43 protein-coding genes and 4 pseudogenes (1 of these 47 running past the window's edge) are annotated in these 57,671 nt (G+C 58.2%); 20 read left to right on the top strand and 27 right to left on the bottom strand.

Going from position 1 to position 57,671, the window contains the following annotated elements; genetic code table 11:
• The 6 genes from tnpA (CQ13_RS32530) to CQ13_RS32500 all read left to right on the top strand — a co-directional run.
• Positions 1-15: the final stretch of an IS66-like element accessory protein TnpA gene (gene tnpA / locus CQ13_RS32530; RefSeq protein WP_057846883.1), read on the top strand. The gene continues 393 nt to the left of window position 1, outside the view; the window shows 15 of its 408 coding nt (coding positions 394-408); the start codon falls outside the window, past its left edge; its stop codon occupies positions 13-15.
• Positions 12-305: an IS66 family insertion sequence element accessory protein TnpB gene (gene tnpB / locus CQ13_RS32525; RefSeq protein ID WP_347337077.1), complete on the top strand. Its 294-nt coding sequence runs from the start codon at positions 12-14 to the stop codon at positions 303-305. Before tnpA (CQ13_RS32530) ends, tnpB begins: the two co-directional genes overlap by 4 nt.
• Positions 306-433: 128 nt before the next feature.
• The gene (gene tnpC, locus CQ13_RS32520) at positions 434-2,005 is read left to right on the top strand and encodes an IS66 family transposase (protein ID WP_057846882.1); all 1,572 of its coding nucleotides are present in this window, start codon (positions 434-436) and stop codon (positions 2,003-2,005) included.
• A 1,558-nt stretch (positions 2,006-3,563) separates the two neighbouring features.
• Positions 3,564-3,758 carry a hypothetical protein gene (locus CQ13_RS32510; protein ID WP_057846880.1) on the top strand — a complete coding sequence of 65 codons (195 nt, stop codon included), beginning with the start codon at positions 3,564-3,566 and terminating at the stop codon, positions 3,756-3,758.
• Positions 3,759-4,028: 270 nt separating this feature from the next.
• The gene (locus CQ13_RS32505) at positions 4,029-4,421 is read left to right on the top strand and encodes a hypothetical protein (RefSeq protein ID WP_057846879.1); all 393 of its coding nucleotides are present in this window, start codon (positions 4,029-4,031) and stop codon (positions 4,419-4,421) included.
• Positions 4,422-4,585: 164 nt separating this feature from the next.
• Positions 4,586-4,915 (top strand): hypothetical protein, encoded by a 330-nt coding sequence (locus tag CQ13_RS32500; protein WP_057846878.1) that lies wholly within the window; start codon positions 4,586-4,588, stop codon positions 4,913-4,915.
• A 417-nt stretch (positions 4,916-5,332) separates the two neighbouring features.
• Here the strand turns inward: CQ13_RS32500 and CQ13_RS32495 are convergent, their stop codons facing one another.
• From CQ13_RS32495 to CQ13_RS32475, 5 genes are all read right to left on the bottom strand, one after another.
• Positions 5,333-5,884, bottom strand: a complete 552-nt coding sequence (locus tag CQ13_RS32495; RefSeq protein WP_245309479.1) for a DsrE family protein — start codon at positions 5,882-5,884, stop codon at positions 5,333-5,335.
• On the bottom strand, positions 5,884-6,366 hold the full coding sequence (locus CQ13_RS32490; RefSeq protein WP_245309478.1) for a hypothetical protein: 483 nt from the start codon (positions 6,364-6,366) through the stop codon (positions 5,884-5,886). The genes CQ13_RS32495 and CQ13_RS32490 overlap by 1 nt, the downstream gene beginning before the upstream one ends.
• 140 nt (positions 6,367-6,506) lie before the next feature.
• Positions 6,507-7,538, bottom strand: coding sequence for a TAXI family TRAP transporter solute-binding subunit (locus CQ13_RS32485; RefSeq protein ID WP_057846877.1), 1,032 nt, complete (start codon positions 7,536-7,538; stop codon positions 6,507-6,509).
• Between the two features lie 38 nt (positions 7,539-7,576).
• Positions 7,577-9,739, bottom strand: coding sequence for a coiled-coil domain-containing protein (locus CQ13_RS32480; protein WP_210183085.1), 2,163 nt, complete (start codon positions 9,737-9,739; stop codon positions 7,577-7,579).
• A 679-nt stretch (positions 9,740-10,418) separates the two neighbouring features.
• Positions 10,419-10,640: a hypothetical protein gene (locus tag CQ13_RS32475; RefSeq protein WP_063800210.1), complete on the bottom strand. Its 222-nt coding sequence runs from the start codon at positions 10,638-10,640 to the stop codon at positions 10,419-10,421.
• Between the two features lie 672 nt (positions 10,641-11,312).
• Here CQ13_RS32475 and CQ13_RS32470 point away from each other — a divergent pair.
• Complete coding sequence (locus CQ13_RS32470) at positions 11,313-11,720, top strand: hypothetical protein (RefSeq protein WP_057846874.1); 408 nt, start codon at positions 11,313-11,315, stop codon at positions 11,718-11,720.
• A gap of 232 nt (positions 11,721-11,952) precedes the next feature.
• Here CQ13_RS32470 and CQ13_RS32465 read toward each other — a convergent pair whose 3' ends face one another.
• Positions 11,953-12,216 (bottom strand): hypothetical protein, encoded by a 264-nt coding sequence (locus CQ13_RS32465; protein ID WP_156434039.1) that lies wholly within the window; start codon positions 12,214-12,216, stop codon positions 11,953-11,955.
• A 181-nt stretch (positions 12,217-12,397) separates the two neighbouring features.
• On the opposite strand from CQ13_RS32465, the gene CQ13_RS43690 reads away from it, so the two are divergent.
• Together CQ13_RS43690 and CQ13_RS40265 are read left to right on the top strand one after the other, a co-directional pair.
• Positions 12,398-12,760, top strand: coding sequence for a hypothetical protein (locus CQ13_RS43690; RefSeq protein ID WP_156434038.1), 363 nt, complete (start codon positions 12,398-12,400; stop codon positions 12,758-12,760).
• Between the two features lie 272 nt (positions 12,761-13,032).
• Positions 13,033-15,372, top strand: coding sequence for an Ig-like domain-containing protein (locus tag CQ13_RS40265; RefSeq protein WP_245309477.1), 2,340 nt, complete (start codon positions 13,033-13,035; stop codon positions 15,370-15,372).
• A 1,137-nt stretch (positions 15,373-16,509) separates the two neighbouring features.
• On the opposite strand, the gene CQ13_RS32455 is transcribed toward CQ13_RS40265, so the two are convergent.
• Both CQ13_RS32455 and CQ13_RS32450 read right to left on the bottom strand, forming a co-directional pair.
• Entirely contained in the window at positions 16,510-16,857 is a 348-nt protein-coding gene (locus CQ13_RS32455; RefSeq protein ID WP_430649729.1) for an H-NS histone family protein, read from the bottom strand.
• Positions 16,858-17,050: 193 nt separating this feature from the next.
• Positions 17,051-17,422: a hypothetical protein gene (locus CQ13_RS32450; RefSeq protein ID WP_197427516.1), complete on the bottom strand. Its 372-nt coding sequence runs from the start codon at positions 17,420-17,422 to the stop codon at positions 17,051-17,053.
• 210 nt (positions 17,423-17,632) lie between these two features.
• Between CQ13_RS32450 and CQ13_RS32445 the strand changes: the two genes are divergently transcribed.
• Positions 17,633-17,995: an H-NS histone family protein gene (locus tag CQ13_RS32445; RefSeq protein WP_057846870.1), complete on the top strand. Its 363-nt coding sequence runs from the start codon at positions 17,633-17,635 to the stop codon at positions 17,993-17,995.
• Positions 17,996-18,378: 383 nt separating this feature from the next.
• Here CQ13_RS32445 and CQ13_RS32440 read toward each other — a convergent pair whose 3' ends face one another.
• The 3 genes from CQ13_RS32440 to CQ13_RS32430 form a co-directional block, all read right to left on the bottom strand.
• Complete coding sequence (locus tag CQ13_RS32440; protein ID WP_057846869.1) at positions 18,379-19,857, bottom strand: exopolysaccharide biosynthesis polyprenyl glycosylphosphotransferase; 1,479 nt, start codon at positions 19,855-19,857, stop codon at positions 18,379-18,381.
• A gap of 395 nt (positions 19,858-20,252) precedes the next feature.
• Positions 20,253-21,500, bottom strand: a complete 1,248-nt coding sequence (locus CQ13_RS32435; RefSeq protein WP_057846868.1) for a polysaccharide biosynthesis/export family protein — start codon at positions 21,498-21,500, stop codon at positions 20,253-20,255.
• Between the two features lie 172 nt (positions 21,501-21,672).
• The gene (locus CQ13_RS32430) at positions 21,673-24,009 is read right to left on the bottom strand and encodes an AAA family ATPase (RefSeq protein ID WP_057847063.1); all 2,337 of its coding nucleotides are present in this window, start codon (positions 24,007-24,009) and stop codon (positions 21,673-21,675) included.
• A gap of 1,098 nt (positions 24,010-25,107) precedes the next feature.
• Here CQ13_RS32430 and CQ13_RS32420 point away from each other — a divergent pair.
• From CQ13_RS32420 to CQ13_RS41850, 4 genes are all read left to right on the top strand, one after another.
• On the top strand, positions 25,108-25,419 hold the full coding sequence (locus CQ13_RS32420; protein WP_057846866.1) for a hypothetical protein: 312 nt from the start codon (positions 25,108-25,110) through the stop codon (positions 25,417-25,419).
• Positions 25,397-27,613 carry a peptidase domain-containing ABC transporter gene (locus tag CQ13_RS32415; protein ID WP_082637774.1) on the top strand — a complete coding sequence of 739 codons (2,217 nt, stop codon included), beginning with the start codon at positions 25,397-25,399 and terminating at the stop codon, positions 27,611-27,613. Before CQ13_RS32420 ends, CQ13_RS32415 begins: the two co-directional genes overlap by 23 nt.
• A 107-nt stretch (positions 27,614-27,720) precedes the next feature.
• Positions 27,721-29,037, top strand: a complete 1,317-nt coding sequence (locus CQ13_RS32410) for an HlyD family type I secretion periplasmic adaptor subunit (protein WP_057847062.1) — start codon at positions 27,721-27,723, stop codon at positions 29,035-29,037.
• A 536-nt stretch (positions 29,038-29,573) separates the two neighbouring features.
• The gene (locus tag CQ13_RS41850) at positions 29,574-30,884 is read left to right on the top strand and encodes a rhamnosyltransferase WsaF family glycosyltransferase (RefSeq protein WP_197427515.1); all 1,311 of its coding nucleotides are present in this window, start codon (positions 29,574-29,576) and stop codon (positions 30,882-30,884) included.
• A 740-nt stretch (positions 30,885-31,624) separates the two neighbouring features.
• On the opposite strand, the gene CQ13_RS32400 is transcribed toward CQ13_RS41850, so the two are convergent.
• The 11 genes from CQ13_RS32400 to CQ13_RS32350 all read right to left on the bottom strand — a co-directional run bounded on the left by CQ13_RS32400 (position 31,625) and on the right by CQ13_RS32350 (position 43,295).
• Positions 31,625-32,380, bottom strand: coding sequence for a class I SAM-dependent methyltransferase (locus CQ13_RS32400; protein ID WP_057846863.1), 756 nt, complete (start codon positions 32,378-32,380; stop codon positions 31,625-31,627).
• Positions 32,381-32,546: 166 nt separating this feature from the next.
• Entirely contained in the window at positions 32,547-33,590 is a 1,044-nt protein-coding gene (locus CQ13_RS32395) for a glycosyltransferase (protein ID WP_057846862.1), read from the bottom strand.
• Positions 33,587-34,729, bottom strand: a complete 1,143-nt coding sequence (locus CQ13_RS32390; RefSeq protein WP_057846861.1) for a DegT/DnrJ/EryC1/StrS family aminotransferase — start codon at positions 34,727-34,729, stop codon at positions 33,587-33,589. The genes CQ13_RS32395 and CQ13_RS32390 overlap by 4 nt, the downstream gene beginning before the upstream one ends.
• Positions 34,726-35,730, bottom strand: coding sequence for an NAD-dependent epimerase/dehydratase family protein (locus tag CQ13_RS32385; RefSeq protein ID WP_082637772.1), 1,005 nt, complete (start codon positions 35,728-35,730; stop codon positions 34,726-34,728). Before CQ13_RS32385 ends, CQ13_RS32390 begins: the two co-directional genes overlap by 4 nt.
• A 60-nt stretch (positions 35,731-35,790) precedes the next feature.
• The gene (locus CQ13_RS32380) at positions 35,791-36,900 is read right to left on the bottom strand and encodes a DegT/DnrJ/EryC1/StrS family aminotransferase (protein WP_057846860.1); all 1,110 of its coding nucleotides are present in this window, start codon (positions 36,898-36,900) and stop codon (positions 35,791-35,793) included.
• 156 nt (positions 36,901-37,056) lie between these two features.
• Positions 37,057-37,563, bottom strand: coding sequence for an acyltransferase (locus tag CQ13_RS32375; protein ID WP_057846859.1), 507 nt, complete (start codon positions 37,561-37,563; stop codon positions 37,057-37,059).
• A 29-nt stretch (positions 37,564-37,592) separates the two neighbouring features.
• On the bottom strand, positions 37,593-39,095 hold the full coding sequence (locus tag CQ13_RS32370) for an oligosaccharide flippase family protein (protein ID WP_057846858.1): 1,503 nt from the start codon (positions 39,093-39,095) through the stop codon (positions 37,593-37,595).
• A gap of 53 nt (positions 39,096-39,148) precedes the next feature.
• Complete coding sequence (locus CQ13_RS32365; RefSeq protein WP_057846857.1) at positions 39,149-40,198, bottom strand: Gfo/Idh/MocA family protein; 1,050 nt, start codon at positions 40,196-40,198, stop codon at positions 39,149-39,151.
• A 76-nt stretch (positions 40,199-40,274) separates the two neighbouring features.
• Positions 40,275-40,913 carry a glycosyltransferase gene (locus CQ13_RS32360; protein ID WP_057846856.1) on the bottom strand — a complete coding sequence of 213 codons (639 nt, stop codon included), beginning with the start codon at positions 40,911-40,913 and terminating at the stop codon, positions 40,275-40,277.
• Positions 40,910-41,503, bottom strand: a complete 594-nt coding sequence (locus CQ13_RS32355) for a glycosyltransferase family protein (RefSeq protein WP_245309475.1) — start codon at positions 41,501-41,503, stop codon at positions 40,910-40,912. Before CQ13_RS32355 ends, CQ13_RS32360 begins: the two co-directional genes overlap by 4 nt.
• An 811-nt stretch (positions 41,504-42,314) precedes the next feature.
• Entirely contained in the window at positions 42,315-43,295 is a 981-nt protein-coding gene (locus tag CQ13_RS32350; protein ID WP_197427514.1) for a glycosyltransferase family 2 protein, read from the bottom strand.
• Positions 43,296-43,464: 169 nt separating this feature from the next.
• Between CQ13_RS32350 and asnB the strand changes: the two genes are divergently transcribed.
• From asnB to CQ13_RS32335, 3 genes are all read left to right on the top strand, one after another.
• Positions 43,465-45,333 (top strand): asparagine synthase (glutamine-hydrolyzing), encoded by a 1,869-nt coding sequence (gene asnB, locus CQ13_RS32345; protein WP_057846855.1) that lies wholly within the window; start codon positions 43,465-43,467, stop codon positions 45,331-45,333.
• Positions 45,334-45,344: 11 nt separating this feature from the next.
• Positions 45,345-46,244 carry a glycosyltransferase family 2 protein gene (locus tag CQ13_RS32340; RefSeq protein ID WP_063800203.1) on the top strand — a complete coding sequence of 300 codons (900 nt, stop codon included), beginning with the start codon at positions 45,345-45,347 and terminating at the stop codon, positions 46,242-46,244.
• A gap of 481 nt (positions 46,245-46,725) precedes the next feature.
• The gene (locus CQ13_RS32335) at positions 46,726-47,616 is read left to right on the top strand and encodes a glycosyltransferase (protein ID WP_197427513.1); all 891 of its coding nucleotides are present in this window, start codon (positions 46,726-46,728) and stop codon (positions 47,614-47,616) included.
• On the opposite strand, the gene CQ13_RS32330 is transcribed toward CQ13_RS32335, so the two are convergent.
• A complete protein-coding gene (locus CQ13_RS32330; protein ID WP_057846853.1) occupies positions 47,607-49,046 on the bottom strand; it encodes an O-antigen ligase family protein in 1,440 nt (479 codons plus the stop codon). The genes CQ13_RS32335 and CQ13_RS32330 overlap by 10 nt on opposite strands.
• 743 nt (positions 49,047-49,789) lie before the next feature.
• On the opposite strand from CQ13_RS32330, the gene CQ13_RS46045 reads away from it, so the two are divergent.
• Both CQ13_RS46045 and CQ13_RS32315 read left to right on the top strand, forming a co-directional pair.
• Positions 49,790-50,872 carry a right-handed parallel beta-helix repeat-containing protein gene (locus CQ13_RS46045; protein ID WP_245309473.1) on the top strand — a complete coding sequence of 361 codons (1,083 nt, stop codon included), beginning with the start codon at positions 49,790-49,792 and terminating at the stop codon, positions 50,870-50,872.
• A 346-nt stretch (positions 50,873-51,218) separates the two neighbouring features.
• Positions 51,219-51,911, top strand: a complete 693-nt coding sequence (locus tag CQ13_RS32315) for an O-methyltransferase (protein ID WP_197427512.1) — start codon at positions 51,219-51,221, stop codon at positions 51,909-51,911.
• Between the two features lie 115 nt (positions 51,912-52,026).
• Here CQ13_RS32315 and CQ13_RS43685 read toward each other — a convergent pair.
• From CQ13_RS43685 to CQ13_RS32295, 4 pseudogenes are all read right to left on the bottom strand, one after another.
• Positions 52,027-52,208: pseudogene (locus CQ13_RS43685) on the bottom strand (IS5/IS1182 family transposase); the annotation flags it as partial.
• A 58-nt stretch (positions 52,209-52,266) separates the two neighbouring features.
• Positions 52,267-53,541 (bottom strand): annotated as a pseudogene (gene tnpC / locus CQ13_RS32305) (IS66 family transposase); the annotation flags it as partial.
• 79 nt (positions 53,542-53,620) lie between these two features.
• Positions 53,621-53,872 (bottom strand): annotated as a pseudogene (gene tnpA, locus CQ13_RS47370) (IS66-like element accessory protein TnpA); the annotation flags it as partial.
• A 132-nt stretch (positions 53,873-54,004) separates the two neighbouring features.
• Positions 54,005-54,579, bottom strand: a pseudogene (locus CQ13_RS32295) (transposase); the annotation flags it as partial.
• A gap of 999 nt (positions 54,580-55,578) precedes the next feature.
• Here CQ13_RS32295 and CQ13_RS32290 point away from each other — a divergent pair.
• Positions 55,579-57,671, top strand: a 2,093-nt coding sequence (locus tag CQ13_RS32290; protein WP_197427511.1) for an Ig-like domain-containing protein, incomplete at its 3' end; no start/stop codon positions are given.

The raw sequence follows: 57,671 nt of genomic DNA, 5'->3' as shown, positions 1-57,671 counted from the left end.
GGACGGCCGCAATGATCCCCATTCCGCCCGCCGTGCGGGTGTGGATTGCGACCGGTCACACCGACATGCGCCGCGGTATGAACTCGCTGGCCTTGCTGGTGCAGGAAGCCTTCAAGCGCGATCCCCACGGCGGCGACCTCTACGTGTTCCGTGGCAAAAGCGGCAAGTTGATCAAGATCCTTTGGCACGATGGGCTGGGCATGTCGCTTTACGTCAAGCGGCTGGAGCGCGGCCGCTTCCTCTGGCCGTCGTCGGCCGATGGCGTGGTGACCATCACCCCCAGCCCAGCTCGGCTATTTGCTTGAGGGGATTGACTGGCGCATGCCGCAACACACCTGGCGCCCGCAGGCGGCCGGCTGATCGCTGTGATTTGAATCGACGGCGCGACCAGCAGTCCGGACAGAGACCGCGTCTTGTGATTCTCTGGTCGGCGATGGGCGCCGATGATTCTCTCCCCGACGATGTGACCACCCTGAAGGCGATGCTGCGCGCCGAGCGGGCGGCCCGCTTGGCCGCGGAGGCGGAAGCTCAGGCACGGACACGGCTGATCGAGAAGCTCAAGCTCACGATCAAGAAGCTGCGGCACGAGCAGTTCGGACAGTCCTCCGAGCGAGGCGCATTGCTGGACCAGCTCGAGCTACAGCTCGCCGATCTGGAGGAGAACGCGGCGCAAGCCGAGACCGCGGCGCAGATGGCAGCCGAGAAGATTGCGGTGCCATCGTTCGAGCGCCGCAAGCCAGCCCGCCGGCCGCTGCCGGAGCATTTGCCGCGGGAACGCCTTGTCTATCCGGTGCCTGCGAGCTGCCCATGCTGCGGCGATAGCCGGTTGCGCAAGATCGGCGAGGACGTGACCGAGACGCTGGAGCTCGTTCCGCGCCAGTGGAAAGTGATCCAGCACGTGCGCCAGAAGCTCGTCTGTCGGGCCTGCGAAGCGGTCACGCAACCGCCGGCTCCCTCGCACCCGATTGCGCGTGGACGTGCGGGGCCGAAGCTGCTGGCCCATGTCCTGTTCGCCAAGTACGGCCTGCACCTGCCGCTCAATCGTCAGAGCGACGTCTACCAGCGCGAAGGCATCGACCTCGATGTCTCGACGCTGGCGGACTGGGTGGGCGGCTCCGCCGCAACACTGATGCCGCTGGTTGACGCGATCCGGAGCCATGTCTTTACGGCCGAACGCATCCACGCCGACGACACCACAGTGCCGGTCCTGGCCAAGGGCAAGACCCGAACCGGCCGGCTCTGGACCTATGTGCGCGACGACCGCCCGTTTGCCGGGCCAGATCCGCCGGCGGCTGTCTTCTTTTACTCGCCGGACCGTGGCGGCGAGCATCCGGAGCAGCATCTGGCAGGCTATGCCGGACTGATGCAGGCCGACGCCTATGCCGGGTTCAGCAAGCTCTACGAGGCCAATCGCAACGGAGGCCCGATCATCGAGGCCGCGTGCTGGGCCCACGGCAGGCGCAAGTTCTTCGATCTCGCGCGGCTCAGCAAGGCGCCGATCGCGGCCGAGGCGGTCAAGCGCATCGATATCCTGTTCGCCGTCGAACGTGAGATCAACGGTCTTGCTCCGCAGGAGCGCCTGCGCGTGCGCCAGGAGCGTAGCCGCCCTCTGATCGTCGAACTGCAGGCGTGGTTGTGCGAACAGCGCGCCAAGCTCTCCAGGAACAACGATACGACCAAAGCAATCAATTACTGCCTCAGCCGCTGGGACGCATTTACCCGCTTCCTTGATGACGGACGGCTTTGCATGTCGAACAATGCCGCCGAGCGCGAGCTTCGGGCTGGCGCCGTGGGCAGAAGAAATTGGACCTTCGCCGGCTCCGATGAGGGCGGCCGGCGTACGGCTGCGATCTACACACTCATCGCCACCGCCAAGCTCAACGACATCGATCCACAGGCTTGGCTCGCCGACGTGCTGGCCCGCCTGCCGGATCATCCCGCCAAGCGCATCCACGAACTCATGCCCTGGAATCGGCGATCTCAGAACGTAGCTCACGCCGCATAAGCCCGGTCAGCCATCCGCTCAAGATGACCTAACCAGGGGCCGTCACCGGACGCGTACGTTCGTCTGAACTAAACTCGGTTTGCAAGATCGTCCGGCTAAGGGCGGAAACGTACCACGCACTTTATCGATGATAGCCGCATCGAGTTCTATAACAACGGTCGAACGTTCGATCCGCCCGATCACGCTCAGCCTGAAAAATGCGCTGTGCGCGGGTCCGATGGTGGTGCCGAGCACTCGCGATCATCGCCTATTTCGGCTTCTGCCATTGCAGGCAGAGGGTGATCTGATCAGATGTTCAAAATTTCGACATGCGCCGACGAGACGAAAGCAGCGAGGTAACCCGAAATTGGCTGGCTCATTGTGGCCCTCATGCACCAGTCAGGCAGAACCTTCTCTTATGAAGTTGAATCTTTTTGACTGATCAGAAGAAGCGGCCTTCGCTTATAGCTGTGTTCGATGCCGTAATCGCATTTCTGTTGGTTCTAGGTCTCGGAATTTTCGTGGCCCACGGCATCGACTCATTACGGTCGTAATTCCGTAAGCCCGATCCGTTTAACTGAAATCCAGCGCCGCAATGAGGAGCGTACAACTAGTTTGATACGAAGCTTCGACTCCTTTGTAGGAGTATTGAAAATGGAGACATTCTTCAAAGTTCGTTGGCTGGACTACGGCCGCAATTCTGGGTGCTGCGGTCTGGAACGTATTTCCTGAATACCGAACAATCATAAGTAGCATTTTGGTCGCACTATTTATCTGCTACGTGTTCTCTGTGCTTGTGGGGGTAACGGTTAGGCGGCTCATCGGCGATGAATTGCTGGAGCTTCGTCTTCAAACCAATGCAACTGCCGACCGCCTCGAGCTTATAGACCGTAAGGTAACCGCAGTTTTGAGGGATGTACTTGAGCAGCGCCAGGTGCGAACCCAAACGCTGCCGTTCCGTTCGGTTGTATCGGCGCGTACTCCTGAGGCGGTCCGACCGCGGGATTAGTTGACTCAGTCCGCAATCAAACCACGGACACGGTCAACCAGCGAATGTATCGCGAACAGCTTGGTCAGCACTTGTCTGGTTCGAATTGGGAGCATTCTCGGGTAAACTGACGGCACGCTGTCCCGCTATGGCTAGCAGGTGTCACCGGTCGGTCTGCTGTGAATCAGGGCAAGTTCGGCGAAGGAGAGAAAACCCCGCGGTATCGCCGGTCTGCAAAATACCCGCGAGCCGGCATGCTGACGGCAGGGAACGTGCTGCGATCCGGCCGATACCGTCGGCCTAGGGCGGTTAACGCAAAATGCGGGGGGCGGGAGGGCGGACGGGTCGGTTGGACAGGCACCCGGCGGCACGGTGGCCCAGCTGGTAGTGCCTGAATTCCGTGAACTCGACTTTGACGTCCGCACGGGCATCAAATTGCGAGATCCTCGCCAGGACGTCGCCGCTTAACCCATAGCTCCGTTTGTTATTGACAGCCTAGTCGCCGACGATAACCTTGGGCGGACGAGTTCCTTTTAAACGTAATACATTTGACGTATCTAATGTTGACACATTGGTTGAGAGTAGCGACCTATGATTGAGGAGACCTTTGTTCGATTGCGAACGCATCGCCATAACGTGCATCGCTACCGGCAATTGCTGAAGACGATGCTGACCGACGCTGAGCGCCAGTTTATTGAAAGTCGTCTTTTAGAAGAAGAGTCGGCCATCGAGACCTTGGCGATCCTTGAAGGTGCCTCCGGTAGTGCGGAGCCGGGAACTGCCTGAGCGCCGAGGCTGGTTCTTTGAGGTTGCCTTGTCGGGTTGGAACGGCGTTTGTTAGCGCTTCAAGGCAAGTGTCCGGCAAAGTACCCGTGCTTCGGCCCCAACGAGACAATTCTATTCAAGGGGCCGGGGAAGTTCATGGGCGCCGGCTAGCTTTTGCCGCGCGAGACCGGGACAATTCCCCGGACGATCCCGGGGTTTTCCGCCGCATGGCCGCCGCATTTTCCGCGTTTCTAATTGGTTATTAATCAGGGAAGCTGATCGGGAGGGGGAATGAAGTTTTCGAACCTCTGGCACGAGGCGCGAGCCAATGTCCTCCGCAGGCGATACGAAAACTTGAGGCCGCAGATTGATGCGGCAGATCCTGCTGCAAAATCGGCGTGCTTTGGTGTTGTAAAGTCGAGTTTCGAGTTTCTAAGTCGGCGTTACGCGAGCGCCTCCAGCGCAGAACGAAAGGAAGTTTTGAAGCACGCTTCAAAAACTATAGATCAATTATCGGATGCGGGTGATTGGCCGCGCGCGCTGGGACTAACCATTATCATGTTCAATCTAGAAGCGTCTTACTTGCCGGGCGATGACGCGGCTGTCTTGAAGGGCGCCACCGATGCCTTGTTAAAAGAGGCCTGCGCATATCCTGAACCTCGGCCCTTAAGAGAGGCGGGTTGAAAGACGCTGAATACTGCCGGGTAGGGCCTCGGCAGCCTGTCTGCATCTCCCCTAGGGTAATTTCTGTTGACGCTGCATTCAATTGGCGATCAAGATTGACCATTCGTGATCGCGATGCAAGATTCTCCGCTTTTTAATATACTGTCTCTAAGGGCATAGGAAAATTGGAGCAGCCGGGACGCAAGATCTTCACGCTCGATATCAACGGAAGGCCGACGCTTGCGCTTCAGGCGCAAAACATCGAGTTTGCACGCGGTATGTGCGCGGTGCCAGACTTCCGTTTGGATTTGTATGAGATCACCTCGGACGGCGTCCCCATTTGCCCAGTGGATTCTGTGTTCGGGCTTCGGCCGGCTACGAAGAAAGAAGTAGCCGCGTTCGAACGTGCTGTTGGATTGGCGCCGGCTGCAGACGATTTCACGTTTGTTATGCTGATTAAGGTAGACAGAGTGGAGGTTGTGGCCATTACCAGCCAGGCTGACGACCGTGCCTAGACGTCCTCTCGCGGAGTCAAGCGAATAGCACGGCGCGAGTCAGCGTCGATGTTGCGTGCTCGACTTCACCCTCAGTACTGCCAACGTAGCTTATGATTACGCGAGTTCGCTTGCAGTGATCCCCTTCAACGTTCAGCGGACGTCCCGGGTCTGCTATCAGAGTATTCCGTTGGGGAAGTCGTCCGCGAGAGGAGGCCCCAAAACCCGCCGCACGAACCGGACCGCTTCTCAGGCCGGTTTTAGCTGGGCATTGGGGCTAGCTTAGCTGGTTTCCGCTGGGCGGTGCTGCGAGGAGGAACTTGTCGCGACCGCCATTGCGAACAACATCTCGACTCCCTTGCGCAGTCGGCGCGATTTCCGTCCCTCGCAGGATTGGCAATCGCCCGCGCCATCGCGGCCTCTCGCGTGGATCGAGCATCACGGTTTGACGTAGGTCCAGCCCTGCTCCTGCAATTCCATCACACGCACCACGCCCGACTTTACGACCTTTGCTTCCGAGATCAGCGGAATCTCCTTGCCCTCGGCCCGCCCCATGTTTTCACGGGTATTGCCGCAGGCTTCGAAGGAAATCGAAGGCTGCCTTTCCGAGAGCGCCTTGATCCTCGCTTTGACCGGCGAAGTGTCGTCACGCAGCATATGCAGGCCGGGACCGAAGGTGACGATGTCGATATTCACCTTCTCGCCGAGGTCCTGATAATACTGAGCTACGTTGCTCGCATTGTTAAGCGCGAGATTCATCATCGCCGGCTCGTTGCTGTTTACCTGCAGAATAAGGCGGTGCGGCTTCGTGGCATCCTGAGTGGTCGTCATTTTGGTACCGGCCGTGAGCTTGGTCGCCTGCGTAGACTGCTTCTTGTTCACCTGCGCTTCCGACGGCGGTGCGACCAAGAGCAGTGCCGCAATTGCCGCTGTGGCTCCAGCCATTTTGCCGAGTCTTGTCATGTGAGTTCCTTCCTGTTCGATGACCATTAGCTGCGTGGCCTGGCAACGGCATGTGGCCATTTGCATGCCGTCGCCAGCTTCTCGCGGACAGTCCTCAGGCCGCCAAGCAAGAAATGTCCCTCGGACGCCACACCTGTTCGCGAGGAAAGGCGCACAGCGAATTCCCCCTCATCCGGGAGCGATTGTAACATGCGCACCATGTCGCCCCTGGGCGCGGCGCCAACTCCGAATGATGGGCGGGCAGCGGGAAGCTGCACTGGGAGATCGTCATTGATGCGGTAGGAGATCAGGTATTCCTCGGCGCTGCGCGAGACCGCAGGTCCCGTGATCACGAGTTCGGTACGGCCGCCGCGGCAGTGGATCGAGAGCTGCATCGTGGCGCTATCAGAGCCGCTGCGAGACGACGTGGTCGCCACAACGACCGGTGAATAGTCCACGGGCGAGGTGGTCTCGCTGACAAGCCAGTTGTCACTGTCTGCCGCGGCCGCCTGTGTGATACTGCGCGGCATTGTTTCCAAACATTCCTGTCGCGCGGTAAGTTCCACATTAGAGCACGCGCGAAGATGCGCCATTGCTTCGCTGGCACCTTGCGCGAAAGTCATGCTGTATGCTGCGTCTAACAGCACAGCGAGCGGGAGCGCGGCTCTCTTCACGGCCGCGCCTGTGCGCTGCGCGCCGCGCGATCCAGCCATTCCTGCGCGGCCGAGAAGCGGTCTAGCCCGGGGACGGTTGCGGCGAGATTGATCGACTTCCATTTCGGATCGAATCCCGGGGCCTGCAGCCGGTCGATCCGCGAAAACAGGTGATCTACGAAACGGGCGACACGCGGGTAACGGTTCGATCGCGGCGACCAGTTGAACGCGACCAAGGCGGTCGGCACCGCGATCGTTGAGATGCGTTCGCCCTGCCTGATTAAATTGGGATAGTCGCTCGCCTCAAGCGTTGCCGGCAAGTAGTAATCCTCGAACTTGCCGTCGAAATTGACGGACAGAAATTTGTAGCCTTCGTCCCAGCGTCCGCGCACGAAAGCGTCAACCGGTTTTGAGGTGATGAAGAGGACGGCGGCAATCTCGCCTTTGCGCATCCGCTCCAGAGCGATCTGGTGCGGAATGAAGGTCTTTTCGACATTGATGCCTAGACGGCTGAAGATCAGCGGTCCTGAATAGGCAGCGGCCGTGCCCTGGGTGTTGAAATTCACTTTCTTGCCGGCGAGGTCTTGCAAGGTCTTGATTTCAGGTCGCACGAAAATATGCAGCTCCGACGGGAACAGGTTGAGGAGATAGGTTATTCGGCTTCGGATCTGCGGTATCTGGATTTTGTATTCTTCGAGCGCGTCGGAATTGATGATCGCGGTGTCGACGCCACGCAGATAGAGCAGCGAATTCACATTTTCGGTGGCGCCCCGGGTGACGATCGGCAGAACATGTAGATTCGGACCGTCATCGACGATTCGGGCCATCTCTGCCGCCAGGCGAATGGGCGCGCCCTCCAGCAAACCGCCGGCGAGGCCGACAGTCCAGGCGTTGATCTTTTCTCTTTGGTCATGCGCAGAGGTGCGGCTGGTGACTGGCGCTTGGCTCTTGGCCGACTGCGCGTACACGTCAACCGATTGAAGCATCCAGGTAACGGGCGCCATCGCCGCGAGGAGCAAGAGCGACCATGGTTTCGGCAGCGTGTTCATCTCTATCTCCACTTGTCCTTGTGCGGGGTCTGATCCCCTCACTCACGCAATGCGTCGAGTCGCTCTTTTGCCTCTCGAATGCCGCCGCTGTGCGCCTTCGCGTAGAGTTCGCGTGCTTTCGCCGACTCGCCACGCGTTCCATAGGTGCCCCATGCGGACAGAACGACAGGATCATATGTCTGTGCGAGCATGAAACTTGCATGAGCGTCGCCGCTCTCGACGGCGCGCTCGAGTACGATACGCGCCGCGCCGATATTGCCTTGACCGAGCAGCGCACTGGCGCGCGCGATCAATCGCGCTGCCTCTGCCTTGTCCTGCGCATCGAAGGCCATCGGCTGTTTCGCTACGGCCGCGTCTGCAGTCTGCGTCGCCCGGACGATCGGGTTATCCGGACTGTCTTGCGCGCGCCCGAGGGGCTCGCGCTGATCCGCGGGCCGCCGCGCGGGCGTAAGATCGCGTGCCATGGCTCCAATCTTGCTGCGCTCCTGATGCAGCGATTGCCGCAGCTCCGCGATGGTGCGCTCCGCCGCTTGTCTTTGTCGCGTGACAGCATCCCCCGCCGTTTTCGACCGCACAGATTGAGTCTTTATCTCACGACGCGTTCCAGCAAGCTCGCTCGCGAGTGCTGCGGCACGCTCCTCAGCCTCGTTGAGGGCACGACGTTGCTGCTCGGCGCTCGCCGCCATCGCCTGTCGCGCCGCGTTGACCTCCTGGATGAGGCCGCCGATCTTCTCTTGCTCCTGCTGCAGGGAGTCTTGCAATTTGGCAGTGGTAACCTCTGCCGTCTGTTTCTGCTGCAAGGCTTCATCGATCGCTCTTTGTGCTTGCGCGGCCTGCATCTCGATCTCGCGGCGCGTTCCAGCAAGTTCTCTCGCGAGTGCTGCGGCACGCGCCTGTGTCTCCTCAAGCGCGCGGCGTTGCTGTTCGGCGGCTGCCGTCATCGCCTGGCGCGCAGCGTCGACCTCCTGGGTGAGAGCAGCGGTCTTCTTTTGCTCCTGCCGTAGGGACTCTCTCAGTTCTTCGATAGTCGTCTCCGCCGTCCGTCTTTGTTGCGTATCCGGTTCGTCCGTCACTTGCGATGGCGAGACCTGTGCCTCGATCTCGCGACGCGTTCCAGCGAGCTCGCTCGCGAGGGCCGCAGCGCGCGCCTGTGCCTCGTCGACCGCGCGGCGTTGTTGCTCGGCGGTTGCCGTCATCGCCAGGCGCGCGGCGTCGAACTCCTGGGTGAGCGCTGCGGTTCTCTTTTGCTCCTGCCGTAGGGATTCTCTCAGTTCGGTGATAGTCGTTTCCGCCGTCTGTCTTTGTTGCGTGTCCTCACCCTCCGCCACTTGCGACTGCGCGACCCGTGTCTCGATCTCGCGACGCGTTTCAGCGAGCTCGCTCACGAGTGCCGCAGCGCGCGCCTGAGTTTCCTCGAGCGCGCCGCGTTGTTGCTCGGCGGCGGCCAATGCCAGGCGCGCAGCGTCGACCTCCTGGATGAGAGCGGCAGTTTTTCGTTGCTCCTGCTGCAAAGATTCTCGCAATTCGGCAGCGCTAGCATCCGCCGCCCGCTTCTGATGCGCGGCTTCATCAATAAGCTTTTGCGACTGTGCGGCCTGCGTTTCGATCTCGCGCTGCGCTCCAGCAAGCTCGCTCCAAAGCGTTGCGGCACGCACCTGTGCCTCGTCGAGCGCGCGGCGTTGTTGTTCGGCGGTGGCCTTCATCGCCTGGCGCGCAGCGTCGGCCTCCTGGGCGAGCGTGGCAGTTTTCCTTTGCTCCTGCCGCAGAGTTTCTCGCAGTTCGGCATTGATGGCCTCCGCCGCCTGCTTCTGCAGTATAGCTTTTTCGACGGCCGTCTGCGACTGCGCGGCCTGCGTTTCGATCTCGCGCCGCATTCCGGCAAGCTCACTCGCAAGTGTCGCGGCGCGCGCCTCTGCCCCTTCGAGCGCGTGGCGTTGCTGCTCTGTGCCTGCCGTCATCGCCTGGCGCGCTATACCGATCTCCTGGGTGAGGACGGCGGTCTTCTTTTGCTCCTGCCGCAGGGATTCTTGTAATTGGGAAGCGGCGGCCTCTGCCGCCTGCTTCTGCTGCCGAGCTTCATCGACGGCCTTCTGCAATTGCATGGCTTGCGTTTCGATCTCGCGGCGAGCTTCCAAAAGCTCGTCTGCGAGTGCGTTGGCACCTGCCTGTTCCTGTTGAAGGGAGCGCCGCAGTTCCTTCACCGTGACGTCCGCCGCTTGGCGGAGCCGCGCAGTTTCGTCGTCCGGCTTGCTCCACAACTCCACCTTGCTGTCGAGATCGGTAATGTCTGGCAGATCAAGGTATCGCGTCGCAGAAGCGACGAGTTCCGTGCGGAAATGCACGCCGATCAACGCAGATGCAACCAGAGTTGCAGCGATCAACGAAGCGACAAACAATCGACGTACGCGATCGTTCTGGAGCGGGCGGTTCGACTGATCGTCTTCCTGATACTGAGGCTCCGCTATTGGAGACCAATGTGTCGGCGTGATCCTGATCGGTCTTCCGTTTTTCCAAACCCATTCCTTCGTCTCAGGCGACCAATGCGCGACATCGTAAGCCGATTGATCATCCTCGACCCAGATTTCCTTTCCGTCCCTCGGAGCGGTTTCAATGGGCTGGCGCAAATGTGACGCCTTTTCAGATGGTGTTATGGGTCACTTCGCAATTTACTTCGCAAGTACGTCTTAAGCTCAATGCGCATTTATATTATTAAATCACAATTAAATCAAATTAATAATAGCAGGTTCCATTTTCTGGCGTTCGGCTGCTCTCTTCGCGTGTGGTGTTTTCGAGGATCACTCACAGGCTGAAAAGACAGCACGATGCAGCGGCGCATCGCTCCGGGAGGAACGGCCCTGCCGATTTTCCTTTGCGGGCAAGTCAATAGAACGCGACGGCGATGCGTTTCTCTTTGCGCCAAACGACCGCGCAGCGCCGCGGGTCACCGTCGGGAATGACGGTCAGTGCAAACTCGTTAGGGACTTGTTCATCCGCAGCAACATCAAGCGCGGCGCCGAAAGCAGAAATACTACGAATTGTGCAAACAGTTTTCGAACGGCCGAAGCTGATTGAGCCCAGCCTTGCAGGGTGCTTCTCAACCATCATTTTCTCCACGCAATCAGTTCGAGGCGCGCACTCACTTTTTTGATAGCGACAGATGCGCGCGTTCGGCTAAACGGGACCCATGATCGAACTCGGCCAGATGCCTCCGGCCTTACTTTCAGTGGCGACTATGGTATGAGCCTTTGCCTCAAGTCGTCGTACCCTCTCCCAAGGCCGCCCTCGACCGTTTGAAGTTACCACAAGTTATACTATTTAATACGATTAAATAGTATTAAGCATTTATTGGGCGGCGTCAGGCTGGGGCGGACATGCCCAACGTGCAAGCAGTGGGAAGAGGGGGCGCGGGCCGCATCGATTGTCGAGCAGGCCGGAATCAGATTGCTTGGAGGTTGACTTACGACGCGAAGCTTTGCGCGCTCAGAAGATTGGTGGCCTTTTCAGTTTTCATTCTGGCGGCACAATCGTTCTCACGCCTGTTTGCTGATGAGAGACCGGCATCGGTACGCCATCGACATAGTTCCAACCGGGCAGCGATGGGCGGTCCCATCCGCCGGTGGTTTCTTGGATGCTGAGCTGGGGAGCCCGACCTTGCTCATGGACGGACATCATTCGCACGAAAGCGATCATGCGCCGAACGTTCGCGTTTCGTGGTAATTTGGCCGTGACGACTCAGCGTCTGTCTAGGCCCAACCATCCTGGAGAAGCTCGAAGATGTTTCAGCGATTTCTAAAAGCGCGCACCATTGTCAATTTCAAGGCGCGATCGGCCAGCCGAGATACCGAAAATGACCGTGCCCGCGCTACATCCATTTTTCGGTCGATAGAAGATGCGCTGGAGGGCGCGAGAGCTGAGCAGGCTGGCCTGAAAGCACGTATCGATGACGCGCTAGCGCGATCGGCAGTAACCTTGGGCAATGATTCCGATGAGTATCTAACGCGAGATCCGGAGGATAGCCATTATCAGAATTTACTCGGCCGCGAGATAGCAGAAGGGCAGAGGCGCTTAAACGAACTGGAAGCGACTATCAGGCATATCCAGTTCTTGAAGACTGCGCTAGTCACAAGGTTTCCTGACTTCGACTTTGGACACAGCATCTCTCACGCGAAGGATAGCGGATGAACCTAAAAATGGTCCGACGAGAACGACGCCGGCTTGGAAAGCGTCGTATTTTGTCGCGTTAGCTCTTGAGCTCAGACAAATCGATCCGCCAAGTGTGTCGTTGCCAGGCAGAACAACGACAAACAAGTCTCTTCGATATCAAGGGTCGGAGGCGACGTCACCATGGCAAATAGCAGTTGCGGTCGCTAAGCTCGAAAGCCAGGAAAGTCCAAGTGGCAATTGATAAGCCGGCTCACTCTAAGATTTGCGAGAGTGCTCGACTAGCAAGCCAGCCAATTGCGAACAAAATGCCCGCTGGCAGCGCGCTTGCTGCGACTATCATAAGCGGATAGGCAGCGCCCCACTCCTTCATTCCGATTTCAAATGCGCCTTGCCGATCGATGAGGTAGGTGACTGCTGCAACCACTCCCAGTAACAAGATCGTCCAAACTGGGTAGCCGAAAAAACCCGAACAGAAACAGATTGCGATCAGCAGCCAGTACAATAAATTGGCCATGTTGCCCCATATCAAGAGCTACCGGTAAGTTGGCGCCGCGGACCGCATTTGCGGTCTCGTCGGGTAAAGGCGCCAATTTTGCAATAAATGGAGCTTGGCGCAATGTTCGCAAATACGCGCGACTGGCAGCCATACTAGAGTCTATCAAAGCGGCCGCAACGAAAGTCAGGTATTGAGCTTGATGTCTATCGCTGAGGTTAATTCTTGCTTCGAGCGGCTTGTCCTCGGCGGCAAGAACAAACGTATCCGCGCTGCATCCGTCAAGCGTAGCGTCGTTCCCGATGTGGCTCGTGAGCGCGTCGTTGCCATCGCCTCCATCGGGACTGCTTTCATCGTTGCTCGCACGCCGCTGAGGGAGGTCAATCCTATTGAGGCTGCCTCAACGGTGTCGCAAGGACATCGTTTCCAGCGCCGCTGTACAGACGCTTCTCGGCAACGGAGTTGTCTGCGTCCGCAGAATGGGAAATTGCCGATAGAGACGCCATGTGCTGTCATATCTGGAGCTGCATTCAGGGCGTTTCCGGGCAATAAAGATTTGTTTTGAGGCGCGACATTGGAAAGAGCAGCAGCCGCTTGATGGATGGGTGAGGTGTCGTGTGTCGCGTCTGGTCTTGAACCGCTGAACGGGGTTGAAGTTGAGTTCCAGTTCAGGCTGAAGTGGTGGCATTTGATCGACGAGCGGTAAATGTTCCTTCCGCCGTTCAATTATCGACTGGTCTGCGAGAAATGACCTCAGCCAAGCCGTGATGTCGTCGCAAAAATGTCGCCCGCGGAAGACCACACCGTCTTCATCAACATCAACCCGCGAGTAATCACATGACTGGTACCATTGATCCTGCCCGTTTCGGCATGCCTGACGCGACGACGACGGGCGTTCCGGCTGGCACAACTCTCACCGCCTATACTGGGCCGATGAACATCACCCAAGACGGCACGGTGATTGAGGGCAAGATCATTGACGGCCAACTTGCCGTCAAGGCTGCGAACGTAACGATCCGCAACTGCATCATCAAGAGTGATGGTTGGTGGGGCATCGAGGGCGAGAACTCGCCCAACCTTCGGGTTGAGAACTGCGATATCATCGGAGGCAACTTAACCAACTCGGGCATTCTCGGCTCCGGAACGTTTGTCGGCAACGACATTTCGCATGTCTCGATTGGCATCCAATTAACGGACGGCGCGAGCACCGTCAGCGGCAACTATATCCACGACTTATTTTACGGCAGCGCCGATCCGCACTACGATGGCGTCACCGCCCTGGGCGGCCAAAACCATGTGGTAATTGAGCACAATACGATTATCGCACCCAATAACAACGGCACGGCCGCGGTCTTTATCGATAACGACTTTGGCTCCGTCAACGATGTCACCGTCAGAGACAACCTGATGTTTGGTGACCCGGCGTACACGGTGCACGTGGCCCAAAAGGCCGGGCTAAGCGGCATTATCTCCAACGTCGTGATCGAGAACAACTACCTCGACCGGGGGCATTACGGCTACATTGCGGTCCAGAATACGACCGCGACCATTCGCAACAATGTCCAATGGGACAACAGCACCGACCCGACGCCTTACCCAACCTCGTCGCCGACCCCGCCTTCGACGCCCACCCCGCCCTCCGCACCGACGATCGCGTCGTTCTCGAACGACACCGGAGCGGCCGGCGACGGCATTACCAGCGACAACACGCTCCAGCTCCAGGGCACTGCTGCCGCCAACAGCACCGTGAAGGTGCTCGACGGTACGACCCAGATTGGGGCCACTACGGCCAACAGCAGTGGCGCGTGGACCTACACGACCGCTGCGCTATCGGACGGCAACCATAGCCTCAAGGCCACAGCCACCACGACGTCGGGCACCAGTTCGACGTCATCGGTACTTGCCTTGAAAATTGACACCGCGGCGCCCACGGCCCCGACGATGGCGACGCCAACAAACAACGCCAATGGCGGCCTGAACCTGGCCGGTACGGCGGAAGCGAACAGCGTCGTGAAGGTGTTCGACGGCACCACCCAGATCGGGACCGCGACGGCCAATAGCGGTGGTGCCTGGGGTTATACCACCGGCGCCCTTGCGGCCGGTTCGCACAGCCTTACTGCAAAGGCGACGGATGCGGCAGGCAACACCGGCGCGGCGTCCGCCGTGGTCACGGCCAGCATCGGCACCTCGGCTCCCCCAGTTCCACCCACGTCGCCAACGCCAACTCCGAGTGAGCAAGTCGAGTCGGCTGGCGCGACAAGTCTCGTTGAGAGCGGCGGCAAATATCACCTCTACAGCAGCAGCGGATCCGGCCCAACGTTGAAGTATGGCGGTGCGGATTTTGTGGACGGGCAAGATGGCACCTGGACGCCGATCGGTGCGGAGAAGACGGCGACGGGCTATCAGGTTGCGTGGAAGGAGGCGAGCACCGGTCAGTACACGGCCTGGAACACCGACAACAACGGCAACTACGTTTCCCATGTCAGCGCCCTGACCGGCTCCGTGTCGGGCGGCCAGGTGTCGGGTACGAACAATGGCCTCAAAACGCTCGAGACTAGCTTCCATCAGGATCTCAATAGTGACGGACAGATCGGTGCTTCCAGTGCAACTGCGCCGATTTCGTCCGTCGATTTGACCACCATGTACAAGAACTGGAGCGACATCGTCACGATCAAAGGCGTCGCCGATGCCAACAGTCAGATCAAGCTGTACGACGGCAACGCATCGCTGGGAACGGTGAATACGGCTGCCGACGGTAGCTGGTCCTTCAAGACATCGTCCGCCGTATCCGACACGGTGCACACGTATACTGCCAAGCAGATCGATAGCACCGGTCAGGTTGTTGGTACTTCGGGCAATGCGATCCTCGGCTCGACAGGGAGCAATACACTGAAGGGCACCTCCGGCGACGATCTCTTCGCTGGGAACGGAGGCGCTGACACCTTCGTATTTGCGCCGAACTTCGGGAACGACGTCGTCAAGGATTTCGGTACATATGGACGGTCCCACGATGTGGTTCAGTTCAGCAAGAGCGTCTTCGACAGTTTCGCGAGCGTTCTCGCCCATGCAACGCAGGTAGGCGAAAATGTCGTCATTTCGGCTGATGCGGACAACTCGGTGACCCTAAAGAACACCAAGCTGAGCGCCATCGACAAGTATGACTTCCAGTTCTCGTAGTCGATCAGCCTAAAACGAATTCGGACGCGCTCAGCCAATTTCTGAGCGCGTCCGAACTATCAGCAGAAGCCTTGGTCGGGAGGATCGCAGGAAAGACAGCAAACCCTGGCTCGCGCACAGCCGGCAGACATCGCTATCACGATGAAGTAGGCTGGCAATCTAACGTATTGCTTCTATTGAACTCTTGAAAAGTTGGCGCCCCGGCCAGCAGGGTGTTAGCCACCAGTCGTCTAGTACCTGACTGAAATGACCGCCTCCGCTCGATAGCGTCGGCAAGGTCCATAATGCGCAGGTCCAGGATACCAGCCGGACCCGAAAAATGGCACGGTCAGAGGGGTAGCCCCCCGCACGCCTTCTACAAACTCGCACCGAGCGTGCCGAACTCCGACTGAACGCAACGATCGTGCATCAAAGCGGTGCGCGCCAACATCCGCTCCTGCCGTCGAAACCGGCTGGGCGGTCCAATCCGCCGCCTCCATGGCGCTTGTGGAAACAACAAGGATTGCGGTCACGGAGACCGACCAAATGAGAATTCGAGGCGCAGTCGACATTACGGTCCCTCTTGTTTGCGTTTCCTAGCCTAACCTTGAGTTCGAACATGCCCCAGCCCGATCAACAGAGGAGGGTGCTCGTCGGTGTCCCGATTCTAATTCCATGCTGAGGCCCGAGCTGCCGTGAAATGCTCCGCAAGACCCCTGGCACGTGCTTTGGCGGGAGCCGAGCAGCCACTGAAGCATCTTAAATCATCGTCCGACTCCTGCCCGGCGGGCCCCTTCATTGCAGCGCGTAAAATTCTCGGAAACGTTGAACCTGCCTCCCGCCACCATCGTCTAACATTCTCGGAAATCCTTGCTGCCGAGCACACGGGGGATTCGATGGGTAACCGTGTTACAAGCGAAGCTTACAATAGAGCTCTTCAGGATTCGTTCAAAACAATAAAGCACGCCCACAAACAGCTTCGCGTTGTGACCAACGCCAACGCAACAGCGGCAGTCCTCACGTCACGCATGGAACTTTACGGGATATTGCTTGGGGAGGTCGCAGGCATTCGCAGCAATCTAGTGGCCTACCTCGAATACACGCGTGCAGGAGGGCCAAATTCCTGTGCAGATGGAAGGCCTTGACCGCGACCCGGCGTCAAGAGGTCTCGTCGTTGTGATTATCGTCGTCTGCATGATTAACGCTTTTGTCTATTACAAAGTCTTCCAATTTCCGTCCGGCACTTAAGGCGGCGACCAGCCATCTCGGCTGCTTTCCGCGTCCAGACCACTTTTGCGTCGGCTGGGAGGGGTTCCAGTATTTTGGCTCAACTTTTGGATATTTGCGTCGCGGGCGGTTGGCGGGCGCCCCCTCGACGTCGCGCATCTGCTCTACGCGGCTCAATTGCGCCAGACGCCGTTCCAATTGAAGTTTCTCCGCGGTGATCTTTTCGGACAGGAGTTTGGTGAGCTGCTCATGCAAGAGCCAAAGCTCGTCAAAATCCATTGTCTCCAAGTCTGTCCTGCGCATCGCGGGTCCGTTAAGGCTGACAGATTGCGGTCTTTCCGGAAGCATCCAGTCCTCGAAATATCGCTGGTGATGACGCCAAATACGTGCGAAATTTGAATTGATAGGCTTATTTTTCCAAACATTATTTGAATGCAAATTTAATAATTTAATTCTGTTAAAAGCAAGAGCGTTATTTAGTATTTTGAACAAAGCCGGATGTCCCTCGGGAGGGAAGGGCGATGCGCTTGTTAATGAGAACAGGATTAAGGTAGGTCGTTGCCATAGTTTTTGCGTAGGTGCCCAAATGGATTATTCTATTGGTTCGTCTCTTTGTCGCCTTCAGGATGCGGTTGGCCGTTGCATAGTGCCCGCTGCCGCATCGAGTGACCTTCGCCAACTTCGGCAGCAGATTGAACTTCGGCGGCGTGTCCTGAAGGATATCGAAGTCATCAGATGCCGGCTGTCGCTTTTCTTTCGCCATAGAGGCAGGGGGACGCGCAGGAAAGCGCAGTACCGGCGGCGGCAACCGAGCCTTGCCGCGCGCCACGATCCCAGCTGCCAAACTCCTCGTCTCTAGCTGCAGCTTTTGATCGAGGTGCAGTTGAAAAGGCCGCCCAGGCTGGGAGTTTCGCGCGGCCAGATTTCGGTGTCAAAACAATCGCGAAGAAGGCCAGAATAATCCATTTTCACATGGAACTCTTGTCGTCCCCCTTGATTATTATTCGGGGGTGTGACATCGCCTTATGTTCTAAGGGGAATCAAGAGCGGCGGCATGGCTCCGAAGAAGATCGATTTTGAGTCCTGGTCTCTGGATGAGCTTTGGGCTCTTCACGGAGAGATCAGCGGAATTTTATCAGCGCGGATCAGGGCGGAAAAAGGCGAACTTGAGAAGCGCCTGGCAGTGCTTAGCCACGGCACAATCATCGCGGATGATTTGGGGGATTTGCAACCGAGCGGCAAGCCCCGCCGCAATTATCCCCGGGTTTTGCCAAAGTATCGAAATCCTCAGACCTCCGAGACCTGGTCGGGCCGCGGCAAGCGGCCGAGGTGGCTTGTTGCAGCCGTCAAGTCGGGACGCAAGATTGAAGAGTTCCGGATTAGCGAGGCTGGTACGAAGGCTCGTCAGCGAGCGTGAGCTGATCGAGCGGGTATTATTAACCACGAAACCAAGAATTAAGAGTGCAGCCGACGAACTGAGATAACCTGCCGTCAGACATTATGATGTGCGGCAGAGGCAAGCGGTGACCAATCGGGATTGGGCAGAAATCGAAAATGAGCTGAATGGGCTAGTGCCCGGCCTTCCGCAAGGCGAGAAGACGACGTCGCGAAATCACAACGTTCGCCGGACGATCCAAACGGACGAACAGGCGCTTCTGGCGCACATCTCTGACGCTCTGGTTCAAGAGAAGCAATACTAATTCCTAATTTCCGGGCTCGAATTGGCGCCGCATCGGTTACGCTTACCCTGCGACGTGCCGCTTCACTGAGGGGCACGACTATCGACGTCCATTTTTGCATCTAATAGGCGTTGCGAGCGCGAAGTACCTCAATTGGTGTCTGGAGCAGGATAACCAAATCCAGCCGAACGCTCCAGTTGTCGATATACCAAAGGTCGTACTCTACCCGCCGTTCGATAGAGGCGGTGGTGGGTGTGGGTCCTCGGCACCCGTGTATTTGCGCCCAACCTGTCAACCCGGGCTTCACGCGCCGCCGGAAGGCGTAATTGCGGACAACCTTATCAAATTGGCCATCCTGCGAGACGGCGTGCGGGCGCGGTCCGACAAGTGACATACTTCCGTCCAGCACGTTGAGCAACTGCGGTAGTTCATCGATGCTCGTGCGACGCAACCATTTTCCAATGCGGGTCACACGGCTGTCGACCGGTCGCGCCTGGACGACCGACGGCCCGTCCTCCAATACGCGCATCGTGCGGAATTTGTAGATCGAGAAGCTCCGACCGTTGAAGCCGCAGCGTTGCTGCCTGAAAAGGACCGGACCAGATGAATCCAGCTTGATCGCTATGACAACTACAGCAAGCAGGGGCGACAGAATAAGCAAGGCAAGGCCGGCGCCGATCAAATCCATGAACCGCTTGATGGCGCGCTCGAAAAACGTAAGCGGCCCTCGCTGAACTTCCACGCATACGGCGCTACCGAGGTCCCGGGTGGGCCGCCGGAACATCTCCGAAAGCGCTCCGACAGGAACAAAGGCGACCGGAGTCGGCAGAACTCGCAGTTCGGCGACAAATGCGCGTAATTCTGCCCATCGGTTGGGATCCGCCTCGACGATGATCTCCTCGACGTTGGAGCCACGCGCATTCTCTATGACGCGGGCGCTGAGCCGCTTGCGGTGATCAGGGCCGGAACGGGGCGGAGGCAAGCTGAAATGCTTGGTCACACAAAAACCGAGCATGGTCAGCGCAGGCACCAGTCCCACATCACTAGATTGTGGTTGGTCTGAAATCAGAATGATATTGCCGCCGGCGAACTTTCTTCCGCTGAGGCCCCTCATGAGCAAGCTCTTCATGAGAGCTCGTCCGACAAAAAGCAATGCAAGGCTGGTAAGCGCAAAGGCTATTCCGGCGCTGCGAGAGAAGTCGTCACCGAAGTTGAGCAAGCCGGCCGCAGCGGCGAGAAGGATAAATGCGTATAGCAAAGCGCCGCAAACGGCACGGATCTGGTTGCGCAGGACCAGCAGTTCGCTTGGCCTGTACATACCCCGCATCTTCAGCAACGACACAAACATCGCCGATACGACAATGGCCGAGCCAATCGCGTTTGCGAGGCCTGTCGCTGCCCAACTACTGTAGATCCGGCACAAGAAGACCGAGATGATGCTTGCGAGAACGATGGTGGCAAGATCGGCGCAGATCGCAACCAACTCGATGGACCTATAGCGAATCGGCCATTTCCGTTGGGCACCCAACGGATAGCTGTATTCTTCAAGGGCAATTCCCTCGTGGAGGCCGGCTGCAATATGTCGGTTAATAAAGTTCATGCCAGAACCAGTGTCGTTCGAGGCTTTTTGCAATGAAGATTAATTTATTGTTAACGGTTTAAATAAATCAAGCGAAAACGGCGGTGAATTAAATAAGTCGGATTATTTTTTTGAGGTGGATTATCTCAGCGCCAGTTTTGCACGGCACCCGTAGCGGGGCGGCTGGCTAGGGCGATGCCGGTGCCGTCGCAAGGCTATGGGCGATTGGGATGATTGTTGATGCGCAGCCAGAAAGGCGGCAGATCGCGGCGATCAAGTGCCGACCTTTGCCAGGGTCCAGGTTCCCAGCCGCATCGATGCTCTGGTTCCGCCGGGAGGAGACAGACTAAAGCGTGATGATTCTTCAATCGTGGTGAGCATGATTTCGGAAAACGCTCCGCACTTTTCCGGATGCTCTAGGGGGTCGTAGTCGTAATCGGCGGCGGCGTTGTGATAATCGTCGTCGTTCCGGTGCCTGAAGCAGCAGCCTTGAGAGCAAAGAAGTTGGTTGCGTAGATGATCGGGTCGTTCACGGTCGCCATGATGGTTCTCAGGAAGACCAGGAACTTGGTGGTTTCCACGCTAACCGAGTTGGATGTGTAAATGACGTCCTTGTTCCGCATGGCGAAGGACTGGGCCAGGAAATAGCCGGATGGATCCCGCAGATTCACGTGAAAAATGATCGGAATGATCTCGCCCTGAAACTGTGTGACGTCTACACCTAGCTCTTTGGCAATCGCTCGCGTTTCACCGCGGTACAGATACACCGACGCTGGATCGGCTTGAGAGTCATTCAGTCCGCCTTGTTTTCCGATTGCCTCGGCCAATGACAGGCGCCAGGAGTCGAACTTGAATAGGCCCTGGGTCCCGCCGGCGCCAAACCCGACGAAGGTCTGCGGCATATTGAACAGGTAGATGACATCGTTGGGAAGCACATAAATGTCATTGGCGGGCTCATACATCAGCGCGCCAAACGGCACGCTCGCACGATGTCCCATCCGTTTGAGTGAGACCCAGGTGTCGTAGCCTTGCGCAGATGGGCCGCCCGCACGTGCGATCGCATCGAGGACGCGTTCGCCAGAAGGACTGGCTGGAAAACGACCGGCGTTTCGCACGTCACCAAGGACGGTGATCAGAGAAGTGTTCTGCGTCGCGAGGTTGACGACGACTTGCGGCTCAAGGGCGCGAGCCTTGAGTTTGTCCGTGATCTCCTTGCTAATCTCAAAGGGCGTGCGGCCCTTGGCCCGAATAGAGCCTGCGTATGGAACCGAGATATTGCCTTGCTCGTCGACCGCTTGGTTGGGAATGGTGACAAAATTGCCGGCGCGAACGCCCGCATCGGAAGTGAAAAGACCGCCGGCTGCGGCCTCAAAAATCGTGACACTGACAATGTCGCCGATTCCGAAGCGAAATGCCTTCGGCGGGGTTTGAGCGGCAAACGCGGTGGATAGCCGGGGTATGTGTTGGCCAAGAATGTTGACCACTTCCGGGGTCAGTTTGACCAGCGCGTAGGGGAGCGCGGCCGGCTCGCTACCCTCCTTGGCTCTTTGGACGTCCGCGCCCAACGGGCCGCTACCGGGCGTGATGATACACCCGGCACAGAGTAGGGTCATGATGCCGACCGCGATTGTCGCGCCAATGTGCAGCGTGCGGATCAGAACCATTCCCCCAACTATCAACTGAGACCAATCGCCGGGCACGTTGGCACCGTCGCGCGAATCGAACCAGCCTGTTCGTCTATCTATCTGAAAAGCAGTCCCCGTGTGTTGCGCGGCTGCAACAGTGGCAGCCGCGCAACCAACTAATTATCACCGAGATAGAATAACAAATCCCTGCTTAGCCGGAGTTGGACAGGCCGTAGCGGGCGCAATGGTCTTCGCTGTAGTAGTCGCGCAGATAGCTGTCGTAGCGAGCCATTGCCTTGATGTCGGTCTTGTTGAGGACAGTGCCGATCAGGCTGTCATGGATGGTAGGCGCGGTGTGTAGGGCATGCTTGACGACGTCGATCTTGGTCTGTCCCCATTCGACAACCAGGATAAAGTGGTCGACGAGCTGTGTTGTGGCGCGAACATCAACCAATGGAGTCAGGGGCGGAAGATCGACGATGACGTAGTCATAGCTCGCCCGTAGTCGGTCGAAGAGCTTGTGCATCGAGTCAGTTGAAAGGAGTTCGCTGCTATGCAGCAGGTCACTCCGCCGGACGGCCGGCAAGAATGCCAGGTTCGTTGTTGGATCCCGCCAGACTGTCTCCTCTATCGACCGGCTGCCATTGGTGACCTCGATTATGCCGGCGGCTGCATTTGGGGCTAGACTGGAGGACAGCGAGGGATTCCTCAGGTCGCAATCGACGATGATGACGCTCTTTCCACCATGCCCAATGAGCTGCGCCAGCGAAGCTGCAATTGTTGTCTTGCCCTCATTGGGCAGAGCCGAGGTGATGCCAATAACCTGATTTGAGGTCTTGGTCGCATTGAGGTCGATCGCCAGCTTGATCGAACGTATCGCCTCGGCGAACCTCGATAGCGGCCTGTCAACGACGGCACGGTGGATAGCCGAATCCTTCGCGATAGTTCGCTGACCTGGATCCCCATCGTTCGAACGCGATTTGGCTCTGCGCAGCGGCGACTGCGGCACGACGAGCTCCGGCACCAACGCGAGGCATGGCAGTCCCAGTTCGGCTTCGATCTGCGCGGAGGTGCGAAAGACGCGATCCATTAGCTCTCGGAACAAGCCCAGCATGATCCCGAAGCCGACGCCGCCAATCAAGCCCAGCGCCAGGATTACTTTGCTTTTCGGCTTGCTCTTGCTCTGCGGCGGCGACGCGGGCTGGACTACCCTTGTCTCGGAGATGGGAAAACTCTCCTGTTGCTTGGCGCCGATGTAGCGCTGCTGGAACATGTCAGACAGGCTGCGCAAACCCTTCGCACGATTTTCCAGCTCCCGTATGGTTAGTTCAGCCGCATTCGTTGTGCGCGATTGGACCACGGCCTCGGCCAGCTGTTTCTCGATCTGTTGCTGTCGCTGCTTGGCAACTTCGAGGTCATTTCGGGTGTTTTCGGCAAGTCTTCTGACCTCATCGAAAATCGAAGAGCGCAGATCGCGCAAACGATTGCGGAGAGTGGCAACAGCCTGATGGTTAGGTCCGAATCTGGCCGAATACTCGCTTTCGCGTCTCGTCAGTTCAAGATACTGCTGTCGGAGACCGTTTATGATCGGATTGCTGGTGACGTCGGAGCCAACGGCGTCGAGGGTGCCCATCGACGACAAATTGGCCGGGTTGGTGCGCAATATAGCGTCGTACTGATTTAACCTCGCCGACGCTTCGGTCAGCTGCGCGCGAGCCGCCATCAGCCGATTGTTGAGCTCTGTGACCTGCTGCTCGTCGATCGACTTTCCTTCCGGGGACACGATGTTGTTCTGAGACTTGTATTGATTAACAGCGCGCTCAGCATTGAGCGCCTGGTCGCCAAGATCGCGCAGCCTGTCCTGAAGCCAGCTCGTTGCACTTCGATTGGCCTCGAATTTTGCATTCAGTTGTTCCGCGATGTATGCCCCTGCTACTGCGTTTGCGATTTCCGCGGCTCGTTCGCGGTTGCTCGAACTGAAGCTGATCTCCAGAATGCTGCTCATGCCGATCCGGTTTGCTGAGAGCCGGTCCTGGAATGCCGTGATGATGGCATCGGACAGTCCTGCCGGAGTGCTAGCTTTGGATTGCTGCGGCAGGGTTGAGTTCCAGGTTGATGCCGCGCGCCATAATGAGGACAGCGACGGTCCGGAACCGCTGAAATCGGGGTCATTGACGAGGTTAAGCTGAGTGATCACTGAGGTTGCCAGCGCGCTCGACTTGAGCAGCTGGATCTGGGTCTCGATCTGGTTGTGGTCGAAGGCTGGCTCCGAAAGTATCGACTGCTGCTGTACGAACTGCGCCCTAGGGTTTGCCAGAAGGACCTGCACGCGCGCAGTGTAGGTGGGTGGGGTGATCCGTAGGTAGATTATGCAGGATGTTAATGCGAACACCGCAGTAAGGATGATCACAAGGTATTGCCGTCGCAGCAGCCCCAGTGCGAAATTAACAAGTTCGCTTATGCCGCCAGATCCGGCATCGTCGCTGTACGCCGGGCCGGTCTGAGGACTGCGGGTCTGCTCGGCGTTTAACATGTTAGTTTGAAGCATTTTGGTGCTCGCTGCGCGGCTGATCTCGCTGTCCGACGGCCGCAACAGTGATCGTGTTGGGCCAGACGCCGGTTTGACGCCTCCGGTCGAGGATGGGCATTTAAATATAACAGGAGAAAAATCTGTTGTCCAAATTAAATGATAGTAGTTAATTTTCCGAGACGCCCTCAAAGCGCGGCAGTCAAGAAGTGGCTGTGGGCCGAGGACCGGGCGAGCCCCGTATTTGAATTTGAGGGCTGCGTGACCATCCGCGCGGACCCTGCTGGCTACAATGTCAGGCTGGGAGATAATCTCCGGGCTGCGAGGTGCCTCCTAATGGTTCTGCGGTAACCTGAGGAGGATTTTAATCGCGCGATCGGCTCGCCTTTTTCCGGGTAGCCGTTTTTTTTGAGCATGCGATTGTTTTGAACGGGCAAGCAGCCTCTCGAGTTCTTCTCGGAGGCGAAGAATTTCCTCGTAGCGGGCTGTCAGGTCGTCTTTCATGGAGAGCCTATTGCGCTTTGGCATGCCGCAACTTAGCGAGCGCGCAACCGGCTGCAACAAAACTCCGGGATTAAGCTTGATAGGCGCTCAAGGGGTTAATTCTGGAACCGACGCTGCCGTTGAGAATTCAACCCGCTCCCGAGGGGAGCGTGTCCCTGCAGGGCGATCGTGACGAAGGTTATCGACACATAAGCACCGGAGACCAGTTCCGTTCAGAGCATGCAGGTTTGGGGCGGATGTCTGAAACCGGTCCAGAATGAAGGTCGTCCGCTTTTCAGGTGGGATGAGACGGCGCCGACAATGTCGCGAGCCTTTTAAAGTAGTCGAAACAGGATCTGAAGTAGTCGAAACAGGCGCAGGTTCTTCTCATTTAATTTAAGAATCGAATTGACGTCCTTATTAAATGCAGATTAAATGTGTCATTATTTCGTCGGCCGTTTTGGTTTCTGGTTGTCATGCTGCCGAGTCAACCGCTTGCCGATCTCCCTTCCAGTTCAGCCGCGCACACGGGCGGCTGTGCTTGCGGCGGTTCGAGTCTGTGTCCGACCGACGTCAATTAAGACGAGCTACGGCGTTGATCTTCAAGCCATAATTGGCAGCATAGGAGTGACGGAAATGGACACGGAAATCTTTACGGACGGCATAGGTGAAATCACTGTCGGCGGCTCGATCGTGCGTGTGGACCTGTTCAGTCTTTCACCGACCGAACGGGACGCCAACAACGCTCCGAAGCGGGTGTTTCGTCAAAGACTGATCTTTTCGGTGGAGTCGTTCGCGAACTCAGTTGAGGTGATGCAGAAGGCACTTCAGGGCTTGGTCGATGCTGGCGCAGTTCGGCGCACCGATCCGTCACACGGTGCTTCACCTGCCGGCCAACCCACCCCGAACAGCCCGCGGTCGCCGAATGTCTCAAGCAATTTCCGCTGAAAATGGCGGTTCCGCTGCGGCGGGAGCGCCCGTTTCGACATCAAAAGATGCGCATCCGCAGACCGCACTAGACTGCCTCGCCAGGGTGGCGGTCCACCACGGCATCGATTTGCCAGTCGAGCGCCTGCGGCACGCCTATGCCGTCGATGGTTCTCCGCCGTCTGTGGAACTCTTGCTGCGCATGGCGAAGGAGGCGGGCCTGCGCGCGCAAGCCACGCGGCTCGATTGGGGTGTTCTCTTCCGGATGGGGGATGCATATCCGGTTCTACTCCAGCTCTCGAACGGCAATTGGGTCGCCGTTCTTCGCACCGCGGAGAGATCGGATGGCGCGGCGGCGGTCGTTGTTTTTGACCCGCTCGCCGAACGCCAGGACGAGCCGCTTATCGTTGACCGAGACCAATTTTGCTCGCGATGGCTGGGAGACGCGATCCTGATCAAGCGCGAAAACCTGTCGTCGGACGGCCGAAAGAAATTTGGGCTGCGCTGGTTCGTTCCCGAACTGCTGCGCCAGTGGCGGCTGTTCACTGATGTCGCCATCTGTGCCTTGCTGCTTTATGCGCTCGGTCTCGCGCTCCCCATCTTCTTTCAACTGGTCATCGACAAAGTCCTGGTGCATGAGAGCTTCACCACGCTTTACGTGCTGGCGGCCGGCGCCGCCGCTGCACTTGCTTTCGATGCCATATTCAGTTTCTTGCGGCGCTACCTGCTGCTCTATGCGACGAACAAGGTCGATATCCGCGTAGCGACCAAGACATTCGGCCATCTGCTGGGCCTGCCCGTAACGTTCTTCGAGCACATTTCGGCCGGCGTTCTCGTGAAGCATATGCAGCAGGCGGGACGAATTCGTGAGTTCCTGACCGGGCGGCTCTTCCTGACAACACTCGACGCGTTGTCGCTATTGGTGTTCATCCCGGTATTGGCACTCTACAGCTTGAAGCTGACCTCTGTCGTTCTGGCCTTCACCGCTGTCATCGGCGTCGTTGTCGCCTTGTTGATGGGGCCATTCCGCCGGCGACTCTATGACTTGTACCAAGCGGAGGGCGCGCGGCAGGCGCTGCTGGTCGAGACCGTACACGGCATGCGCACGGTGAAGTCGCTGGCCATGGAGCCATTGCAAGGCAAGGCCTGGGACGATCGGTGCGCACAATCGGTGTCCATGCGCTTTGGTGTCGAGAAGATTTCAGCGGTAGCCCAGGCGGTCACCGGATTTCTCGAGAAGATGATGACGCTTGGGATCATTGGCCTCGGCGCGCTAGACGTCTTCAGCGGCGAACTGACCATCGGCGCACTGGTAGCCTTCAATATGCTAGCGGGGCGGGTTTCCGGGCCGCTGGTTCAAATGGTCACCATGGTTCACGAATATCAGGAAGTCGCCCTGGCCGTCAAAATGCTTGGCGAAGTAATGAACCAAAATCCCGAAAGGGATGGCAACCGCGATGGATTGCGGCCGGATCTGACCGGGAAGATTGAGTTCGAAAACGTCTCCTTTCGGTACGGCGCTGAAGGTGCGCCGGCCCTGAACGATGTATCGTTCTCGATCGCGCCGGGCGCGGTATTTGGAATCGTCGGCCGCAGCGGCTCGGGCAAGACCACACTTACGCGCCTGATTGCTGGAATGTATCCGGTGCAGCAGGGCTTGCTGCGGATCGACGGCTACGATTCCCGGGAACTCGAGCTCGAGCATCTGCGCCGGAACCTCGGCGTAGTTCTGCAGGATAGTTTTCTGTTTCGAGGTACGGTTCGAGACAACATCGCCTGCGTGAAGCGCGATGCGACGTTTGCCGAAGTAGTAAGGGCCGCGCAGCTCGCCGGCGCCGACGAATTCATCGAACGCTTGCCTCGTGGCTTCGATACGATGATTGAAGAGGACGCTTCCAACCTGTCGGGCGGTCAGAAGCAACGTCTTGCGATCGCTCGGGCACTCATCACCGACCCCCGTATTCTCATTCTCGATGAGGCAACCAGCGCGCTGGATTCCGAGAGCGAGATGATCATCCGCCGCAACTTACGGCGGATCGCCGAAGGACGGACCGTTATTATCGTGTCCCATCGACTGTCGATGCTCGCGGATTCCAACGAGATCCTGGTGATCGACCGCGGTCAAATCGTTGACGTGGATCGTCACGATCGTTTGCTTTCGAAGTGCACCATCTACCGACATCTCTGGAACCAGCAGATGAAGCAAATCGCATGAAGACGGAGAAACCAAGAGCCATAGCGAAAGCGGATAAGTCGGCGCAGCCTCGAAAAGTTGAGCGGCGTCGGGGAAGGCTGTTCAGGGCCGCCTCCCGGCAACCGCGCCTGATCGCCGAATTTCAGTCCGATGCGATCGAGGTAGAGGAACGGTCGCCGCCGCGTTTCGCACGCCTAACGCTTTATTGTGTCCTTGCACTGATTGTAGCGGCGGTTACCTGGGCCACGGTGTCACAGGTCGACATGATTGTAACGGCCCAAGGCAAGCTGGTTACCATGCGCCCGAACCTCGTGGTGCAGCCGCTGGAGACCTCGGTTATCCGGGAGATCCACGTCAAGGCCGGCGATCGGGTAAACCGCGGCGACCTGCTGGCGACGCTCGATCCGACATTCTCGCAGGCGGATCACGACCAGTTGCGAAACAGAGTTGCCGGTTTTGATGCATCGATCGCTCGACTAAGAGCTGAGTTGGCTGGCGCTGATTATGCCGTAGCTGACCTCGGTGATGCCGATGCCGTCCTGCAGCGAAAGATGTTCCTTCAAAGGAAGTCGTCTCGCGACGCGCAGATGCAGAATTTTGATGCGCAGATCGCTTCAGCTCAGGCCAATTTGAAAACCGCGCAGAACGAAGAAGCGGTCCTGGCGCAGCGGCTTGATAACATGCGGTCGATCGAGTCAATGCGCAGCACGTTGATGGATAAGGAAGTCGGATCAAAGCTGAATTTCCTGCTTTCCCGCGATGCTCGCCTCGACGTCGAAAGTAGTCTGGCTCGTGTACGCGGCAATATCGCCGATTACGCGCATCGGGTGGACAAAGCACGAGCCGATCAGAAAGTGTTCGCCGAGGATTTTCGCCGCACCGCGTACCAGGACCTTGTCGAGACGCTGACAAAGCGAGACAGCGCAGCGGAAGAGCTGAAAAAAGTCGAATTGCGCCGACAACTAATTGTATTAAGGGCCCCGGCAGACGCTATCGTGCTGGAGATCGCCAGCCGTACGATCGGTTCGGTCGTGCGCGAAGCGGAAACGCTTTTTGTGCTTGTCCCGCGGGATGTACCGCTTCAGGCGGAGGTCAACGTGGAGGGCAGGGATGTCGGGCAAATATCAGTAGGCCAGCCGGTGCGGATCAAGTTCGAGCCTTTCCCCTTCCAGAAGTACGGGACGGGAACAGGAACGGTCCGCGTCATCAGTCAGGACTCATTTGCGCCAGATCCTAAAGCCGAAGCTGCGCGTCGCACGACAGTTCCTCATTACCGCGTACTGATCGATTTGTCCGACGTGCAACTTCGGCTACCCTCCGCCCGTACGCAGCTGATCCCCGGCATGGCCGTTACCGCCGAAATGAAAATCGGGCAACGGAGCGTGATATCATATTTCCTCTATCCGTTACTGCGCGGGTTGGATGAAAGCATACGTGAGCCGTAGAAGATCGAAGCAGAGGTGCCACACGCTCCCGGTTGTTGGTAGCGGGCGATGCGAGAAGACATTTCTGTGTGTATAGGACTCAACTTTCGAACGTCTGTCGTTCACAATGGTCACGGATAGACTGGAGTGCCCATTATTGCCAATGCCAGAGCGTCTGACGGAGGTAGGCGGTCCCCAAACGCCGTATCTCCTCGATTTGGGTGCTCCTTGCACTGTGTTTTGGAATCCGATGTTCGATATATTTCTTCAAACGTCACTTCATTTCTTCCAGGCCGCGGCAACTCAGGAGCTGCGCCCGCGAGACCTTTGCGTCGAATGCGTCGCGCATTTGCGCTCGTGGTCTAGGTATTCACCTTCAACAGTCTTACGGTCCACTATTAAATGTTTTGGGGTCTATGTATCGGGATACGTGCGCCGCTTAAAGAGCTATCTTTGCGGGCATGCTAGGATCTCGGAGAATAAACATTTAGACAGGAGTTGGATACGCCATGCGAACCTCAGTCACGAGGTCTTATTTCCGGGGCTTAACGTCCGCGATGCTGGAACGTACCGGTGCAGAGATGGGTCGACGCTACCGCCAAGTTCATCGCGTTTGGGTTGAGCAGGGTACTCAAGGCGTCCAAGACTGGTTGCAGCGCGCACTTGCGGATCGCATTGCCCCAACATCTACACCTCTGGAGGTTCGGCCGGCCGACGTGCTGTCCGCGGATATTCGAGTACGCCGGTCCTGGCCGCCATTACTTTTCGACGGGAAAGGTCCCCTGGTGGTAAATTGGGTTATGGCGCCTCCGGTCGCAGGTTCGGGCGGTCACACCACTATTTTCCGCTTAATTGAGTACCTGGAGCAGACCGGAAATGTCTGCCGCGTCTACCTCTATGACGTGTATGGAGGCGATGCCGCCTATTATAGTCATCGCGTACGCAGGGATTTTCCGAGATTCAATGGGGAAATACACGATGCGGCCGGCGGCATGGCTGACGCTCACGCTGTCGTGGCAACCGCATGGCCGACCGCATACTCGGTGTTCAATGATCGTTGCCGCGGCATGCGTTTCTATCTCGTCCAGGATTTTGAGCCATGGTTTCATCCACCGGGTGCCCGCAACGTCCTCGCAGAACATACCTATCGCATGGGCTTTCATGCGATCACTGCGGGCCGATTTCTTGCAGAAAAGCTGCGGGCAGAGTACGGAATGACGGCGGACTCGTTCGATTTCGGCTGCGACAGCGCCTATCACATTGTGAATAGAGACGGTGTCCGAGATGGAGTTGTATTCTACGCCAAACCTGATGTACCGCGACGAGCCTTTGAACTTGGCGTTATGGCTCTCCAGCTGTTTGCCGAACGGCATCCGCATATTGCGATCCACTTCTACGGTGCCCGCGTCGGCACGTTGCCGTTTCCTTTTAAGGATCACGGTTTACTGCGCCCGAGCGAGCTCAATGGCATCTATAACCGCTGCTTTGCAGGATTAAGCCTGTCGATGACCAATGTCTCTCTCGTCCCGCACGAGATGCTCTCGGCTGGATGTATTCCGGTCGTCAACGACGCTGAGCACAACCGCATCGTTCTAAACAACTCATTCGTGCGTTACGCACTTCCGACTCCCCATGCACTGGCTGATGCTCTGAGCGACGTAGTATCTACAGACAACTTTGTGGCGCTGGCCACCTCCGCATCGTCCAGCGTGTCCTCAGCATCATGGGAGGAGGCGGGGCGGATCGTCGCAACGGCTCTTCGTCGCTCAGTGACGGCGTATGCGGAAGATCAGCCCCAAGATCAGGCGATGGCAAGATCGCCGTCGGTCGGAGTTCGTACTGAGGGTGGACACAGGATAAATCTTTGAATGTATCCGTCTCTTATTCGCGCGGCGGCATGCAGTCGAAGCTCGCGAGCGAGCCGCACGTGAAGAACGGTTAGGCTGTTCTCAGATTGCAGAGTTTGGTGCTGTCGGCACCGGAACCCTGCAATCTTTGTTTTCCAAAGGGCGAAGCGTGATCCCCCCTCCGCATTTCAAGCTGCCGCATGCGGCGATCAGCCAAACAGTTCAACCGCACCAGCGGCAGTTGCGATCCTGCGCAGTCGGCTCGACCGGATCATCTGTGAAATCCGCCGCAAGATCGAAGGTCGGCCAGTCCTCGAAGAGGTTTCGCACTTCTGCTCGGGCGGGCCACTCCGATCCGCTCGCTGCAGCTGCGCTAGCGCGGTCGTAAGCTTCATTCCTTCGCTGGAGGTCGAATGCATCGGCAAGGCCGCCGCGCCAAACGAAATCGACGTCAAGCTCCCATCGTCACCAACAATCCGCCTGCCCTCGGCGGCCAGTTCGTGCTGTACGCCAGTTGCTGCGTCAGTTCCTCCTCCAGCTCACGATCCGACTTCAATTCGTCCCAGGTTGAAATCGGCATTCTTCGCCGACTAGCAAAGCCCGAACGGCCAGAAGTTTTATTCCTTGCATACTCAAGACGTCGAATGCATCGGGAAGGGCTAGTTTATCTCGCCGCATGAACTCGGCGTCACGGTCCCCGTCCTCACCAACAATGGTTTGCTAGCACGCCGGCTTATCGCGACTGCGGTGCGCGTCGGCGACTATCTTCTTCTGAGATACAACCCACTTCCGGCCCCATTGATGCTGCAAAGAACGGAGCCAAGGGGAGTTTGCTCGATCTCTTGCCTATGGTGTCTCCACATGAAGTCATTGAAATAGACGATCTCAAACTCGGTATTGAACATTAGGAACGCGCGAAGGGCATAGATTTCGTTCCACGATCTGTTCTGTTCACCGATCCATTCAAGCGGATACTCCCAACTATCGAAGATGTCGTGGAAGTGGATCAACACCCCGGCTTTCAATCTTGGGAGTATGTGGAACAGTTCATGGTTGACGTCCGATCCCGTTTTGCAGATGTGGGTCGTATCTAGAAACAGGATGTCGCCGGCATCGAGCTCAGCGAAGACATCAAAGCCGACATCTTGTACGGGCATCTCGAGGATTCTCGAGCGCGTGCGATCAATCGGCGACAGGAGCTTGTAAAGCCGATCTGGATTCGGTTCGATAAAAACGAACTTAGTATCGATTCCTAGACGCTCGGTCGTGTCCAAAGCGCAGGCGGAGGAAAAACCGCAGCCGACTTCGATAATGAGCTTCGGCTTTAATTCGCATATGAATGCTGAATAGATGTAAGCGTCACCAAAGTTAAAATACGAGGAAGAATTCGAGTACCGGGCGGTTTCACCAACACCAAGAAAGTCGCTGATCTTCTGGAAGTGTGCAGAGAGCTGCTGAAACGTTCGGCCCAGGATGGCTTGGTCGATCTTCGGACGGTCGGATCCCTTCTGATCCACGGCCGTGATCCTAGTTGCGTAGACGATTGCTTCTCGAGGATTAACGATGGGGGAATAAAAATGTCCCGGAGCGCTGTATAGTGTCGAACTACCTGACACGCGCAGTATGGCGTTCGCAAGCCGTCGCCCAACTTTCTCTCTTATCTCAGCAAGCTTCATTTGCTGCCTAAACCCCCCGCAGCCGCTGACGTCGCCAAAGCATCTTACCTTTCACCCAGTGAATGTAGCCGCTGGGCAAAATCGGTTGCAGGAGCGGCGGCCATCGCGTCCCCAGGCGTCTACGCCATTGTAATCCCCAGTATTCGCTGAGCGAACGCGTGCCTGGATACGTTTCCTTGGCGAACGTCTCTAGCTCATCAACGCAGACTTGATCGACGCGGCGGCGATCATAGGACCAGCATGCTCTCCAAAGGGCTTCTTTGGCGAGAGCGCGGAGTGCGGTTTCGCGAAGCTGGTCGACGAGTTTGATCTTGTGTCCGTGCACGCGAAATACAGCTTCAAATGCAGCTCTCCGCTGCTTGAGATCTGCAAGTATGGAACTGAACGTTGTCGACTGCATGCTGGCAGTGTGCCTGCGATAATAGGCCTGGTCCACCTCGGCCAAATAGGCGATAGATGAGTGCGCGGCAAACCGCAGCCACATCTCCAAGTCGCCCGCATGAGGAAGATCAGCGCAATACCCCCCGAGCTGCCGTTGAAGTGTCGTCCGGACGATCACCTCGGGAGAAGAGATGCACGATGTCGCGGTCTTGCAACGCTGCGCAATCCATTTCCGGCCATCCCAGATATCGACTCGCGGTTTGCCGATGCGGGCCTTCGGCAATTTGTCGTTCGTCTGGAAGTACGGTGCATGTCCATAAACCATGCCGACTTCTGGATGAGCATCGAAAACAGCTTGCGCTCGCTTCAGGGCGCCAGGTGTGAGCAAGTCATCGGCGGATATCAGCGCGGTGTAGTCACCGGTGGCAAGGGCGAGGCCTTCATTGTAGGTCTTGATGTGGCCTTGATTGACTTCGTGGCGAAGGAAGGTCACCCGCGGATCCTTCGCGAGAGCGGCACCCACCGCTGGCGTTTCGTCAGTTGAGCAGTCATCGATGACAATCACCTGTACTTTGACACCTTGGCTGAGGACACTTTCGACGCAGGCCTTGAGGTAGCGCGCATAGTTGTAGCAAGGGATCACAACGCTGAAAGAAGTCTCGCTGGTCATCGGTTGATCTCAGCCTGCAGCGCAGAAGCGACCAGCTCAAGATCCGTGTCGGTCATTTGTGCATAGAGCGGCAGCAGGATCGAATGATCCTGCGCAAGTTCCGATTGTCGGAGGTCGTGGCGTCGCGCCGCCTCCGCGTAGGGCGCCTCGCGATGCGAGCACATGATGCCGCGGCGTGTGGCGATACCTTGATCGAGGAGGCTCTGCATGACAGCTTTCTGATCCAGCCGGGCCGGCAGACGCACGCAATAGCTCTGCCAGTTGGAGTGGGCCCACTCCGGCTCGAATGGCAAGCTCAACCCTTCGAGGTTGCCGAGCAATTCCGCATAGCGCGCGGCAAGGGCCCGGCGGCGGCCCACGATATCAGACAATTTCGCAAGCTGCTTGCGCCCAACCGCGGCCTGGATGTCGGTCATGCGGTAATTGAAGCCGACAGCCAGGTAGTCTTCGAAGATCACCTGCGGAGAACCGTGCCTCACCGTGTCAGGAACGCTCATGCCGTGCTGACGCAGCAACCTGAATTTACGGTCGAGTTCGGGGTCAGAAGTAGTCAGCATCCCGCCTTCGCCGGTCGTGATCACCTTGCGGGGATGAAAGGAAAAGCAAGCGATCCGGCCGTGGGGTTTGCCGATCCGGTCCCAGCCGCCGCCGTTCATGCGGATCTGGCTTCCGGCGGCACAGGCGGCATCCTCGATCAGGGCAGTGCCGTGGCGATCCGCGATCGCAACGAGCGCGGCAAGATCGCAGGGCATCCCCATCTGGTGGACCACTATGATCGCGCGCGTGCGGGATGTGATCGCTTCGGCCACGCGGTCAGGATCGATGTTGTAGGTGTCCGGATCGATGTCGACGAATATGGGGGTCGCGCCGCAGTATCGAACACAATTGGCGGTCGCGATAAAGGAATGACTGGCCGTGATCACCTCGTCACCCGGACCGATGTCGAGTGCAGCTAGGGCAAGGTGCAATGCCGTAGTGCAGTTGGAAACGGCGCACGCATAGGGCGCGCCGACCAGAGCCGCAAAGTCACGCTCGAAGGCGGCCACCTGCGGCCCTTGCGAAACCCAGCCGGAGAGCACGGCTTCCCGAGCCGCTTCGGCCTCATCGTCGCCGAGAAGTGGCAGCGCAATCGGGATCACGAGGCAGCCGCCTCTTGCTGGCGGCTCACTGAGAGCGATCCGCGTTCGACCCGCCACCATCTCACGAGATCGGCGAGACCCTGCTCAAGCGGTACGGTCGCACGGAAGCCGAGCCGCCGTTCCGCCTTCTCCGTCGACGCCAGTCGGCGTGGCACCGGATTGATCGAACGCTCCGGCGCAAATTCCGGCGTCAAGTTGCGATGGCCCATAACCGAAGCGAGCGCCTGCGCGAGCTGCAACAGGCTTGTTTCGGTTCCGCTTGCAACGTTGAACACGTCGTCGGTCACCCTTGACCGCGCCGCAAGGATGTTCGCGCGCGCGATATCACGAACGTGAATGAAGTCCATCGTCTGCTGGCCGTCGCCGAAGATGATCGGTGGCAGCCCGGCTTCCAGTCGCTCCATCCAGCGGATCAGTACCTCTGTGTAGCGCCCATGGATATCCATGCGGTCGCCGTAGACGTTGAAATATCGGAAAGCGACATAGTCGAGCCCGTACATGTCCTTGTATGAGCGAAGCAACCCCTCGTTGAAGGCCTTGGCGGCGCCGTAGAGGGTACGGTTGTCGTAAGGGTTCTGCCGCTCGGTCGTCGGAAATTCCTCCGCCATGCCGTACACAGACGCGGAGGATGCCGCGATAACCTTCTCGATGCCACGCTTGACGCACAATTCGAGCAGATCGAAGGTCGCGTCGACCATGACCTCTTTGGCAAGGCGAGGTTCGGCTGCGCAATGGGTGATGCGCAGGGCGGCCTGATGGAAGACGATATCGGCAGCCTGAACCAGGGATGCCATCAGCTTGCCGTCGCGGATGTCGCCTTGAACCATGCGAACAGGCCCGCGCGCCATCGCCCGTCGGAGATTTTCCGGTCGTCCTCTGATCATGTTGTCGAGCGCGACAATTTCGGTGCAGCCCTCGTTGCACAGGAGGTCGACGATATGCGAGCCGATGAAGCCGGCTCCGCCGGTGACCAGAATTCGTTTTCCCTTCAGATCAGCCATGATACTCTCCTATTAGTGAGCGTTGCCGCTATCAATTCGTGAAAGCTGGCTCTCGAAGCCTCAAGCGGTCTCGACGAACTCGACCTGCTCGAGTATTGTCACGACCTCGTTCACCTGCTCCGGGCGCAGTTCCGGATAAATTGGAAGCGAGAGAAACTGGCGAGTCAGCTTTTCGGTGATTGGGAAGTCGCCGGCGCGATAGCCAAGATTGGCGTAAGCCTTCTGCATATGGACCGGAACAGGGTAGTGAATACCCACGCCGATGCCGGCTTCCTGAAACGCGCTCAACACCTCGTCGCGGCGCGAAAGGCAGAGCGCGTAGACATGGTAGACGTGCCGGCTATGGGCGGGCGGATGTGGCCGTACAACGGAATGCCTCGCCAGCAGGCGATCATACTGTTCGGCCACTGATCGGCGACCCTCGGTCCACGCTTCGATGTAGTTCATCTTGACATTGAGGACCGCGCCCTGAACGCCGTCCATCCGATAATTGTAACCAGCGACGACGTGATTGTACTTGGTTTCCTGTCCCCAGTCGCGAAGGAGGGCAATTCGTCTGCCGAACTCGGGCTGATTGGTGACCACCGCGCCGCCTTCGCCATAAGCGCCGAGGTTCTTGCCGGGGTAAAAGCTGAAGCAGCCGAAATCGCCGATCGAGCCAGCGCGCCGCCCCTTGTATTCGGCGCCGTGCGCTTGCGCGGCGTCCTCGATCACGACAAGCCCGTGTCGACGGGCGATCTCCATGATCGGATCCATATCTGAGACAAGGCCGTGCAAATGGACAGGCAAGATCGCCTTCGTCCGCGGCGTGATCGCCGCTTCGATCAGGGCGGGATCCATCGTCCAGGTGACAGGATCGACGTCGACGAAGACTGGCTTTGCGCCGCTGTAAAGCACCGCGGCTGTGGTCGCGACGAAGGTCATCGATACGGTGATGACCTCATCGCCGGGACCAACGCCTGCCGCAAGCAGCGCCAAGTGCAACGCGGAAGTGCCGCTATTGACGGCATAGCAATGGCCGACGTCGCAATAGGTCGCGAAACGCTTCTCGAATGCCGTGACCTCCGGTCCCAACACGAACTGCGTGCGTTCGACCGCACGCAAGATCGCGGCATCGACTTCCGGCTTGATCTGATGGTACTGAGCTTTCAAATCCAGAAAAGGTATCAATGTTCTGATCCCTGCGCATCGGCGCCCGATCGGGCGCCTCAATTATTATCTACGCTATCCGTTTAATTTAAATCGGATGGCATCGCCAAACAAATTAAAACAAAATAACTATAATTATAATATTTAATCGAGTGCTTGGTAAAGCGTTTCCTTCGTTCAGACGGTAGCTGCCGCGGTTGGCGGCTGAGGCTTGGCCTCGGACGTCGGTACAACACGGGCAGGCACCCCCGCGACGACCGCGCCCGGAGGGATGTCCTTCGTCACCACGGCGCCGGCGCCGACAATGGCTCTGGCACCAATGGTGATGCCGCACAGAATGGTTGCGTTCGACCCGATCGACGCTCCCTTGCAGACACGCGTCGGTTCCACCGTCCAGTCGGCAGGGCCCTGGGGTCGTCCATCCGCCGCGGTCGCCCTCGGATATTTGTCATTGGTGAACATGACGCCGTGCCCGATGAACACCTCGTCCTCGATGCTCACGCCTTCGCAGATGAAGCTGTGCGACGAGATCTTGCAGCGAGCGCCGATGGTCGCGCCGGACTGGATTTCAACAAACGTCCCGATCCTCGACTCGTCGCCGACCGAGCAACCGTACAGATTGACGAGATCCGGATGGAATATCCGTACGTCATGACCGAGTTGGACGTTTTCTGCGATAGGCATGGAAACTTCTCTCACCGTTACGAGGAACTTCAGCAAACGTCGCGGTCTGTCCTGGCAGCTGCAACCGGGACATGGCCGATCAAGCGCGAGGCTGCGTAAAAGACGCGGGCCACTGGAGCCTTGAGCTCCGGCAGCAGCGGATGCTGCACCGCAAACAACGCAGCGATCCATACGCCTGCAGCAGACCCGCAGGCGACCAGAATACCGGCCACAGGCCCGATCGTGCCGCGTTCCACCAACGCTGCACAGATGGCGACCGTTGCGCCGCTGCAGAGAGCGACGATACCGCTCTTTCGTGTCGCGTGAATGAGATCGGCCAGCCGCAGGTTGAGATGCCGGCCCACATAGTAGATCGCCACGGCTGCCTGGAAAGGCAACGTCAGCAACGCCGATGCCGCCACGGCCTCCACGCCGAAGAAGGACGCAGCGAGCATGATGAGGAGGGAGGGGGGCAATGAGATCAGCGACGAGAGCAACGTGTCCCGCACGCTCCCGGCGGCGACCAGCACAGGGTAGGTGAGGCAGGCGGCGAACAGTGAAAGGTGGGCAATACACAACAAACGGACCAACGGAACCACCTCGAGCCAGGTCGGGCCAAGCCAGATCAGGATAATCGGCTTTGCCATCACCGCCACTAAGATCAGAAAAGGCCACTGCAAGACCGTGAGCAGCGAGATCGCTTGGAGATAGATGCGCTTGAGATCCGCGCCGGCGCTCCTCTGTGCAAAGATAGCCGGCATAATGACCGGACTGATCACCTGAATGATGAGCCTGTCGAACGCTTGCGTTACGTTGCTGGCACGGCTGTAGAGGCCGACGGCCGCGAAATCCAGCACGCGCGCGAGAAAGAGCTGGGGCGCCGAACTGTAAAACACGTTGATAAGGACCACACCGCTCGAATACAGGCCAAAACGGACGATGTCCGGGTAACCTTCGAGCGAGGGGCGGAAGATCCGTAGATCCCCACGCGTTCCGATCAGGTAGGCTGCCTGAACGGCGCTTCCGGCAATCATTCCCCAGATCGGCGCAAGATAGCTGTAGCCCAGCACCGCGAGCCCAATCGACACGATTACCACCGTGAAACTGCACGCGAGGTTGCAGACCGCTATGATGCCAAACTGCATGTTGCGGCGAAGCAGCGCGATGATCGTCATCGAGAACGGAGTGATGCCGAAATTGAGAACGGCAACGCCAATGCCCGCTTCGACACCGTCGGCGCCGAGTACCGCGCCGAGAGCGCCGCCGATCAGATAAAGAAGAATTCCGATCACGACCGACAGGCCAAACGTAATCGTAAATGCGGCCCTGATGTTCTCTTCCGAGAGAGAAGTCTTCTGAATGAGATAATTGGACCCGCCGAACTCCTGGGACGACGCCGAGAATACCGTCGTCGCTGCGAGAACGACCGCATAGATGCCGAACTCCTTGGGCGTCAGCAGTCTCGCCAGGGCTGCGGTCGAGACAAAGAATAGGACCAAACTGGCGTATCGCTCGACCGCGGAGAAGAAGATTGAGCGTTGCACAGAGTTCATTGCGAGTCTGTCATAACTTTTGTCCGATCAGGAGCGTCTCCGGCCGTCGTAGCTCAAGCAATCGCCCTGACGCGCTCTGAAATAGGGCGCTGCTGCTTCAGCCTGACCGGCGCGCCGTGATCGGCGATCGAACGAGACGCCGCCTCCAGCACCTCGATCACCCGTAGGCCGGATAGACCATTTGAAATCGGCGATGCGCCGGTGCTCACGCATTCGACGAAATGTTCGACCTCGGATTGCAGTGCCTCCTTCGTCGAGATATGGGGCGCCCACATGTCGCCAGCCCGATATCCGATCCGGAATTGATGGGCATTCTCGGCCTGCGCATTTAGAGTGATGCCCTTGTCATAGACCTTGATCTTTTCGGTGGGCTCAAGGTCGTCATAAACGATCATCTTTTTACTGCCGCCAACAAACGTCTGACGCACCTTTATGGGAGAGAGCCAATTTACGCTGACGTGAGCGACGCACTTGCTCTCGAAGAACAACGTGATATGCGCCATGTTCTCCGGCGAACCGGTGACATGGCTTGATCCCGTCGCCGAAACCGCAATTGGGTCTTCGTCAAGGAGATACTGGATGATAGAAAGGTCGTGGACTGCCAAGTCCCAGATCACATTCACATCGCTTTGGAATAGACCGAGACTCGATCGCGTGCTGTCGTAATAAAAGATCTCGCCAAGTTGGTCCTGAAGGATGAGTTCGCAAATCTTCTGCACCGCCGGCGTATATAGGAAGGTGTGATCTACCATCAGCGTCAACCCGCGCCGATCGGCTTCGTCGACGAGACGGCGCACCTGGTCGGACGTTTGAGCAAGTGGCTTCTCTACAAGCACATGCTTTCCTGCGTTCAGTGCAGCGAGAGCTAGCTCAAAATGTGTGTGAACCGGCGTTGCGATCGCGATAGCATCTACGCGCGGATTGCGCAGAAGTTCGGCGAAATTGGAAGTCGTCGATATCTCGGGGTGGCGACGCGTGCAAGCGGATAGCTTTGCCGCATCCAGATCACTAACTCCGATAACACGCGACGAATCGTTGCTCGCGAAATTGCGGACGAGGTTCGGACCCCAGTATCCATATCCGACAATGCCAATCCCGATCATTTCAAGCACCTATATTCTTTAATTAGTGGAACTTTCAGCGTATAGCGGCAATTCTTGGCAGAAAGATCTTCTGCAATCATTTTGGTTCGCTTCCGACTTCGCTCAGGATCGGCACGACCGGCGAGCTGTGGACGAAGTCGAGCCCTGTGTCCTCGCGTCGCGCAGAAGGAACAGATGATCGGCAGTTCTGTAACGCCATCTGATCGTACCTAAGCCGATGCGCTTCGACATCAACGTGTCCCGTTCTGATGAACGTGCGGATGGATGCAATGAGATCTTGTGACGCCTGCGGCCTTAGCGGCTCGGCTTCGTCGATAACATCCAGATGATCCAGCTTGTCCAGCAACTCACGTTCGTCGAACGCAACTTCGATACGTCCCTGTTGGGCGAACCGTCTTGCGGTGGCCATCTGATGATCGTTTCGCTGTTCTCCCATGCTCGCTCGGCGGGGCATGACAATAATTCGCTTTCCCAACTCGAGCGCAGTAATGATCGAGCCCATGCCTGCGTGGGCTACAACCAAGCTGGCTGACTCAACGTGCTCCCGGAATTTCGCCGGATCGACAAACTGCTCAGACCGAATATGCCTGTAGCTTGCATCGGACGGTCCCGTCTGGGCGAACACGTCGGTTCGTCCGTGTTTCCCGGCCCATTCGTCGACGGTCCGGACCAAGCGGTCGAAATGTCCCTGAGTACCCACTGTCACAAAGATCATAGGACAGATCCCGCATAATAGGGGCCTCCTGGCCGCGTCAGGTGGGGCCACTGAGTTAACCAGAGGTCGGCGAAACGACCGATTCTCGATCCAGACATTGAGAGCTGCTCGACGTTGGCGATGCTGTCGAGCCAGATGGTTCGCGCGCCAATCATTCGCCCCAACCGAAGTGCGAGATATCCTGGAGCCGCACCGGTGGAGATCACGATATCCGGCTTCTCGCTCCAGACGATCCAGGCAAGCTTCACCGCCGCTTTCAATAGCGCAATTTTGCTCCAGCGGTTCGCATCGTTGACGACGTAGAAGTTATGGCCTGCAACCTGATCGCGATAAGAATTATGCACCGTGACGAACGTGACCGAGCAATCGGCAAATGCCTGCGCGATGCGCATAAGTTGAATCCAGTGCCCTCCGCCCGAGGCGACCGCCAATAGTTTTGGACGACTGGCCCGCGATTGCGACGACAACGCTTCGTCGTCCTGACGCATCTTGGTCTGAAGCATCGGCGCACCTGTTTGGAAATCTGAAAATGAGCGTTGCGACAATAAGGTGTGGCCAGTTTCGTACCTCTGGTGAGGGAGCTTTCTCATGTAACGGATTATTTAAATTTCAACATGATTTATATATTAAATGATAGGCCGGAGTCAATTAAATATTTTGCGCTGATTTAAAGTTGCGCTCGGTTAATTCTGTCTGAGCTCAGTCTGGATAGACGGTCGTAAGTCCGCATCGTATGCAAGAGATGCTTCCACTCCGTCCGGAGTTGCGGGACGTATGCGCCCAAACCCGCCGGCCGGGCACGTTGGCTAAGAGTGAGGGGCGGACAGGGGATGCCGGGACGTATCGTCCCGTTGCCGGGCGGAAGTTCTGAAGTGCGAGCGAACTACGGCTCTGCGCCGGGCAACGATGGTGACGTAGCAATAAATCGCCGGCCCCGGCCACAGGCGGCGGTCCTCGAACAATCCGATCAGTGCCGGGTTGTTGGTCTCACTCGTGTTCGCGCGCAACTTGGGAAAACGACGAGCGAGTTTGAAGGTCCCAGCGCACGCACGAGTTCTTACAGTGATCAACTGCCGAATCCCACGCGCTGGAAACACCTTTGACCTGGCGGACGTCAGCGCTTGAACTTACGGCGAACGAAGGTGATCCGATCACCCAGATCCAGGGCGCGAAAGTTTTTCGGGATTACCAAATTGCTTATGGCCGTTCGGAAAAATTTCGGGATCGCGCCTAAGGCGTGAGCCTGGCCCATTGGGATGGCAGCCGTGCGGGCACCTCGCGTTCGTTCCGTCTGCGCAGTCCCGCCCCGACGAGACGACCGCTGTCACCTAGCTGCTGGTAAAAGAAGCAAAAAATTGGATGTAGATCAGCTCGACAGCGGAAGCGCGATTGACATTCCGATCAGCGGGGACTGGAAGACGGGCCGTTCCCAGTTTCCGGCCAGCCATGCCACCATTCGGGCCGTCGTCGCCAGATCTCGCCCCAAGTTTGGGCAGCCATACGCCGCCCTAGCGCGCGCGTTGCCCAGTATCGGCTGAGCGGCCAAAGCCGGAAGAGCATCAGGCCGGCCGGCCGCTGCCAACGAGGAAAATGCCGCCGGATCAGCAGCACCTTGGCGCGCAGTAGCCGCACCATTTTGTCGGACCGCACTGTTTCGGAAGCACCGGCATAATGGACGATTTGAGCTTCGGGCGTGATCATCGGCCGCGCTCCCTTCGCCTGGGCGCGCAGGCAGAGATCGGCTTCTTCGCCATACATCACGTAGCTCGGGTCAAAACCTCCGAGTTCCTTCCAGAATTCTCGTCGGATCAGTAGGAAACACCCGGTGACGATATCGACCCCGCGCTCGCTGTCGCGCGGCCAACCGCCGTAACCTTCGGGATTGAAGAGCGTGCTGCGGCGGAACAGGCTCGATAGCCCCACGACCTGGCTCGCCACGCTCCAGAGCGTCATGCGCCGCCAGCAGTTGGTCGGGTTGAGGCTGCGGTCAGCGTGAAGCGTCCGGCCGCCCCAAATTCCAGCTTCGGGCACGCGACGCGCGAAATCAAGAAGCCGGTCGATAGCTCCCTCAAGCACGACGGTATCGGGGTTGAGCAACAGAAGATACTCCCCGCGGGCAAGGGACGCAGCTATGTTGTTGGCCTTGGCGAAGCCGTGGTTCTCGATTTCCGCCATCAGGCGGACATCCGGAAACTCTGCCGCGATCGCAGCGGCGGATCCGTCGGACGAAGCGTTGTCCACCACAATCAGTTCGAAGGGCTGGCGTGTCTGCGCAAAGACCGACCGCAGGCATTCGAGCGTCATCTCGCGCGTGTTGTAGCTGACGACGATAATGGAAACGAGGGGCGCAGACTGCCCGAATTCGCCAGTTATTTTCGTCACACGTCGTGATCCCTGCTTGGCCCGTTGCAACCAACGCCAAAAACCTCGAAATTCTGTATTATGGAAGCCATCTCCGTGCAATCTTGCAGCGAGGTTCTTTTACACGACCGGACCAATTGTGATGAAGCTCTATTCACTACAGATATTTTCTGACGGAAGGACATAGACCTTGTGTGGCATTGCGGGATGGATAGGACCCCCGGCGGATGCCGGACGCCTTCAAAACATGACGGACGCTCTTAGGCATCGCGGACCGGATGGCGAAGGACAGACCATTTTGCCCCTTTCCGGAGGCGCCGTGGCCGCACTAGGGCACCGGCGCCTTTCGATCATCGACCTCGCGGGCGGCAGCCAGCCGATGACCAGCCACGACGGACGGTTCACCGTCGTGTTCAACGGCGAAATATACAACTACATCGAGATCCGTAACGAGCTCCTGGCGCGCGGCGCGCGATTCACGACCTGCTCGGATACCGAGGTTATCCTCGAAGCCTGGCGCACCTGGGGGGCCGAGTGCCTGCCCCGGTTCAGGGGCATGTTCGCATTTGCGCTGCATGACGACCTTACGCGGACCGTTGTGCTAGCGCGGGATCAGTTCGGCAAGAAGCCGCTGTTCCTCGCCGAGCGGCAGACGGTTTCCGGGCCAGTGCTGGTGTTCGGCTCCGAAATAGCTGCCTTGCTTACTCATCCGGAAGTGCGTGCCGAACTCGACATCGACACGCTTTACCAATACCTCTGCTGGCGTTACGCGCCCGGCCCCTTCACTTTTTTTCGTAATATCCGCAAGCTGCCACCGGGAAGCTGTCTGATATGGCGGAACGGAGAGATGACGACGCGGCGCTACTGGACCGCTCCGGAAGAAACAGCGCAACACCGTACGCCACCCGCCGACCCTGTCGCCGAGTTCCTTGCCGTCTTCGATGAGGCGGTGAAGCTGCGCCTGAGAGCCGATGTGCCGCTCGGGGCCTTCCTGTCGGGCGGGCTCGACTCCACGGCGATCGTGGCGACGCTGGCCCATCTCGGCGCCCCTGAAATAAGAACCTTTTCGGTCGGTTTCCGGGATGATCCAGCTTCGGAATTGAGCTCCGCCGCCGAAACCGCGCGTCAGATCGGCACGACCCATACATCGCTAGAACTCGTGCCGGACGACCTGACCGCGCTGCTACCAATGCTCAGCCGTCATCGTGCCGCGCCAATCGCGGAGACCGCCGATCTGCCGATCTACATGATGTCGGTGGAGGCTGCGAAACACGTGAAGGTCATACTGTCGGGTGAGGGATCTGACGAGATGTTCGGTGGCTATCCGAAGCACCTGGTGGAGAGGCATCTTGGCCGCCTTGCCGGACCGGGACTGCTGTCGGTCGCGGGGCATGCTCTACTCGCGGCGACATCTCCGGCTCCTGCGGTGGGCCGGAGATTGAGAATTGCCGCAAGAGCAATGAGCACGCGCCGGTTCGATGAGCGAATGATCTCCTGGTTCGGCGCGCTTACCACGGCAGAACGCAAGACACTGTGGACCGGCCCCGCGGTCTGCCGGCAGCCCGATGCGCGCCCCTTCAGTGCGGCGGTGGGAAGTACACCCTTGCGCCGTGTACTGCATTTCGATCAGACGTCCTGGCTGCCTGACAACCTGCTCGAGCGGATGGACATGATGACAATGGCTGCCTCGATCGAGGCGCGCGCACCGTTCATGGACGTTCGGCTCGCGGAGTTCGCCAGCACCTTGCCGGACAGCCAACGCATCAAGTGGGGTGTTACTAAACGGATTGTACGCGAGGCTTTAGGCTCGCGCCTGTCGAAATCGGTTTTAACCCGGCGGAAGAACGGTTTCAGAATGCCGGTGACGGAATGGTTTCGCGGCCCGTTGCGCGATCCGGCGCGGGAACTCCTGCTCGGGTCGGATAGCATTAGCGGTCCCCACCTCGATCGCGCAACGGTCGGGCTCTATCTGGACGAGCATGCAAAAGGACAGCAGAATCACGACAAGACGCTCTGGGCTCTGTTCGCGCTGGAGACGTTCCTGCGCGAGTTCTTCTGATCGGACCGGCAATGCTGATCTCAGTCATCATTCCGCACCTCAACCAGGAAGCCTACCTCACGGTTGGTTTGGAAGCCCTGCACGCCCAGCGTGCCATCACTAGCAAGATCGAGATCATCGTCGTCGATAACGGGTCGGCGAGGTTGCCCAGCACGGTTTGTTCTGCTTGGCCTGATGTCCGACTGGTCTCAGAATCCATTCCCGGCCCAGGGCCGGCTCGCAACCGCGGAATCCGCGAGGCGCGCGGTGACATCCTGGCATTTATCGATGCCGATTGCCGGGCCGATCCCGGTTGGCTCGCTGCGATTGAGGCCGCTTTTGCCGACCGACGTACTCGGATCATCGGTGGCGATGTTCAGGTCAGTTATGAAAATCCCTCGCGGCCTACATTTCTCGAACCATATGAAAGCATCTATTCCTACCGCAACAGCGAACACATCGCAGAAGGGTTTTCGGGAACTGGCAATCTTGCAACGTTGCCGTCGGTCGTCGCCGAGATCGGACCCTTTGCGGGGATCGAGGTTGCCGAGGACCGCGATTGGGGGCTGCGTGCCTGCGCGAAAGGCTATGCGATACGGTATGTACCGGAAATGATCGTGTTTCATCCCGCTCGGAAGACCTTCGCCGAACTGACAGGGAAATGGGACAGGCACATCGCTCATGACTACGAACGTATCCGGCCCCGACGCCTTGGTGCGCTGCGTTGGTTGGGCAGGACGATCGCAGTTGCCGGATCTCCAGTTGTGGAATTTCGGACACTGCTCTTCTCGCCCCGTGTCTCAGGTCCGCGGGAGCGCATCTTGGCATTTCTCTGTCTGACCGCGATCAGGCTCTATCGCAGTGGCCGCATGATCGGAGTGCTACTCCGGGACGACGGCCTAAAAATCTCGGCAGCGTGGAATCGGAAATAGAAGACGGACGCACTGCTCCAAGATCGGACAAATGCCACCTGCCATCTGGTGCCATGCGCCGGGCCCGCGGCCATGATACGTCAGGGAGCAGATTTCTGTACGCTACGCGCGGCTCCTAACCGCCGAAACGCAAGCCGCGAAAGGCTCAGGACGCGGATGTATTCTGGCTCATCACTGACGCAGGAGCTAAGGTCGCTCTGGATCACATCGTGACGCGAGACATTTCCGTGGGCCGGCGCCTTGGCTGGCGTGCCCGCACGCGTAACGGGCTCTTAAGACCCGCGAAACTGCGGTCGATGGCCAAGGATAGGGCGAGCGGATTAGGTTAACGCTTAATCATAACGGCATTTGTAGAAATCGACGAAAAAACACCGTCCGCCCATTTTATTTTATTTGTTTGTTTCCGCTCTTGAAGTTAAGTAAAATGACATAATTAAATGTATTATTTTGCCGTTGCGCCCAAAAGACAGGAGCAGTTCCGTTGCCTGCACCTATGACATCCGGCATCGACCACGTTCTTCTAACACGGTTTAACCTGCCTTCCGTGAGCGCCGAGAATATAATCCGAGCTAAGGATGGCTGGTTACAACAACGCGTGGAACTATTCGAGAGATATTGCCTACCGTCTGTCTGTTCGCAAACCAACAAAGAGTTCCGCTGGATTATTTACTTTGACCCCGAAAGCCCTGAATGGCTGATGCGCTGGATACGAGAGCGCCCTCCCGGCGTCTACCAGCCGATCTTTCGAGCCTCCGTCAGTCGCGCGGAACTCTGCGCCGACATTCGCTCCCTTGTTGGCGCGCCACGCGCCGAGCTCATTACCACCAATCTCGATAATGATGACGGTCTGGCGACGGATTTCATCCGTCGAATTCAGTTGGCGGGTCGAAAGGGGGAAAGAACAGCCCTCTATATCGCGGAGGGCCTTATCAAGAGCGAGAACAGGCTCTACATCATCAAGGACCCTCGCAATGCCTTTTGCTCGGTGCGGGAAACCTGGAAGTCTCCGATCACCTGTTGGTCCAACTGGCACAATCTACTCGGAGAGAACATGCCCGTAATTGAGATTGGCGGGGAGCCCGCATGGCTGCAGGTTGTTCATGGGCGGAACGTCAGTAACAGAATTCGCGGCAAGCGGGTTTGCTCTTCGTCTCATATCGATCGGTTCCCCGGCTTGATCAATGATGTTCAAGACGCAAATGTGCACGAGCGGATGCTTGACCGCCTGGTGGCGCAACCGGTACGCCTCGCCAGGGAGGTAAGCAGAAAGGCAGTGAAAGCACTGGCCATGCGATTGCTCGGAAGAGACGGCTTGACCCGGGCCAAGCTGATCTGGGCGTCGTGGCGAGTCCGGAACGGACCTCAGCTTTGACGACGTTGCGCTGGAGCCATGCCGCGTCTGGAGGCCGGCAAAGATGGCCCGCCGAGCAACGCACCCCTTTCACGGGCAGTGCGACGTAGATCGTCTGAAAGGTCCGGACGATATCGGACACGATCGTCGATCCGCACATCCAGCAGCCACACCCCGCTGCCAAGAAGAAATATAAACCAGAGGTAAGCCGTTCCCCAGAAGTGGACCGTCCAGCCCACTAGGAAGAACGCCATCATCACAATCAGATAAGCAGTTCGATAGGCGATCAGCCGCTCATCCAGCCCCTTCCTGAAGCTCACGCCTAGAAACGCGGTGAAGAAGGACAATAGTATTAGAAGGCCACCCGGGATGCCGTACCTCATAGCATTTAGGAGCCAAAACATGTCGACACTTGTCGACATCCAGCTAGATCGCGCCCAGCCGCCAAATCCGATGCCAAAAAGCGGATTATTCAGGACCGAAGCAGAGCCGAACTCCCAAATCAGTAGGCGATGCCAGCCCGTATGCGGGTCGAAGGTGAAGTGTGAAATGTAGAACTGGATCGGGCTCTGATTGGAGCCGAACACGACGGCGAGATAAGCTGCCAGGAACAGGCACCAGAGAATTCTCCAGCAGTACGGGCTCTTCCTAAAGAGCGCGCCCCATATCATCAACGTCGCCTGCACGACGATGGCCGCGATTGGGGCCGATGACAATGACAGCAAAGCCGTTGCTCCAACGAGCCCAGTCTTCAGGCACCGCTGAAACAGCGGAATGCGGTGGCCCAGGACCAGATGGGTCAGGGCGAGAGCGCTACTGGCGCAGATGCCGAACAGGATCGCATGCTCGAAGACAACCTGGGCCCGCCGAAGACCTGCACGCAGATCGTTGCTATCCGGATAGGACGGAAGAATAGCGGCGAAAAGTTCCAGGAGAACATTGCGTCCGGTCAGTACCTCTAAGAGCGCGAACGGAAAGAGAAGCGCCACGACCCTGAACAGCAAGCGTGCCATGTTGAAGAAGTCGTCGGCGTCCCGGATGTAGCATCTGGCTACAAGATAGGCGCCCATCGTTTCAACAAACAGGATGCCGGCGGGCTGTACGGCGAATATCGGGCCATGGACTACGATTAGGCTCAGTGCGCTCCAGAGGCAGAACAGCAGCAGGGCAATGTCGGGGGCCCGTATCCGTCCCGACCCGCCGCCGATCCACTTGGCCAGGCAGGGAAGGACCATCGCGAGTAGGATCACGCGGGAGATGGACAGCGAGACAGGACCGACTGTCACAACCCAAGGAAGGACCAAGGAGGCCAAGAAAAGACGAACGGGCAAGGGCAAATTCTTCTTGCCCGGCCGATCCGCACCGATGGCGTGCCGCCGGGGAGCACGGGGAATCGTTCCCTCCAGATCCCGGTAACGCCGTGACCCGGTGTAGACCCCATCAATGGCCATCTACTATTTCGTTCCTGCCTTGTCGCTCGGAAAAAGGCATTTAGGGATTAACCTTCGCCCAATATTTGTATTTTCCATCCCTTTCATGGAGCGATCAACTACTCATTTTCAGAGAAGTTTGCAAGGCTAAGGGCACAACTAATCTTGCAGAGAGGTGTCGATTGCTCAATTTAATTAAGAGCACTGCCAGCTCTTAATTCTTTGCGACCTGCTCGGCGGGTCGATAATGTGGCCACAGCCTCCCGAGGTTTCAGTTGCAGTCGTCGCCCTCGACAAGGCCCCGACCAGTCTGCAACTATTTGCAAGTCACTGTTGTGCTCTTAACGAAAGTCTCCTTGCGCTTACTGTGGTATCAAAGGCTGCACCGAGGTACTGCTGCTTCGGGCAACGAGGATGTTTTTGCGCGGAAGCCGAATGCGTTCTCTACTGACTGTCGGTCCAGTATTAGACCAGTGTGGGCCGATCGAGATGTCTACTGCGTTTTTCTCTCCGATCTCGGCCCCGCTATGATCAGTTCGTAAACCACGGTGTGGGCTTCGCTGAAGACGTGAAATAATACCTTAGGGGCTGATTGATAATTAAGTGCAATGCGTTCGTGCCATTTGTCGAAGCGCCTCTGGTGTGAAGGATCGTAGCCGACTTGGCTATGAATCAATTCGCCACTGGGAGCCAATCTACCAACCGATTCGGGCTGCCCGAGCACAAACTCCACCTGGGTGCCCAATTGATAGGGCGGGATAAGCATGAATCGGAGTCTGTTTTTTGTCGCTATGGCTTGCCTAGCCGCGGGTTTTTCAAGCGTGTGTTTCGCGCAAGATCGCTCGACAGGTGATTTGAACAAACTGTCCCCGGAGGAATGGCAATCTCGCGTCAACGCCGCTCGTGAACGGCTGGAAAAGCGGCGGGAAGAATTGCGGCTCGAACGAGAGAAGCGACTTGGACCAAAGCAGGAGAAGCTAAAGCTCAATCGCGAGGAGCGAATTGAGCCAAAGCGGGACGAGTTGCGACGTGAGCGCGAAAACAAAGGCGGTGAGCTCCCGTCACCGCCCCAGGCGGGAAGCACCATCGATCCAACTCGCTTCGGCCTGCCTACCGCGGATACGGCGGGTGTCCCGGCTGGCGTTACCCTGACGAACTACAGCGGCCCAATGACCATCACGAGGCCGGGCGCAGTGATCGAGAACGTGATCATCAACGGAACGCTTTCGGTTAAGGCAGCGAACGTCACGATTAAGAACTGTATCATTCAGAATTTTGGATGGTGGGGCATCGAAGGTGAGGGAGCAGCCAACCTTCGTATCGAGAATTGCGACATCATCGGTCCGGGCGCCAAGGCGGCCAGTAATTCGGCAATCCTCGGATCGGGAACGTTCGTCGGCAACGATATTCGGGGCGTTACGATTGGCATACAGACAACCGATGGCGCCAGCACGATTCGAGATAACTACATCCATGACTTGGCGAGCGGCGTCGCCGATCCGCACTATGACGGCATCACCGTCCTGGGCCGCCAAAACCAGGTGGTAATAGAGCACAATACGATTTCAGTACCCAATGACCATGGCACGGCCGCCGTCTTTATCAAGAACGACTTTGGCCCCATTGACGATGTTGTGGTCAGGAACAACCTGATGTACGGCGATCCGTCGTACGCGATGTACGTGGCCGCCATCACACCAAACGGCACTATCACCAACGTCGTGATCGAGAACAACTACATTGAGCGCGGAGCTTACGGCTACATCGCGGTCGAGAATTCGAAACCGATCATCCGCAACAATGTAGAATGGAATAATCACGTAGACCCCATCCCGTACCCAAGATGATGGGCCCAAATGGCCATTGCGATTGATGCCTCCCGCCGGCCGCGGCTTACGGGGACACCGACTATGTTTTCGGCCCCATCTGGTGCCCTTCTCGTGCCGCGCGTATTAGGCGCGCCCTCGGCGCGCGGACCTAAATCTATAGAGATTCAGCCCATTTGCGGTCGACGCAAATTGGTGCTTCACTGCTGCAATTCGTGGGCAAGGTAGCTCAAACGGGTAGCGGAGCAGTCAACGGATGTTAACTTTTGTCGAACCACTACGGCGAAGGGCTAAGTCCCTCCAACGGACAGGAAGGTACCCGGCGTTTTTTTTGATCGTCCGGTGGCTGTGGAACCAGAAGAAGTCATTGCGCGATCTCGCGTATTCGCCGGCGATTGTACGGGAGATCGGACGGCTGTCGTCGACCGATCGCCATACATTAATAGACATTGTATTTGATCGTTTTGGCGGCGCATTGCGCCCCATCCAGAACAGAGGGGAGTTGGAGGTCTTGCTGGCCAGGATCGATAAACTTCGTCCACGCACTGTACTGGAGATCGGCACCGCAAAAGGGGGTACACTCTTGCTCCTGTCCCGATGCGCAAGCCCAGACGCAACTTTGATTAGCATAGACTTACCAAGCGGAATGTATGGTGGCGGCTACCCTCGTTGGAAGGCTCACCTCTTTCGACGGTGTATTTTAGCGACGCAAAACTTGCATCTTCTACGAGGCAACTCTCACCTAAGAGAAACCTACGAGAAAGCTGTTGAGGTTCTGAGAGATAAGCCTGTCGATCTGCTTTTTATTGATGGAGATCATTCCTACAGCGGTGTGAAGCAAGACTACGACCAATACAGAGCACTTGTTCGACAAGGCGGCCTGATCGTTTTTCATGATATATTACAAAACAGATTTGATCCTGACATTCAGGTCGCCAAGCTGTGGGACGAGCTCAAACTCTCCCACGATGTTACGGAGATCGTTGATGACTATGATCAAGGGGTGTTTGGAATTGGCGTGTTGACGGTCCGTGAGCCTGCGAATGTAGACGCGCATTAACCTAGACAGCTCCGCAATTGCGCGTTGGGAAATATCCGGCGATCGAAATGCCGGAGCTTAATCCCTTCAGCGCGTTGAACGGGCGCTGGTGGCGATCGGGCGGTCCTTGGCGAGCGGCCTCCTTCGGCTTCGTGCCATTGCCGCCTTTCCCATCGAGCTTCTTTCGCTTGCGTTTGATCTCGGCCAGCGCCGCTTGCGCAGCTTGCACCCGCTCACTGCGTTCGCGTGCTGTGCCGCCCTGGCGGCCCGGATGCGCCGATTGCTGGCTTCCGGATCCGCATCGACCTCGCGCTTGAGCGTACGCATCCGGTGACGGCCCCCGGTTAGGCCGTTCTGGGTGGAGGGCTGATTAGGCTCAAGCCGCGTGAGCGATGCTCTGAAGCCGCCGATTCCAGGGCATGAGTTCGTGGATGCGCTTGGCGGGATGATCCGGCAGGCGGGCCAGCACGTCGGCGAGCCAAGCCTGTGGATCGATGTCGTTGAGCTTGGCGGTGGCGATGAGTGTGTAGATCGCAGCCGTACGCCGGCCGCCCTCATCGGAGCCGGCGAAGGTCCAGTTTCTTCTGCCCACGGCGACGGCCCGTAGCTCGCGCTCGGTGGCGTTGTTCGACATGCACGGGCGCCCGTCATCAAGGAAGCGGGTGAATGCATCCCAGCGGCTGAGGCAGTAGTTGATCGCCTTGGTCGTCTCGTTGTTCCTGGAGAGCTTGTCCCGCTGCTCGCGCAGCCTAGCGTGCAGTTCGGTGATCAATGGTCGACTGCGCTCCTGGCGCACGTGCCGGCGCTCCTGCGGCGCGAGACCGTTGATCTCGCGCTCGGTGGCGAACAGGACGTCGATGCGCTTGACTGCATCGGCCGCGATCGGCGCCTTGCTGAGCCGTGCCAGATCGAAGAACTTGCGCCGGCCGTGCGCCCAGCAAGCGGCCTCGATGATCGGACCTGCTTTGCGATTGGCCTCGTAGAGCTTGCCAAAACCGGCATAGGCGTCGGCCTGCATCAGCCCGGCATCGCCCGCCAGATGCTGCTCCGGATGCTCCCCGCTACGATCCAGCGAATAGAAGAACACGGCGGCCGGCGGATCGGGGCCGAACGGTCGGTCGTCGCGCGCATAGGTCCAGAGCCGACCGGTCCGGGTCTTGCCCTTGGCCAAGACCGGCACCGTGGTGTCGTCGGCGTGGATGCGCTCGGCAGCGAAGACATGGCTCCGGATTGCATCGACCAGCGGCATCAGGGTTGCGGCCGACGCGCCCACCCAGTCGGCGAGCGTCGATACGTCGAGGTCGATGCCTTCGCGCTGGTAGACGTCACTCTGACGATGGAGTGGCAGGTGCAGGCCGTACTTGGCGAACAGCACATGGGCCAGCAGCTTGGGTCCCGCACGCCCGCGCGCGATCGGATGCGAGGGCGCCGGCAGCTGGGTGATCGCTTCGCAGGCCCGGCAGGCGAGCTTCTCGCGCACGTGCTGGATCACCTTCCACTGGCGCGGAACGAGCTCCGCGTCTCGGTCACGTCCTCGCCGATCTTGCGCAACCGGCTATCGCCGCAGCATGGACAGGTCGCAGGCACCGGATAGACAAGGCGTTCCCGCGGCAGATGCTCCTGGCAGCGGCCGGCGCGCCGGCTTGCGGCGCTCGAACGATGGCACCGCAATCTTCTCGGCTGCCCGTGATCCGCATCCGAACCCCGGCCGCAAACTCGATCTCGATCGCGCCGCCGCCGGCCGGCCCGACCGGACCAAGCGTCGGCCCCGATTCCGCGACCACCATCGCCGGTACGAAGCCCGTTTGATGGGCGGCATCCTTCGGCTCGGGGCGAAACGACCCTCGCCATCGGAGCAGCAATGAGCGCGAAACGCCATATCGCCGCGCCGTCGCCGCGACCTGGCGCGGCGCCTGTAAGCTCTCCAGGACGATCTTGAGCTTCTCATCCTCGGACCAGCGCCGCCGCCGGCCTGTGTCCACCACTTCGAGCCGTTCAACCTGGGCACTGCGCCTATCACTGTCCACAAGGACAGTTCTCAACAACGCGTCTCAATCGGCAAGGCGGCCTTCACCGGACGGATACGCTTGAGCTCTTCCACCACGGCCTTAGCCCTTAGCCTGCGCCATCTGCCGATCCAGCGTCGCCTGTCGGCGGAACGAATCGGCTCCCGCATTCGCCCGTATCCGCACCCCGTCCTGAGCCAACTTCTCCAGATCGACCAGCCCCGCCTTGCTCAGCGCCGCCAGATGTTCGCTCAGCAGGCGGTCGAGCAGATCGGCACAGCCGACCCGCAAGTCCGACAGCGCAGCGACACCCCGCCACAGAGCCAGCGATAGAGGTCATGGCTGTCGCAAAGCATCCAACGCCCGCGCGCTGCCGACGCCGTCGCTCGTGGTGTACAGCCAGAGTGCCAGCAGCAGCCGTGGCGATGGCGCCGGATGGCCGGGTCTGTTCTCCCGCGCCTTGACCCGATTTTCCAGCTCGCTCAGATCGAGCCCTTCGACACAAGCCCAGATCACCCGCGCCGGATGATCCTGCCCGATCAAGCAATCGATATCGACCGCTCGCAGTTCGACCTGGTCGCGCATCGGCTCGCGCAGCCGCGGCGCCCCGCCCCGCACTGCTTCGGCTCGCCGCTCCGGCTCCCTTGCTCCGGCAGTTCTCCAAACAGCTCGTCGCCAGCCATCTTCTCCCCCTGCGAATCGATCGTCGCAGAGAATCATGGTCGCGTGACGCTCTGCTACAAAAGATTCACAGGCTCGTAGGAGTTCGTCGAGAGGATGACGTACAGTGTCGAGCAATCGCGACGCGCCGGGGATGTGCTTTACTTAACGTCCGTGCAATCACCGAGCTTTCATTAAACCCGGTCGCGGCAGCAGTCGGTTTGAATGGCGCAAAAATAATAGCCATATTTAATAGAAATAGTATGCAGCCGATGCAAATAATACAAATAAATCGGCTGCTATTGTGCTGAGGTCACTTAGGTCATTGACCCTGAGTCGCCCCGCGCTTAGGATGGAGCGTCGCGCTCATATTTTAGTTGCTTCAACTTGGAGGTTGAGCGAATTGCCTGCGCTGCTCGTCGCAGAAAGCCAACTTATCGTACTGCGAGAGTAGGGGCGACCCCAGGCAATGCGTCGACTGCTGGTGCGCCGGCAGACATGAGCCAGCGTCAACATCATTGCTCTCCGCCGGCGAGTTGCGTTTCTCACGTGGCTCGCCTCGGATTGCACTGCTTAAATTCTTCGGGTGAAGTCGACATGGGATGGATTCGCGTGGCGCTTCAGTAATAATCCGGAATTTAAATGATGTGTTCATCTCGATTTATCAGATCTGTCGATGAGATAAAATGAGAAATAATCCGAAAAGCAATTCTTAAAAACGGTCCATTTATGGTGCGCAGTGCCAGATCGGCGAGTGCCGCAAGCGTCAAGGTTATCAGCTTTATTAAGCCGGGAAAATCCGCGAGAATCTCGGTGCACCAATGTTTGTCAAGCGGACGATCGAAGCGAACGAAAATGACCTCAACTAGGCCCGCGTCATCGGCGCAATATGGTCCCAAAAAAGCCGTCTCCGTACGACCAATACGTGGACACACTAGCCCAAGCCCGTGGCATGAGTGGGGGCAAATTGCGCTCATGTGACGCGGAAGGCGGACCGCCACACACATTAGGGGACAATATACATGACTGGTATCATTAACCCTGCTCTCTTCGGCATGCCTGACGCGACGACGACGGGCGTACAGGCTGGCGTGACGCTCACCGCCTACAAGGGGCCGATGAACATCACGACGGCCGGCACCGTTATCGAGAACGTGATCATTGACGGCCAACTTGCCGTCAAGGCTGCGAACGTAACGATCCGCAACTGCATCATCAAGAGTGATGGTTGGTGGGGCATCGAGGGCGAGAACTCGCCCAACCTTCGGGTTGAGAACTGCGATATCATCGGAGGCAACTTAACCAACTCGGGCATTCTCGGCTCCGGAACGTTTGTCGGCAACGACATTTCGCATGTCTCGATTGGCATCCAATTAACGGACGGCGCGAGCACCGTCAGCGGCAACTATATCCACGACTTATTTTACGGCAGCGCCGATCCGCACTACGATGGCGTCACCGCCCTGGGCGGCCAAAACCATGTGGTAATTGAGCACAATACGATTATCGCGCCCAATAACAACGGCACGGCCGCGGTCTTTATCGATAACGACTTTGGCTCCGTCAACGATGTCATCGTCAGAGACAACCTGATGTTTGGTGACCCGGCGTACACGGTGCACGTGGCCCAAAAGGCCGGGCTAAACGGCACTATCACCAACGTCGTGATCGAGAACAACTACCTCGACCGGGGGCATTACGGCTACATCGCGGTCCAGAATACGAACGCGACCATTCGCAACAATGTCCAATGGGACAACAACACCGACCCGACGCCTTACCCAACCTCGTCGCCGCCTCCGACGCCAACCGTGCCTTCCGCGCCGACGATCGCGTCGTTCTCGAACGATAGTGGGGTGGCTGGCGACGGCATCACCAATGACAACACCCTCCAGCTCAAGGGCACCGCTGCCGCCAGCAGCACCGTGAAGGTGTTCGACGGTACGACCCAGATTGGGACCACCACGGCCGACAGCAGTGGCGCGTGGACCTACACGACCGCTGCGCTATCGGACGGCAATCATAGCCTCAAGGCCACGGCCACCACGACGTCGGGCACCAGTTCGACGTCATCGGTGCTTGCCGTGAAAATTGACACCGTGGCGCCCACGGCCCCGACGATGGCGACGCCCACCAACAACGCCAACGGCGGCCTGAACCTGACCGGTACGGCGGAAGCGAACAGCGTCGTGAAGGTGTTCGACGGCACCACCCAGATCGGGACCGCGACGGCCAATAGCAGCGGCGTGTGGGGTTATACCACCGGTGCCCTTGCGGCCGGTTCGCACAGCCTCACCGCCAAGGCGACCGATGCCGCAGGCAACACCGGCGCGGCATCTGCCGTGGTCACGGCCAGCACCGGCACCTCGGCACCCCCGGCTACACCGGCTACGCCGACCATCGCGTCATTCTCGAACGACACCGGGGCGGCCGGCGATGGCATCACCAGCGATAATACCCTCCAGCTCAAGGGTACCGCGGCTGCCAACAGCACCATCAAGATTTACGATGGCTCGACCCAGATCGGCACGACGACCGCCAGTTCGACTGGGAGCTGGGACTACATCACCTCGGTCCTGACCAACGCCAAGCATGTGTTGACCGCGACTGCGACCAATTCGAGCGGTCAGACCAGTGCCAAGTCCGGTGCGGTGACCGTGACGGTGGATACGGTGGCGCCGACTGCCCCGGTCCTGAGCAGCAACGCCATCGTCAATACCAATCAGGTCAAGCTATCAGGGACAGCCGAGGCCAACAGCAAGGTTACGGTCTATGACGGCACCACGGTGGTCGGAACGGGGACGACGACTTCGACCGGGGCCTGGAGCATTACGACAAATGCCTTGTCGACCGGCACGCACACGCTGACGGCCAAGGCTGCCGACGCTGCAGGCAATGTGAGCGCCGCGTCGCAGTCGGTCAGCAGCGTGATCAGCGGGGCGTCGCCTGCGCCAAGCCCGGGTGATCAGATCGAATCGGCTGGTGCGACAAGTCTCGTTGAGAGTGGTGGCAAATATTACCTCAACAGCAGCAGCGGATCGGGCCCCTCGCTGAAGTATCGCGGTGCGGATTTTGTGGACGGGCAAGATGGCACCTGGACGCCGATCGGTGCGGA

Source organism: Bradyrhizobium retamae (assembly GCF_001440415.1).
Taxonomy (GTDB): domain Bacteria; phylum Pseudomonadota; class Alphaproteobacteria; order Rhizobiales; family Xanthobacteraceae; genus Bradyrhizobium; species Bradyrhizobium retamae.
The sequence above is the reverse complement of the archived record's forward strand: the minus strand, read 5'-3'. Positions and strand labels throughout refer to the sequence as shown.

What these genes read in the sequence shown, in the direction of transcription:
- tnpB (WP_347337077.1), top strand. Translation starts at nt 12, where the DNA reads ATGATCCCCATTCCGCCCGCCGTGCGGGTGTGGATTGCGACCGGTCAC.
- tnpC (WP_057846882.1), top strand. Translation starts at nt 434, where the DNA reads ATGGGCGCCGATGATTCTCTCCCCGACGATGTGACCACCCTGAAGGCG.
- CQ13_RS32510 (WP_057846880.1), top strand. Translation starts at nt 3,564, where the DNA reads ATGATTGAGGAGACCTTTGTTCGATTGCGAACGCATCGCCATAACGTG.
- CQ13_RS32505 (WP_057846879.1), top strand. Translation starts at nt 4,029, where the DNA reads ATGAAGTTTTCGAACCTCTGGCACGAGGCGCGAGCCAATGTCCTCCGC.
- CQ13_RS32495 (WP_245309479.1), bottom strand. Translation starts at nt 5,884, where the DNA reads ATGGTCATCGAACAGGAAGGAACTCACATGACAAGACTCGGCAAAATG.
- CQ13_RS32490 (WP_245309478.1), bottom strand. Translation starts at nt 6,366, where the DNA reads ATGCCGCGCAGTATCACACAGGCGGCCGCGGCAGACAGTGACAACTGG.
- CQ13_RS32485 (WP_057846877.1), bottom strand. Translation starts at nt 7,538, where the DNA reads ATGAACACGCTGCCGAAACCATGGTCGCTCTTGCTCCTCGCGGCGATG.
- CQ13_RS32475 (WP_063800210.1), bottom strand. Translation starts at nt 10,640, where the DNA reads ATGGTTGAGAAGCACCCTGCAAGGCTGGGCTCAATCAGCTTCGGCCGT.
- CQ13_RS32470 (WP_057846874.1), top strand. Translation starts at nt 11,313, where the DNA reads ATGTTTCAGCGATTTCTAAAAGCGCGCACCATTGTCAATTTCAAGGCG.
- CQ13_RS32465 (WP_156434039.1), bottom strand. Translation starts at nt 12,216, where the DNA reads ATGGCCAATTTATTGTACTGGCTGCTGATCGCAATCTGTTTCTGTTCG.
- CQ13_RS43690 (WP_156434038.1), top strand. Translation starts at nt 12,398, where the DNA reads ATGTCTATCGCTGAGGTTAATTCTTGCTTCGAGCGGCTTGTCCTCGGC.
- CQ13_RS40265 (WP_245309477.1), top strand. Translation starts at nt 13,033, where the DNA reads ATGACTGGTACCATTGATCCTGCCCGTTTCGGCATGCCTGACGCGACG.
- CQ13_RS32455 (WP_430649729.1), bottom strand. Translation starts at nt 16,857, where the DNA reads ATGGATTTTGACGAGCTTTGGCTCTTGCATGAGCAGCTCACCAAACTC.
- CQ13_RS32445 (WP_057846870.1), top strand. Translation starts at nt 17,633, where the DNA reads ATGGCTCCGAAGAAGATCGATTTTGAGTCCTGGTCTCTGGATGAGCTT.
- CQ13_RS32440 (WP_057846869.1), bottom strand. Translation starts at nt 19,857, where the DNA reads ATGAACTTTATTAACCGACATATTGCAGCCGGCCTCCACGAGGGAATT.
- CQ13_RS32435 (WP_057846868.1), bottom strand. Translation starts at nt 21,500, where the DNA reads ATGGTTCTGATCCGCACGCTGCACATTGGCGCGACAATCGCGGTCGGC.
- CQ13_RS32430 (WP_057847063.1), bottom strand. Translation starts at nt 24,009, where the DNA reads ATGCTTCAAACTAACATGTTAAACGCCGAGCAGACCCGCAGTCCTCAG.
- CQ13_RS32420 (WP_057846866.1), top strand. Translation starts at nt 25,108, where the DNA reads ATGGACACGGAAATCTTTACGGACGGCATAGGTGAAATCACTGTCGGC.
- CQ13_RS32415 (WP_082637774.1), top strand. Translation starts at nt 25,397, where the DNA reads ATGTCTCAAGCAATTTCCGCTGAAAATGGCGGTTCCGCTGCGGCGGGA.
- CQ13_RS41850 (WP_197427515.1), top strand. Translation starts at nt 29,574, where the DNA reads ATGCTGGAACGTACCGGTGCAGAGATGGGTCGACGCTACCGCCAAGTT.
- CQ13_RS32395 (WP_057846862.1), bottom strand. Translation starts at nt 33,590, where the DNA reads ATGACCAGCGAGACTTCTTTCAGCGTTGTGATCCCTTGCTACAACTAT.
- CQ13_RS32385 (WP_082637772.1), bottom strand. Translation starts at nt 35,730, where the DNA reads ATGGCTGATCTGAAGGGAAAACGAATTCTGGTCACCGGCGGAGCCGGC.
- CQ13_RS32375 (WP_057846859.1), bottom strand. Translation starts at nt 37,563, where the DNA reads ATGCCTATCGCAGAAAACGTCCAACTCGGTCATGACGTACGGATATTC.
- CQ13_RS32370 (WP_057846858.1), bottom strand. Translation starts at nt 39,095, where the DNA reads ATGAACTCTGTGCAACGCTCAATCTTCTTCTCCGCGGTCGAGCGATAC.
- CQ13_RS32365 (WP_057846857.1), bottom strand. Translation starts at nt 40,198, where the DNA reads ATGATCGGGATTGGCATTGTCGGATATGGATACTGGGGTCCGAACCTC.
- CQ13_RS32360 (WP_057846856.1), bottom strand. Translation starts at nt 40,913, where the DNA reads ATGATCTTTGTGACAGTGGGTACTCAGGGACATTTCGACCGCTTGGTC.
- CQ13_RS32355 (WP_245309475.1), bottom strand. Translation starts at nt 41,503, where the DNA reads ATGAGAAAGCTCCCTCACCAGAGGTACGAAACTGGCCACACCTTATTG.
- CQ13_RS32340 (WP_063800203.1), top strand. Translation starts at nt 45,345, where the DNA reads ATGCTGATCTCAGTCATCATTCCGCACCTCAACCAGGAAGCCTACCTC.
- CQ13_RS32330 (WP_057846853.1), bottom strand. Translation starts at nt 49,046, where the DNA reads ATGGCCATTGATGGGGTCTACACCGGGTCACGGCGTTACCGGGATCTG.
- CQ13_RS46045 (WP_245309473.1), top strand. Translation starts at nt 49,790, where the DNA reads ATGAATCGGAGTCTGTTTTTTGTCGCTATGGCTTGCCTAGCCGCGGGT.